We start from the raw sequence: 56,769 nt of genomic DNA on the forward strand, positions 1-56,769 counted from the left end.
GGTGCCCGAGGACCCGGCCCAGTTCGTCGTGCACCGCTCCGAGCAGCACATGCGCGGGCTGTATGGCACCGGCCGCTACGACCGGCAAGGCGAACGTGGGCAGGTGGACCTGCTGGGACCGGCGGCCCCGTGCCGGACCGAGGCGGTGAGTCACTGCCGGCAGAAGGGACCCGTCGACGAGCAGTTGGAGAACGCGGTGGAGCGCCAGCCGCGCCCCACCTCGGCGGCCCCGCCCGGGCGCGGGCCGGAGGCGGTGTTCCTGGACGGGGTGGTGGGGCGGTTGTACCGCAGCCTGTTGACCGGCGATGACCGGGGGCTGTCGGCGGCCATCGACGACTACCTGCGTCATCCGACCAGCCAGTCGTTCCGTGACGCCGTCGCGCTGGGGCAGGCGCGCCTGGACGCGCAGGCGGCACCGACGCGCCCGGACCCGCCGCAGGCCGAACCCGCGCCGCCGGTCCATGCACCGCCGGTCTTGCGCAGGTAAAAAAAGCCCGGCGGTTGCCGGGCTCTTTTCGTTGCGGTTCCGCGATCAGCGCCTGGGCTGGTAGCGCAGGCTCAGGCCGTATTCGCGGCCGGGCTGGTTGTACCAGGCGATGGTTTCGTACGCGCAATCGAACACGTTGTCGACCTTGGCCAGCAGCGTCCATTCCGGGGTGACCGCGTACTCCAGCCGCAGGTCGGCGGTGGCGAAGCCGCCCAGGCGGGTGGCGTTGCTCAGTTCGTCGTAGCGGTAGCCCGCGCCGCTGACGGTCGCGCCGATACGGAAGTCGCCGAACTGGCGGTCCACGTCGATGCGGCCGGTATCGCGCGCGCGACGCGGCAGCAGCTTGTCGTTGTTGCTGGCGCTGCGGTTGCGCGGATCGGTGTGGCTGAGCTGGGCGGAAAGATCCCAGCCGGCCAGCGTCACGTCGACGGTGAACTCGGCGCCGCGGATGCGGGCTTCATCCACCTGCACCATCTTGAAGCGGGTACCGTCATAGGTGATCAGATCGTCGATGCGGGTCTCGTACAGATCCAGCGCCCAGCGCCAGGCGTCGCCACTCTGGGCGATGCCGACGTTGAGGCTCCTGGACTTTTCCGGCTCCAGATCGCGGTTGCCGCTCCACGGGTCGTACAGATCGCTGAAGGTCGGCGCCTTGAAGCCGGTGCCGTAGGTCGCGCTGAGCTTGAAGCCACGGCCGAAACCCATGCCCCAGCCGAGGTTGCCGGTGGTGTGGTTGCCGAACTGCTCGTTGTCGTCGTTGCGCACGCTCGCCTGCAACTGGTGCGCGCCGAACTTGCCCTGGTACTCGACGAAGCCGGCGGTGTTGCGGCGGCTGTCGGCGGCGTAATCGGTGGTGCTGTCGAGGTGGTCGATGTACCAGTCCGCGCCGACGGTCAGCAGCTGATCCCGGCCCAGTCCGATGTCGGCCTGCGCGCTGGCGGTGTTGCGGTGGGTGTTGTGGGTGCTGTCGTGGTCGACTTCGTTGCGGTAGTTGTCGGTCTCGTTGTCGCTGCGGCCGACATTGACGGTCAGGGCGAAGCGGTCGGTCGGCACGTAGCGGACCTTGCCGTTCAACACCTGCTGCACGTTCTCGGTGTAGTTGTAGTAACCGTCGTACTGGTTCGCGCCTTCGGCGCGCAGCGCGCTGGCTTCGGCGGTCAGCGTATCGGTCAGCTTGTAGCCGCCACGCAGGCTGGCCGAAACGTTGCGGTAACCGTCGCGGTCGGGTTCGTCGGCGTAGCAGCCTCGGCCCTGCGATGCCGAGCCACGGCAGGCATTGATGCCGTCGGTGCGCTGGTAGGACGCATCCGCGCCGAACCAGCCGCGTTCGCCGCCACCGCCGAAACCGGCGCTGGCCTGGCGCAGGCCGTTGCTGCCGCCGCCCATCTGGAAGTGCGGCGTGTAGGCGCCCTGGTTGCGGCGGGTGAAGATCTGGATCACGCCGCCGATGGCCTCTGAACCGTACAGGCTGGAGTTCGGGCCGCGCACGATCTCGATGCGATCGATCTGCGCCAGCGGCAGATCCGGAATGGCGGCGGCGGCGAAATCGGCCGAATTCACCCGCACGCCATCGATCAGCACCAGGGTGTGGCTGGAGTTGGTGCCACGCAGGAACAGCGAGGTCTGCTTGCCCGGGCCGCCGGCGTTGGTCAGGTTGATGCCGGCGCGACCGCGCAGCAGATCCTGCAGCGAGGTCGCCTGGCTGCGCTCGATGTCGGCGCGATCGATGACCTGCACCGGCGCCAGGCTGTCTTCCAGCGCGATCGCGGTGCGGGTGCTGGTGACGACGACTTCGTCCAGCTCGGTGGCGGCGTTCTGGGCGAGGGCCAGGCCCGGAAGCGCCAGCGTGACGGCCAGGGACAGGGTACGGATAGGTGGCATTGCAATCGGCTCCATGCGCCGCGCGCTCCCGCGCGGCATAACGGGGGGAGGCGGCAACGCGGGAACGGGAAGACAGCGGAAACGGCCGTGCGCACGGCGCTCGCCGCCGCAACGCCCGCCGCGTCGCAACCAGTCGTCTTTCGGGCCGGTCTCCGGGCTTGCGAGCGCGATGGCGGACCATCGCCGGCCGGGGCGCCTTCCCGTGCGGATGCACAGTGGCGTGTGCCCTGTCCTGACTCGCTTACCGTTGCGGGGGCAGCGCCGGAATCACCCGTCGCGTCGCCGGAGAGGCGGGCGCGGGTTCACCGGCTTCCCGTTTCAACCCTGGGCGGAACCGCCCGCGGGTCACCAGAAAGCGCGGAGATTCTAGCAGAAGCGCGCCCCCGGCCCCATCGGCGTCCCGATGGCCGGGCGGCGGCGGCGGCTCCCGTAGAATCCCGGTTCCCTCCGTCGCAAGAACTCCGCACGTGTCCCAGGACTGGATCCACGCCGACTGCCGGCAACCTTCTTCCGAACACCGCGAACGCGCCCGCGCGCGCCAGGACGAGCTGACCAAGCCGCAGGGCTCGCTCGGCCGCATCGAGACCCTGGCGGTGGAACTGGCGGCGTTGCAACATCGGGATCGTCCCGTGGCGGCACGGGTGCCGGTGGTCGTGTTCGCCGGCGATCACGGCGTGGTGGCGCAGGGCGTGTCGGCGTTTCCTTCCGAAGTGACGGTGCAGATGCTGCACAACTTCGCCAACGGCGGCGCGGCGATTTCTGTGCTGGCGCGCGAACTCGGCCTGCCGCTGCGGGTGGTGGATGCCGGCACCCGCGCCACCCACGCCATCGCCGGTGTGCAGACCGACAAGCCCTGCCACGGCACCCGCGATTTCAGCGTCGAAGCGGCGATGAGCGAAGACGAACTCGCGCATGCGCTGGCCGCCGGCCGACGCGCCATCGAGGCGGCGGAGGAGGCGGATCTGTTCGTCTTCGGCGAGATGGGCATCGGCAACACCACCGCGGCCAGTGCGCTGGCCTGCGCGCTGGCGGATCTGCCGCTGGACGAGCTGGTTGGCGCGGGCACCGGATTGCAGGGTGATCGCATCGCCCACAAGCAGCAGGTGATCGCGGACGCGCTGGCGCTGCACCGGCCGCACATCGCCGGCAGTGGTGATTCCGCGCGCGAAACGCTGCGCCGTGTCGGCGGGCTGGAAATCGCCGCGATGGCCGGCGCGATGATCGCCGCCGCGCAGCGGGGCGTGCCGGTGCTGGTGGACGGTTTCATCGTCTCGGCGGCGGCGTTGGCCGCGGTCGGCCTGCAGCCGCAGGTGCGGCCATGGCTGTTGTTTTCGCACCAGTCGGCCGAACGCGGGCATGCGCGCGTGCTGGCGGCGCTGGACGCGCGTCCGCTGCTGCAACTGGATCTGCGCCTGGGCGAAGGCAGCGGCGCGGCGCTGGCGTTGCCGCTGCTGCGGCTGGCCTGCGCGTTGCACGCCGGCATGGCGACCTTCGCCGAAGCCGCGGTATCCGGGCGCGACGACGCGCCATGATCCTCGACCTGGTGCGTCATGCCTCGACCGGACGCGCCGGCCACTTCGACGGACGCACCGATCCGCCGCTGCTGCCAGGCGCCGTTGATGCGGTCCGCGGCGGTTGCGCGGACGTCGCCTGGTCGCGGGTGATCAGTTCACCGCGCCAGCGCGCGCTGCACACCGCGCGGGCCTTGGCGGCTGCGCGGGCGATGCCGGTGGATGTCGCCGAAGACTGGGCCGAGTGGGATTTCGGCGACTGGGATGGGCAGCATCGCGATGCGATCGCGGTGGATGAGGCTTCGCGCCGCGCATTGCAGGCGTTCTACCGGGATCCGGGCGCGCATCCGCCGCCGAACGCCGAACCCTGGGCCGCGTTCGAGGCGCGCATCGATCGCGCCCTGCGCGCGCTGGCGGCGCCGGATGACGCATCACCGGTGCTGGTGGTCAGCCATGCCGGGCCGCTGCGGCTGGCGCTGGCGCGCGCCTGTGGCTGGCCGCTGGCGTCGTTGTGGGCGGTGCGCATCGACTACGGCACCCGCCTGCGCCTGCGGGTGCAGATCGACGCGGCGGATCATCTGTGGGGCGAACTGATCGAAGTGAGGCAGGCATGAGCGTGCGCAAACTGATCCTGGCGGTGCAGTTCCTGACCCGCCTGCCCACGCCGCAGCTGCGCGATTTCCGCGAAGAGGAGTTGAGCCGGACGGCGGTGTATTTCCCGCTGGTGGGCGCGTTGATCGGCGCGCTGGTGGTATTGCCGCTGTGGGCGCTGGACGCGCGGCCGTGGCTGGCGGGCCTGCTGGCGCTGATCGCGTGGGTATGGGTGACCGGCGCGCTGCATCTGGACGGGCTCGGCGATGTCGCCGACGCGTTCGGCGCGGCGCACCGCAATCCGCAGCGGTTCCTGGAAGTGCTGAAGGACCCGCACATGGGCGTGTTCGGCGTGGTCACGATCGTGCTGCAGCTGCTGGCCAAGTTAGTGCTGCTGGCCGAACTGGTCGACGGCGCGTGGCTGTGGGGCGTGCTGCTGGTACCGGCGTGGGCGCGCTGGGCCACCACGCTGTTGTGGAGCCGCTGGTTGCCGCCGCTGCATGCGGGCATGGCCGAACGCTTCGCCTGGTACCGCAACGAAGGCGCGTACTGGGATTGGGCGTGGGGCGCGGCGCTGGCGGCGATCAGCCTGTGGCTGGCGCCGCCGCTGCTGATCTGTCTGCTGCTGGCGCCGTTGACCGCGTGGTACTGGAAATGCCGGCTGGGCGGCATTTCCGGCGATTGCCTGGGCGCCAGCACCGAGGTGCTGGAAACCCTGCTGCTGCTGGCGCTGGCGTTGGCACCGGCGGCCTGGCGGCTGTTCTGACCCGGGTCAGTCTTCCTGATCGCCGCCCGGCGAATCGAACAGGTTCATCGCCGGCGCGGCACCTTCGTCTTCCTGGATGTGGGTGGTGGTCACGGGCGCGGCGGCGGGACGGCCGCGTGGCGGCGGCAGCAGCGCGGCGGCGGCGTCGTAGGCCACCAGCAGTTCGCTGCGGCGTTCCTCCGGCAGGTGCTGCCAGTGGCAGTCCAGCAACGCGCCTTCCAGTGCGTACAGCAGGTTGAGGCTGGGGCGGAAGCCGGCGCGCTTGACCCGCATGAAGGCTTCCACCGAACCCGCCGCCACCAGATCCTCCTGCGTGCGCAGGCCGACCTGGCGCAGCCAGGCCGCCGATTTGGGACCGATGTTGCGCATCTTCGCGGTACTGATGCTCATGCCAGTGACTCCACGTAGATGGCGGCGATGGCTTCCAGACCGCGCTGATCTTCTTCGTCGAAACGGGCCAGGCGCGGGCTGTCCAGATCCAGCACGCCGACCAGGCGATCGTGCTTGACCAGCGGCACCACCAACTCCGAACGCGAGGCGCTGTCGCAGGCGATATGGCCGGGAAACGCATCCACGTCCTCCACCCGTTGGGTCTGGCGGGTGCGCGCGGCGGCGCCGCACACACCCTTGTCCAGGGCGATGCGCACGCAGGCCGGCAGACCCTGGAAGGGGCCGACCACCAGTTCGGTGCCGTCATGGAAATAGAATCCGGCCCAATTGAGATCCGGCAGGGCGTGGTAGACCAGCGCCGACAGGTTCGCGGCATTGGCGATGCGATCGCTTTCGCCGCTGAGCAGGGCGTGCGCCTGGGCGGCCAACTGCGCGTATTGTTCCGGTTTGCTGCCGGTCAGGGTCTGGCTGGTGAAGGACATCACTGGATTCTAGCCCGAACCCGCAAGGGGGCCGGTGCGCGGGAAATGGTTGGATTGATGAAGAGAACGTGATGACCGGCCAAAACAGGACGCCCGCTCGCATTCCAGGCGTTTGCGGTGGGCGTGCTGCCATTTGGCGGGCCGATCGCTACGATCCACGGTCCTGCGCCGAGGGCGCGCACAGGCAGCAAGACGGATGCACAGCTTCTTCGTCACCGGCACCGACACCGGCGCCGGCAAGACCTTGGCCAGCAGCACCCTGCTGCATGCCCTGCGCAGGCGTGGCCTGCGCGCGGTCGGCATGAAACCGGTCGCCAGCGGCTGCGAACGCACCGCGGATGGCTGGCGCAACGAGGATGCGCTGGCGTTGCTGGCGGCCAGTGACCCCCGGCCCGCCTACGCGGATCTCAATCCCTACGCCCTGCCCGAACCGCTGGCACCGGAAATCGCCGCGCGCGAGGCCGGTGTGACCCTGGTGATGGCACCCATCGTGGCGGCCTTCCAGCGTTTGCGGGCGCAGGCGGACGCGGTGGTGGTGGAGGGCGTTGGCGGTTGGGCGGCGCCGCTGTCGGCGTCGCTGGACCAGGTCGATCTGGTGCGCGCGCTGCGCCTGCCGGTGGTGCTGGTGGTGGGCATGCGGCTGGGTTGCCTCAACCACGCGCGCCTGACCGTGCGAGCCATCCGCGCCGACGGCGCGGATCTGATCGGCTGGATCGCCAACGAGGTGGATCCGGACATGGCGCGGCGGGACGAGAATTTCGAACTGCTGAAGGCGCGCATCGATGCGCCGTGCTGGGGGCGCCTGCCGCATCGGCTGCCGGTGGAGCCGGCGGCGCTGGCGGGACAGGTGATCCTGCCGGACTGATGGGTGGTTGCCTTTCCGGCAAGCGCCAACGACGGATGACGCGGGATGATCGGGTCCCTGGCCGACGGACCGGGGGCGCGCTAGACGGGCGCGCATCCCGCCTGCGGACAGGGAACCACGCGGTCAGAACCTTCCTGAAAGCAGATGCCCCGCGTCAGGCACCCGCGCCGACAAGCCGAGGGTCTTGAGCACCCGATAGGCTGTCGCCACCGCCGCCGACAGAACCGGCTTTCCCAGCGCGTCCTCGACCCGCTGGATGGCGGGCAGCGAGGGCATCTGTACGCAGGCGGACAGCACGACGGCATCCGCATCGCCAACGTCGAGGCGCTTGACGTGCTCGAGCAGGCTCATCGGGTCGATGCGCCCCACCGCCAGATTGTCGGATACCTCCAGGCTGACGGAATCCGTCACGCGGATCGCCTCGTTTTCGATGTATGCGGCAACCTGCCGTGTCAGCGGCTTCATGTACGGAGTCAGGATCGCGACCTTGCTGAAGCCCATGGCCTTGATGCCGTCGCACAGTGCTCCCGCGGAACTGATGATCGGCGTGGGTGCCTGATTGTGCTCCGTGATGTCGCCAAGGCGTTCCTCGGCCTGTCGATGGTAGCCAGGCCCCTGGCACATGATGGCCACCAGGCAGGCATAGGCGAGCACGTCGCACCGCGCGTCGCTCAGTTCCCGCGCGCAGCGATCACTTTGCAGATCCATCGCTTTCAGTTCGTCGGGAGTGACATGCATCATGCGCATTCGCGCCGCATGAAACGTGAAATGCTCCTGCGGGAAGAGCGCCCCCCTTGCATTCAGCATGGCGGGGATTTCGGTTTCCATTGTCGTGTTGGAACTCGGCACGATCTGGCCGATTCGATAGGTCTTCATGGGGACATCCAGCATTCGGAACGAAGGAGTCGATGCGCTCCGGCGCATGACCCGGAGGAACCGGCGCGGTCGGGCGCCGGTTCCGCAACATATCGCCCGAAATCCCGCGAAAGAAACTAATTGCAGTCATATTGACTGGTTATGGAACTAGAATGATGGGCTATGGTGCCTTTTGCCGGCCGGCAGGATCCTAGAATTCAGGACGGCGCGGAGGCTCGCGCCGCGCTGGACCTTTCATCAACGCACAGGACAAGACCCCACATGCAAATCATCAGCCACAGCTTCCAGAACGGCCAGGCGATTCCCGGCGAATTCGCTTTCGCGGTGCCCGATGCCGCCGCGCACGTCGCGCTGTCGTCGAACCGAAACCCGCACCTTGCCTGGCGTGATGTCCCCGCAGGCACCCAATCATTCGTGATCGTCTGCCACGATCCCGATGTGCCCAGCCGTGGCGACGACGTGAACCAGGAAGGCCGCGAGGTGCCGGCCGATCTTCCGCGCGTCGATTTCTTCCATTGGTTGCTGCTCGACATCCCCGCGGATACCACGCAGATCCCGGCCGGCGCGCATTCCAGCGGCGTGACGCCACGCGGCAAGCCCGGTCCCCTGGCAGCCGACGGTCTGCGTCATGGCATCAACGACTACACCGCCTGGTTCGCGGGCGATGAACAGATGAAGGGTGACTATTACGGCTACGACGGCCCGTGCCCGCCGTGGAACGACACCCTCGTGCATCGCTATGTCTTCACGGTTTATGCGTTGGCGGTGCCCCGGCTCGACGTCACCGGGCCGCTGACGGGCGCCAACGTGCGCGCCGCGCTGGCTTCCGCGCCCGTACTCGGACAGGCCAGCCTGACCGGCCTGTATCGCCTCAACCCCGCCGTTCCGCTCGCCTAGTCTTGGACAGGCAAAGCCTGGAGACCGGATTGCGTCCACCGTCCGCTTTCGCGGGCGCGGTCGACCGCATGCGCTGGCCGTTGCCCTCCGGCGCGCCCGTGCTGCGGCGCGGCCTGTGCAGTCTTGCTCAACCCTGCCTGAGGCAGGCCCAGCGCACGCCGCGATTCCTGTTTTCGGATGCGACCGTGCTGCTGATAGTCGCTGGGCGACTCGACCTGGACAACGGCGTCAACACGTTCCCGGTCGATGCGCAGGCGTCGATGTTGCTGGTCGATCCGGGCACCTGCGCCGACCTGCTGAAAACGCCGGTCGGCGCCGGGCAGCCGTTCCGCTCCATCTTCCTGACGCTTTCGGCGGATCTGCTGGAAGCGTTCCAGCGCACCCATGCTTCCCGCCTGCCGGACACGCTCCACGACGCGCCCTGTCGGCAAGCGCCGCTGGATGAGGATCTGGCATCGACGTTCCAGCATGTCCTGGAGAGCGTGGAAGCCCGGCGGGTGAGCGATGAGCGGCTTCAGCACCGGCTGATGGATTTTCTCCTGGGGCTCGCCGAGCGTGGCCACGCTTTCAGGAACACCGGGCAGAGCGGCATCGGAGGACGCCTGCGCGCCCTGATCGGCGATGCGCCGGACCAGCATTGGACGGCGCATGAGGCGGGGCGCGCGCTGGCGATGAGCGAAGCCACGCTGCGGCGCCGGCTGGCGGGGGAATCCGTGCGTTTCGAGGATCTGTTGATCGACATTCGCATGCACCACGCCATGATGTTGCTCCAGACAACCTCCTGGAGCATTCCCCGCATCGCGCAGGCGTGCGGATACCAGTCGCGCGCGCGCTTCTCCGAGCGGTTCCGCGTGCGTTTCGGATGCCTGCCTTCGGCGGTTCGCTGACAGGCAGGCCGACGTTCGACTACCGGTCGCGCGTGCGGCCAGCATGCGCGGGGCGACGCGGGAGATCGAAGCGTGCCGGATCGCTCCGCCGGGCAGGGAGCGGATCGGGATTTCAGTGACCGGGTTTTCGAATCACGCTCCGCCAGTGGGTACGGCGCTTGCGGAGCGCATAAAAAAGGCCCGGCAGCGCGAGGCGCTGGCCGGGCCGGATTGCGCGGTGGGAGGGGAGTCCGCGCAAATTTCAGAGAGAGCTTTGAAGCGGTATTACCCGTATTACTTGGCGGCCTTGGCAGCCTTGGTCGCCTTGGCCACGGTGGCCTGGACGTTGTCGGTGGCGGCTTCGAACTGGGTCTTGGCCAGCTGGCCGAAGGCTTCACCGGTCTTCAGGGCCAGACCGAACACTTCCTGGCCGGCGGCGACGAGGCGTTCGGTGTTGTCCTTGGCGACCTGCACGCCCTTCGGCCACAGGGTCTTGTAGCTGTCGAGATCACGCACTTCGGCCAGTTCGCCAAAGAAGGCGGTGGCGGCGTCGACGTTCTTCTCGAAGGTCTTCAGCTGGACGCCGAAGATGGTTTCGGCGCTTTCCAGGGCCAGACGGTTCGCGCGGGCAGCGGCCGCCGCGAACTGGTGCGTGTAGGTGCTGAACTGCTCGTTGAACTGGGCGGACATGGTGCACTCCAAAGGGGAATACGAGGATGTTGCGGCGCAGCATATCGAGGTCTTTGTTGCGGTGCAATAACAGGCGTATGGTTTTCCGACGAACGGTCGGTCCCCTTTGAAAATCAGCCGCTTGCGGGCGGAAGCTGAACAGGGGGAAAGACCGGCCGACGGGCGTTCCGGGTCATATGCGCGCGCACCGAGGCGGTGCAGGCTTCCGCCGTGGATTCGGGGACCGACAGGAATCAATGGCCTTCGAGGGCCGCGCGCGGCGGTCTGCCCGTCGCGGGACGGGCGGAATCCGGACATCCGATGAGAAGGGTGGCGTCGCCGCCAGCCGGATCAGCCGCGATAGCGGCTGCCGGCGGTGCAGGTCTCGTGGACCACGACCTCGCTCAGGCCGGGCAGCGCCGGCTTGAGCTGTTCCCAGATCCACGCGGCCAAGCGTTCGCTGGTCGGATTCTCCAGACCGGGGATGTCGTTGAGATAGTGATGGTCCAGGCGCTCGTAGATCGGCTTGAACGCGGCCTTGATGTCGGCGAAGTCCATCACCCAGCCGGTATGCGGATCGATATCGCCGGAGACGTGCAGTTCCACCCGGAACGAATGGCCGTGCAGGCGCGCGCACTTGTGGCCTTCCGGCACGTTGGGCAGGCGGTGCGCGGCTTCCAGGGTGAAGATCTTGAAAATATCCATGCGCGTATTGTCCGCTGCGGCGCATGAAGGCGGCAAATCCGGCTCCGCGGGCCTTTTCCGGAAATCTGTCTTCACTGGATTGTAACGATTCGCATTTGCATCTAAGATGCGCCCGGCAGCCAGCAACCGGACCCGGTTCCGCCAGCGATTCCGTCCCTTCAGGAACCGATGATGAAACCGCTGACCCTGCTGACCGGCGCGCTCGCCTGGGCCGCGCTCGCGACCGCCTCCGCCCATACGCCTTACCTGGCTCCCAGCAATTTCGCGCCGCAGGCCGGCGAGAACGTGGCGCTGGACGCCGCCTTCGCCGAAACCTTCTTCGTCCCCGAAGCCGCGTTCGACAACAGCCGCTTCGTGGTGATCGGTCCGGAGGGCAAGCCCGTCGGTCCGGACACCGTGCAGATATTGAAGACCCGCGCCGTGGTCGAGCACCGCATGCCCGGGGTGAAGGGCACGTATCGCTTCAGCACCGGGCCGCGTCTGGGCGCGTTGTTCCGCACCTGGGAAATCAACGGAAAGCGCGAAAGCTCGCGGGATCCGGCGGTGAAAATCCCGGCTGGCGCCAAAGTGCTGTCCAACTTCCAGTCGCTCACCCGCGCCGAGACCTACGTGAGCATCGGCGCGCCCGACACCGCGGCGCTGCGGCCACACGGACAAGGCCTGGAGTTCGTGCCGGTGGATCATCCCAATGATCTCTATACCGGCGAGTCATTCGCGTTCGTCGTGCAGCATGACGGCAAGCCGCTGGCCAACCAGCCGGTCGAGATCACCGAGGCGGTCTGGACGTCGGATCGCAAACCCCAGGTCGTGAATCTGACCACCGACGCCGAAGGGCGGGTGAGTTTCCCGCTGCAGCGCGCCGGCACCTGGCTGGCGCTGTCGCGCCATCGCACGCCGGCGCCCGCCGGCGCGCCGGTGGACGAGTACAGCCATAGCTACACCCTGACTTTCCGCGTGCTCGAACCCTGAGACGCCTTTCCGGATCCGCTGGAGTCCCTTGATGAAAACCGCCTTCCTCGCCGGCGCGGTCGCCACCGCGCTGCTGCTTCCCCCCACCGCCAATGCCTGGCAGGCGCCACCCGCGCGCCCGCTGGTGGTGGGCCACAGCGACAACGTCACCGCCTTCATCGCCCAGCATGACGGCGACGGTGATGGCCGCCTGGGCTGGGCGGAATTCGACGCCTTCCGCCGCCAGCGCTTCGACGCCACCGATGCCAACCACGACGGCAGCGTGGACGTGGAAGAGTACGTGCGCGAGTTCGAAACCCGATCGCGGCAGGCGCGCGAACAGGCACGTGAGGATCAGATCGCCCAGACCGAGCGCCGGCTCGATGCGCTGGACGCCGATCGCGACGGGCGTGTTTCCCGGGCCGAGTTCGATGCCTCCGGCGAACGCGTGTTGGTCGAAGGCCAGCAGGCGCTGGCGAAGGAAAACGCCGAGCTGGCCAAGAGCGGTGACGCGGCCACCGAACGCGCCGCGCGCGCGGAACGCAGGCGCGGCCGGATGGCATTGCCGAGCGCGCATACCGGCGACGGCTTCCTGGCGCTGTACGACGGCAACGGCGACGGCCAGGTCGAACGCGCGGAGTTCGATCGCGCCCGCACCGGGCAGTTCACCCGTACCGACGCCAACCGGGATGGCGTGCTGGACCGCGAGGAATACCTGGCGGAATTCCGCCAGCGCCTGGACCAGCACTACGCAGCGTTGGGTGGTGGTTCGGACAAGCAGACGCGCGTGCGTTTCGCCGCGCTCGATACGGACAAGGATGGGCGGATGACGTTCGCCGAGTACCAGGTGTCCGGTCGGCGCAGCTTCGACGGCGCCGATCGCAATCGGGATGGCGTGGTCGACGTGGCCGACGCGGCGTTGCCGCCGCCGGCACGGCCGTCCCGCACCGCCGCGGGACGCTGACAGGCGCCGGCATGGGGATGCCGATGAAGACCGAATCGCTCCAGGGGATGTCCCCACGCGCGCGTCCTGCGCGGAGCCTTGCGTCGGGACGGCGCGTCGATCCCTGCCAGCACCCGCGATAGCGGGCGTCCCCCTACTTCCCGCATCGCCCGTGCGCGATGCCTTTCCCAGCAACGCAGGACCGCCGAAGGCGGCGGCAGCCAGGACCGGAGCGCTCCCATCGAAGCGCGCATTTCCCTTCCCGACTGTCGGAGTTCCATCATGAAACTGCCTCCCAGCCTGCTCGCGCTGGCCATCGCGTCGAGCCTCTCCTTCCCCCTGCACGCGGAAACCCCGTCCGACGCCGACGGCACCAAGACCTTCGATCCCGTCGAGGTCAAGGCCGAACGCGAGAAGCGCAAGTCGTCCAACCAGAACGTCACCGTCATCGATGCCCGCCAGATGGAAAACGAGATGGCGGAGAACATGGAGGACGTCATCCGCTACATCCCCGGCGTCAGCATCGTCGACATGGGTCGCTTCGGCGACAACGGCTTCAATATCCGCGGCATCGAGGGCGATCGCGTCGCGATGACCGTCGACGGCCTGAGCATGGCCGAGGGCCTGGAGACCGCACGCAGCTACGAGTTCTTCCGGGCCGGGCGCGGCGGCGTGGATATCGATTCGCTGAAGGCGGTCGAAGTGATCAAGGGACCGGACGCGATCGCCGCCGGCAGCGGCGCGCTGGGTGGCGCGGTGGTGTTCACCACCAAGGATCCGGCCGACTATCTGAAGGCGGCGGGCAACGACACCCATGTCGGCCTCAAGCTCGGTTACACCGGCTACAACGACGAGAAACTCGGCTCGCTGAGCCTGGCCAACCGCACCGGCATCGTCGAATCCATGCTGGTCTACACCCGGCGCAAGGCCCACGAGGCGGAGGGTTGGTACGACCGCACGGCGGTGGAGACCGGAAGCGCGCGCCGCCTGCCGGATCCCGTCGATCACGACAGCACCAACGTGCTGGCCAAGGTCGATTTCGTGATCAGCGATGCGCATCGGCTGGGTGTGGTCTACGAGCGCAACCGGGTGGAGAACCGGGTCGACAATCTCAGCCGCGTGAGCGGTCCCGGTTACCTGGAGCGCTGGGGCGACGACAGCAATGATCGCGACCGCTATGGCCTGCGCTACCGCTGGGATGCCGGCATCGCCGCGTTCGACACGCTGGAACTGCAGGCCGATCGCCAGGAAACCACGAGCCATGGCATCACCCGCATCCGCACCGGCAGCGGCACCTCGAGCACCCCGGCGACGCCGGTCACCACGCCCTGCACGCTGGCGTCGACCTGCTGGCGCGCGGAGGATCGCGCCACCGAGCAGATGCTGGACCGGGTGGCGCTGGATTTCGACAAGGCCCTGGAAACGAGCTCGGCACGGCACGCGTTGGCCTATGGCGCGGCATGGCAGCAGCGCGACATCGATTTCGTCGCCATCGACTATCGCTGGAACAACCGCGGCGTACTGGATACCGCCACCGTGGACCCGGCGCAGGTGCCGAAGACCGATGCGACCTCCTGGAACCTGTATCTGCGCGATTGGATCGGCTTTCTCGATGACCGCCTGCAGCTGACCCTCGGTGCAAGATACGACCGCTACGACTATTCGCCGCGGGTCGGCGGTACTTTCCTGGATCCGACCGGCAGCGTGCGCGACGTGAGCTTCGCCGCGCCCACGTGGCAGACCGGTGTCAGCTACCAGTTCCTGCCGCACCAGTCGCTGTGGCTGCAGGCCGGTCGAGGTTTCCGCGCGCCCACCACCGGCGAGATGTACGCGCCTACCAGCACCACCCAGCTCATCGAAGCGGGAACCGGCAATACCGTTCTGGTGCCGACCACGGCGGCCAATCCGGATCTGGAGGCGGAAAAAAGCCTCAGCCTGGAATTGGGCTACCGCTGGGAAAGCGACAACGCGCGCTTCGGCATCTCGGTGTTCCGCGACCGCTATGACAACTTCATCGAAAACGTGCGCCTGACCGCCAATCCGGGCACCGAGTACCGCAGCTGCTCGCGCGGCACCTGCACCACCCGGTTCGGCTACGACTACAACACGCTTGCCAATGTCGGCGAAGTGACCGTCAAGGGCGTCGAACTGGAAGGCCTGTGGCGGTTGGGCGATACCTGGCTGCTGCGCACGGCGTGGTCGCACAACGAGGGCGAACAGAGGGACGGCCGCCCGCTGGACAGCATCAACCCGGACAAGGGTGTGCTGGGCCTGAGCTGGCAGGGCTGGGACGATCGCCTGCGCATCACCGGCAATCTGACCCATTCGCTGGCCAAGAAGGGCCGCGACGTGGATCTGCAACCGGATGTGTTCGGCCAGGTGCCGCAGCGTTTCCTGAGCGACGCCTACACGACGACTGATCTGTTCGGCAGCCTGCGCGTGAATGATCATCTGCGCATCAACGTCGGCGTCTACAACCTGATGGACGAGCATTACTACCAGTGGGCGCGCATCCGCAACGTCACCCGCGGCGACTTCTACCTGTACGGCTACGCCACCGACGACGGTATCGGCCGCTACAGCGAACCCGGTCGCAACTATCGGGTATCGGTGTCGTACAGCTTCTGACGATGATCCGTTCCCGTCCCCTGCCCATGAGTCCGGGAGTCATGCATGAAAAAGCCGCGTCGACGGGTGTCGACGCGGCTGATCGGGAGACGGCTGTCGCGGGAGCGATCAGCGTCCGGAACCACCCCCGCGGCCACCGCGCGCGCCGCGGCCATCCTGGCGACGGCCCTGGCCCTGCGGCTTGGGGCCGCCGGCATGGGCGTGCCGTGGCGGAGCGGCGTGCGGACGACGGTTGTGCTTGCGCGGGGCCTTGTTGCCGGCGGGACGATCGTCGTGACCGGCCTGCGAGTTGCCCCAGCGGATCGGCACCTGCGGCTCGAAGCCGCGCACTTCCACGATGTCCAGATCGCGCTTGAGCATGCGGTTGATCTGGCGCAGCAGCTTGGCCTCGTCCTGGGCGACGATCGAAATCGCCTCGCCCTGGGCGCCGGCGCGGCCGGTGCGGCCGATGCGGTGCACGTAGTCCTCGGCCACCATCGGCAGGTCGAAGTTGATCACCCGCGGCAGTTGGTCGATGTCGATGCCGCGCGCGGCGATGTCGGTCGCCACCAGCACGTTGACCCGGCCGGCCTTGAAGTCGCCCAGCGCGCGCAGGCGCGCGCCCTGCGACTTGTTGCCGTGGATGGCGGCGGCGCGCACGCCGCTCTTTTCCAGGAACGTGGCCAGCTTGTCGCAGCCGTGCTTGGTGCGGCCGAACACCAGCGTCTGCACGCGGCTGTCCGCGGCCAGCAGGTGCAGCAGCAGTTCCCGCTTGCGGCCGCCGTCGACCGGATGCACGCGGTGGGCGATGGTGTCGGCGACGGTATTGCTCGGGGTCACCTGCACCTGGTGCGGCTCGTGCATGAACTCCAGCGCCAGTTCGCGGATCGGATCGGCGAAGGTGGCGGAGAACAGCAGGGTCTGGCGGTTCTGGCGCGGCAGCTTGGCGAGGATGCGCTTGATCGAGGGCAGGAAGCCCATGTCGAGCATGCGATCGGCTTCGTCCAGCACCAGCACCTCGATGCCGGACAGGTCCACGCTGCGGCGCTCGATGTGGTCGATCAGGCGGCCCGGGCAGGCGATCACCAGGTCCACGCCACGGCGCAGGGCGTCGAGCTGGTTGCCCATGCCGACGCCGCCGTAGATGGTGGTGCTGGGAATGCGCAGGTACTTGCCGTAGACGCGCAGGCTGTCATGCACCTGCACGGCGAGTTCGCGGGTCGGGGTCAGGATCAGCGCGCGCGGCTTGCGGCCGCCGCGCGGCGCGACTTCCTGCGGCGTGGTCGCCAGGTACTGGATCAGCGGCAGGCCGAACGCGGCGGTCTTGCCGGTGCCGGTCTGGGCGCCGGCCAGCAGGTCGTGGCCCGCCAGCGCGAGCGGGATGGCCTGGGCCTGGATCGGGGTGGGCTCGGTGTAGCCCTGCTCATCCAGCGCGCGCAGCAGTGCCGGCGCGAGGCCGAGGGATTCGAACGTCATTGCGGAATACTCCAAAGGCGGCAGACGCCACCCGCGCCGACGACGCGCGGTCAGGCGCGGCGGCGATGGCGGATCGGCCGTTTACCCGTAGCGTTCCCTGGAAACCGCGCTGCGAGAGGGGAAAAAGGCGGAAGGCGCCACATGGCGACTCCGGGTTTGCGCAGCGAAAGCAGTCGGAGTGGGGCGGATGCGGGACCGCGGGGGACCGGCATCGGCGGACCGTCGGGGAAACGAACGGCCGCTGGCAAACGGCGCGCACTTTAACCGATTCCGGGCGCCAGTGGGGGGCAGGGTGCCGGAAAGGCCGGTTTTCCGTTCAGCCGAAAGGAATGCCGGGCCGGGCCGATATACAATAAGCCCCTGTTTTCCCGACCCGGCCGCCCCCCAATGAGCCTGCGCGTACTGCGTCACAACGGACCAGCCGTTGTCCCCGCGAACCGCGGTGACGTCGACCCCCTGGCCGGTCCGGCGCAGGGCGACTGCGTCGGCTGCCAGGTCCGGCACCTGGCGGTCTGTGCTGCGCTGCCGCTGGACCAGGCGCGCGCGCTGGAGACGCTGGCCGGCGACATTCCGCTCAAGGCTGGCGAGGTGCTGGCGCGGGAAGGGGACTCCCGCCGCGAAGTATTCACCGTGACCGCCGGCGCGCTGCGCCGGATCCGGCTGCTGGCCGATGGCCGCCGGCTGGTCGCCGGCTTCCTGATGCCGGGCGATTTCATCGGCTTCAGCGGCGCGACCCACTATCGCCATTCGATCGAGGCGATCGTCGACAGCGAACTGTGCGCCTTCACCATGCAGGACATGCGCACGCTGTGCGCGCGCTATCCGGAACTGGAGCGCGAGCTGCTGGAACGCGCCTGCGTGGAACTGGACGCCACCCGCGACAACCTGATGTCGTTGGCGCGGATGACCCCGCTGGAGCGGTTGGCCTCGTTCCTGCTGGACATGCATGCGCGCCGCCGCCGCCAGGGTTACAGCGGCGATGAAGTCGTGCTGCCGATGTCGCGCACGGATATCGCCGACTATCTGGGCCTGACCGTGGAAACCGTCAGCCGCAGCTTCACCCGCCTGCGCCAGGATGGACTGATCGCCACCGACGACCCGCATCGGGTCGCCCTGAAGGATCGCAAGCGCCTGGCTTCGCTCGCCGAAATGCGCGAGTAATCCGCCGGGGATCAGGCCCGCTTGGAAACACATGCAGGGCGGAGCTTGCTCCACTTTCTTTTTGCCTGCTGCCTGCTGCCTGCTGACGGGTTGGCGTGTGCATGATGCATCACGTAGCGGAGCGAGCTCCGCTCTACGGGCTTGGACAGCACCCGACGAGGGGAGCTAGCTTCGCTCCACGGGATCCGGCCAGAGCCGGCCGTCGATCAGGCGATGGGTTTCGTGGACGCTGCCGGCGGGCAGCGGTGCGTGAGTGATGACGAGAACGCTGCGCTCGGCGGCCGCCTCGGCGATATCGCGCATCAGCGCATCGGCGGTGTCCTGATCCAGCCCTTCGGTGGGTTCGTCGAGGAGCAACAGCGGCGCATCGCGCAGCAGCGCGCGCGCCAGCGCCAGGCGCCGCGCCTGGCCGGCCGAGAGCGTCGCGCCGCTTTCGCCGACCCAGCCGTCGAGCCCATCGCGCCAGCTTCGCACCAGCGCGTCCAGCCGGACCTGGGCCAGCGCCCGCCACAGGCGCGCATCGTCGGCGTCGGGATCGCCGATGCGCAGGTTGTCGCGCACGCTGCCGGCGAAGATCGGCGCGTCCTGCGGCAGCCACGCCACGCGCGCGTGCCAATCGGCGCCGCGGAACCGGCGCAGGTCGTGGTCCGCGTACAGCAGTCGGCCCGCGTCGGGATCGCGCAGGCGCAGCAGCAAGGCCAGCAGCGAAGACTTGCCGGCGCCGCTGTCGCCGCGGATGGCGATGCGACGCCCCGGCGCAAGCAAGAGATTCACGCCGTCCAGCAGCCGGCGCGCCTCGCCGGGCCAGGCAAAGGCCACGTCTTCCAATACCAGTGCGCCCTGTGCGGGCACGGCGACGGGAATGGCGGTCTCGCCAATCTCCGGCGCCTGCATCGCCACTTCGTCCAGTCGCCGCGCGGACGCGCGCGCCGCCTGCCAGGCCTGCCACGCCAGACCGATGCCGGCAGCGGCTTCCAGCAGGGCGAGGGTCATGAAGAACAGGCCACCCGCGACAGGTGCGGACAAGCGCTGCGCATTGACCGCGTCGAACAGCAGCCAGCCCAGCGCCGGCAGCAGCAGCGCCGCCAGCAGACCGTGGAGCAACACGCCGAGTGCGAGCCGCCGCTTGCGCTGGCGCTCCTGTCCGGCCAGTGCCAGCGCATCCGCATCCACCCGGGCCAGCCAACCGTCCACCGCGTCGAGCGCGGCCAGATCGCTGGCGCCTTCCAGCCCTTCGAGCACCGCATAGCGCAGGCGCGCGCGCGCTTCGGCACGTTCGCGTTCCAAGCCGCGCGCGCCGGCCTGGATCGCCCAGGGCGTGGCCACCGCGATCAATGCGAAAGCGACTGCCAGCAACAGGCCGGCCGCCGGCAGCCACCAGTACGCGATCGCGGTGCCGATTGCCAGCACCGTCGCCAGTGACATCAGCGGACCGAGCGCGCGCACCAGCAGGCCGTCGACCGCTTCGATGTCGGCCACCAGACGCGCCAGCAGATCGCCGACGCGATAGCGGCCCAGGCCCAGCGGCGCCAGCGGCAGTGCGCGGCGGAAGAACCACACTCGCAGATCCCGCGCCAGCGCGAGGGTGACGTCATGGCCGACCAGCTTTTCCGCGTAGCGGGAGAGGATGCGCGCGAAGGTGAAGGCGCGAATGCCGGCCGACGGCCCGAAGAAGTTGAATCCGATCGCCGCGCTGCCGGCCAGCGCCGCGGCGGTCAGGAAATGCCCGGCCAGGCCGAGCAGTCCCGTGCCGGCCAGCAGGGTGATCAGCAGCAGGGCGAAGGTCAGCGCGATGCCGCGCGCATGCCGACGGAACACGCCGCGCAGATCGTCGGGCCGCGTACTCATGCCGGCGTCTCCGTGGCGTGCGCGTGTGCGTCGCGCAGATCCAGCACGCGGCCGATCATCCGCATCGCCGCCGGACTGTGGGTCGCCATGATCAGCGTGCGACCCCGGGCGAAATCCGCCAGCGCCTGCAGCACGGCCTGTTCGGTCTCGGGATCGAGGAAGGCGGTGGGTTCGTCCAGCAGCAGCAGGCCGGGCTTGCGCAGGAACAGCCGCGCCAGCGCGACCCGGCGCGCTTCACCGCCGGACAAGCCGAAGCCGCGTTCACCGATGGCGGTGTGCAGTCCTTTCGGCAGACGCCGGGCGAAACGCATCACCTGGGCGGCCTCCGCCGCCGCTTCCAGTTCCGCGTCGCTGGTGTCCGGCGCGGCGAGGCGCAGGTTGTCGGCCAGCGTGCCCTGGAACAGGAATGGTCGTTGCGGCGCGTAACCGATCCGGGGCGGCGTGTCGTAATGGATCGCGCCGGCGGTGGGCGGCAGCCAGCCGGCCAGTGCTTCCAGCAGGCTGCTCTTGCCGCCACCGCTGGCGCCGACGAGGGCCAGGTGGGCGCCGGCCTCCAGTTCGAAGGACAGATCCCGCAGCACCCGCGGCGCGCTGGCGGCGGGACGCAGCGCCAGCCGTTCCACCCGCACCATTGGCGCGCGCGGATCGCTGGCCGCGTTCGCGATCACCGGTGATGACGGTGCGGTCTCCGGCTCGATGTCTTCCAGCAGATGTGCCATCTCGCCGGCCGCCGCCAGTGCCGCCGCGCGGTCGTGGTAGTGCGTGGCCAGCCGCCGCAGCGGCGCGTAGAACTCCGGCGCCAGCAGCAGGCAGAACACGCCGGTCGCCAGATCCAGGGGCGGTCCGCGCAGATCGAGCATGCCCAGGTAGGTCAGGCCCAGATAGAGCGCGATCATCGCCACGCTCAGCGAAGCGAAGAACTCCAGCACGGTCGAGGACAGGAAGGCGATGCGCAGGACTTTCAGGCTGCTGCGGCGCAGCCCCTCGGCGGCCTGTTCGATACCGGCCAGTTCGCTGTCGCCGCGCCCGTACAACCGGATCAGGCCAAGGCCACGCAGGCGATCGGCGAAGTGTCCGCCCATCCGCGCCAGCGCCTGCAGTTGCCGACGGCTGGCGGCCTCCGCGCCCCAGCCGACCAGCATCATGAAGATGGGTGCCAGCGGCAGGGTGAAGAGCAGGATCAGGCCAACCACGCGATCCGCCCAGAACGCGGCGATCAGGATCAACAGCGGGACCGCGATCACTTCCAGGCGTACCGGCAGGAATCCGCCGATATAGCCTTCCAGCGCGTCCACATGGCCGCCGAGCGTCTCGGCCAGTTCACCGCTGCGCCGGTGGCGCAGCCAGCGCGGGCCACGCGCCACCAGCCGTCGCGCCAGCTGTGCGCGCACCTGCATCCGAATCGTTTCCACCGCGTCGTCGGCCAGCTGCCGCGACACCCATCCGAGCAGCGCGCGCAGCACGCCGACCACGGCCAGCCCGACCAACAGCCACGCCACCGCGCGTACCGGCGCGTGGGCGACGAAGACCTGCTGCATCGCGCGGGCGATCAGCAGCGCCTGCGGAACCAGCAGCGCGCCCGCCAGCACCGTGCACACCCCCGACCAGCGCAATGGCCGCGCGCCGAGCGCGGCCAATGCCTTCAGGTGCTGCGCGGCGGTCGGCGCGCTGGCATCCGTGGCGGAACTCATGCGGGCAAGGTGCGGCAACCCAGCGCGCTGAGCAGGCCGTGCAGCGCGGGCGCGTGCGCCAGCCAGGGACCGGCCAGGGTCAGCAGGCCGGCGAACAACACGATCATCGCGGCGCCCAGGCGGGCGCCCGGACGCTGCAGCCAGCGACCCATGCGTGCACCCGACCAGGTCAGCGGCACCATCATCGGCAGCGTGCCCAGACCGAAGGCAAGCATGGTCAGCGCGCTGTCGCGTGCATTGGCCTGCAACCACGCGGCCGTCAACAGGCTCATGCTGAGTCCGCACGGCAACCAGCCCCACAGCATGCCCAGCGCGATTCGGCGCCACGCGCGATCGGCCGGCAGCAGGCGCGACTGCAAGGGTCGCAACCACTGCCACAGACGCGCGGCGGGACGCGACAGGAATTGCAGGCGCGCGCGCCGATCCAGCAGGCGCAGAGCGACCAGCACCAGCACCACGCCCACCGCCATGCGCAGGCCCAGCGCGAGGTTGTCGAAGCGGAATACTTTGAGCAGGCCGCCGCCGAAGCCGCCGACGATCGCGCCGGCCAGCACATAACCGCCGACCCGGCCGAGATTGACCTGCAACGCGGCACCCCAGCCGCGCTGCGGACTCATCGCCGAAAAACCGGTGGCGATGCCGCCGCACATCGCCGCGCAATGCACACCGCCCAACAGTCCGCTCAGCAGCGCCGCCAGCAGGGTGAGGCCATCAACCGGCATCGTTCCGATCCGTGTCGCGCGCGGTGTCCGCCGGTATCGCGGCATCGTTTTCGGGTGCGGGCGTCTTCGGCGCGTGCGCGGGCTTCCGCGCATCCTCGTCGTCGAGGATGTCCAGCGCGGGAGTATCCAGATCGTCGAACTGGCCGCGCCGCACCGCCCAGATGAAGGCGGCGACCGCCAGGCCCAGCAACACCAGGCTGATCGGGATGAGCATCAACAGGATGGTCATGGGGCGGACTTGTCCGTGGGCACGCGGGTCAGGCGCAGGGCGTTGGCGGTGACCAGCAGCGAGGATAGCGCCATTCCCAGCGCGGCCAGCCACGGCGTGACCTTGCCAGTGGCGGCCAATGGCAGCGCCAGCACGTTGTAGGCCAGCGCCCAGGCCAGATTCTCGCGAATGATCCGGCGGGTGCGGCGGGCCAGATCCACGGTGGCCGGCAGGCGCGACAGCGAAGTGCCGGTCATCACCAGATCCGCCGCGCGCTGCGCCAATGGCGCGCCCTGACCCATCGCCACCGACACGTCCGCGCCGGCCAGCACCGGCGCATCGTTGATGCCGTCGCCGACCATCGTGACGATGCGGCCTTGCGCCTGGAGTTCGTGCACGAAGGCGAGCTTGTCCTCCGGCGCCTGCCGCGCGCGGGGCTCGGCGATGTCCATTTCCGCGGCGAAGCGCCGCACCGGCGCGACGCCGTCGCCGCTGGCCAGATGGACGGCGAATCCCTGCGCGCGCAGCGCGGTCAGCGTGTCGCGCGCATCCGGGCGCGCGGATTCGCGCAGCGCGAAGCGGGCCACGCCGCGCTGGCCGTCGCCCAGCCAGATCGCGCCGTCGTCATCGCCGCCGAACGCGAAATCCGCCCGCCCCAGCCGCCAGGTGTCGCCATCGATGCGCCCTTGCACGCCGTGGCCGGTGACGGTTTCGACCTGCTCGGCATGCAGCGATTCCGCGCCGGTTTCGTCCGCGGCGGCGAGGAAGGCCGGTGCCAGCGGATGGCCGCTGTCGCGCTCCAGCGCGGCGGCGAGCGCCACCGCCCGTGCCCGCTCGAAACCGTCCAGGCCCTGCGCCTCGATCGTCAGCGTGCGCGGATCGCTCAGCGTGCCGGTCTTGTCGAACACGATGTCGCTGGCGCGCGAGAGCGTGTCGAGCGCGTCGGCGCGGGTCGCCAGAACGCCCAGTTTCGCCAGGGTGCCGTGCGCGGCGGCCAGCGCGGTCGGCACCGACAGCGACAGCGCGCACGGGCAGCTGATCACCAGCAGCGCCAAGGTGACCTCGAAGGCGCGCGCGGGATCGTGGAAGTGCCAGAACACGTATACGGCGAGCGCCGCCAGCAGCAGGCCGGCGACGAAGCGGCCGCCGATGCGATCGGCGGCGCGCGCGATCGGCGGGCGATGCGCCTGCGCCTGATCCACCAGCCGCGCCAGCTGCGACAACCGGGTCGCGCTGCCGACGTCGGTGACCCGCAACCGCGCCGGATGCTCGCGGCACACGGTGCCGGCGTAGACGGCGGCGCCGGCGCGCTTGTGGACGGGATGCGATTCGCCGGTCAGCAGCGCTTCCTCGAACACCGCGTCGGCGTCCAGCAGCACGCCGTCGGCCGGCACGTTGTCGCCGGCGGCCACCCGCACCACATCGTCCGCGGCGAGGCTGCCGACCGCGATCGATTCACGGCTGCCGTCGGCGCGTTCACGGGTGGCGAAGGCCGGCCGCGCGCGCGCCAGCGCGTCGACCTGGGCGGTGGCGATGTTGCGCGCGCGCTGCTCCAGCATGCGCGCGGCCAGCAGCAGGAACACGAACATCACCGCCGCGTCGTACCAGACATGGACGCCGCCGCGCGCCGTTTCGACCAGGCTGGCGAAATAGGCGAGCAGGGTGGAACCGGCGATCAGCGTGTCCATGCCAAGGTGGCGTGCGCGCAGCTCGCGCCACGCACCGGCCAGGAACGGCCAGCCGGAGTAGAAGACCACCGGCGTGGACACCAGGAAGGTCAGCCAGCGGAAAAAGTCGCGCGTGGGTACCGGCATGGTCCGGTCCACGTCCAGGTACAGCGCCTCCGCGAGCATCATCGCCTGCAGCGCACCGAGGCCGGCCACGCCCAGCCGCAGCAGCCAGCGCTTGCGTTCGTCCAGGCGCGCGCGTTCGCTGGCCTCGCCGCCGGCGAGGTAGGGCCGGTAGCCGAGCATCGAAAGCCGCTGCAGGATCCGCGACAGCGCGGCGCGGCGCGGATCCCAGGCGATGCGGATACGTCCGGTCACCGCATTGGCGGTGCTGTCGAGCACGCCCTCCTCGCGGGCGAGCGCGCGATCGATCAGCCACGCGCAGGCCGCGCAGCGCATGCCGTCGGTGAGCAGGATGATCTCGCGCCCGCCGTCGACCGGATGGCTGTGTTCGGCCTGCAGCTCCTCGCGATCCCAGATGCCGAGATCGACCGGGTCGGCGTCCACGCGTCCGGCGGCCGCGCTGCGCAGGCGGTAGTAGCTGCCCAGATCCGAATGGCGGATCCATTCGGCCGCCGCCGCGCAGCCCTCGCAGCAGAAGCCCGCGATCTGATCGTCCAGCGGGCGCAGGACCGGTGCGGCCGGCAGAGCCTCGCCGCAGTGGTAGCAATGCGGCGAAGGCGCCGTCGCGGTCACGGAGCGGCGTCGTCCTGCAGCGAGGGCGACAGGTGCACGGCGCGCTGCGCCTTGGGCAGGCGGGCACGCAGGCGCCACTGGCCATTGACCGGGCCGAGTTGCACCTTCCACGCGTGCGACGCGTCCACCGCTTCGTCCAGGCGCCAGCCGTTGCCGGCCGGCGGCAGGCGCAGGCGGCGATCGTCCTCGGCCCTGGTGGGATGTTGCAGATGCAGTTCCAGCGGCGCGCGGCGATCGAATTCGCCGCTGACCGGAATGACTTCCACGACGCCCGCGTCCACCCGCAGCACCGCCGCAAGCTTCATCGCCTGCGCGCGCTGGTCCGGGCCCAGATCGGTGGTCTGGATCTGCGCCATGCGATCCACCTTGTCGGTGACCGCGTCGGCGCCGCCGGCGCGCACGGAGATGTAGACGAGGCCGAGGCCGGCGACGATCGAGGCGATCGGCAGGCCGATCACCAGCCACATCACCGGAATGCGCCAGAGGGGGACTTTGGGTTGCGGGGTCATGGAATGGGTCCGAAGTAACTGCTCTCGACGACCTTGGTGGACACGCCGTCCTCGCGTTCGACGCGGATGCGGATGGCGTGCCGGCCGGCGACGCTGGACGGCGCGGTCGCGACCAGCGGCAGCGACAGCACCTCCTCGGCATCGGCCTGGATCCGCTTGCCGCCGCCGGCCAGGGTGATGCCCGCCGTGTCCGACTCCAGCACGACGCGGTAGGTGTGCGCCTGCTGATCCTTGTTGACCAGCTTGAGCGTGTAGCTGTTCTCGATGCGACCGCCGCCGACGTCGCGGTACAGCGCGTTGCGATCGCGCAGCACCTCGGCGATGACGTCGCTGCGGTGGGTCACGCCCCAGGCCCAGGCCGCGAGCAGCGCCAGCAGGATGGTGCCGTAGACGAACACGCGCGGACGCAGCACGCGGGTGCCCTTGCCGTCGATCGCGTTCTGGGTCGAATAGCGGATCAGGCCGTTGGGATAACCCATCTTGCCCATCACGTCGTCGCAGGCGTCGATGCAGGCGCCGCAGGCGATGCACTCGTACTGCAGGCCGTTGCGTATGTCGATGCCGGTCGGGCAGACCTGCACGCAGATGGTGCAGTCGATGCAGTCGCCGAGCTGATCGGGGGCGAACTTCGGCAGCGGTTCGGCGTGCGCACCGGCGCCGGCGAAGGTGATGGTGCCGCGCGCATGCAGGCGGTTGTCGGCCGCGGTGGGATGCTGGTAGGCGCGGAACACGTAGTCGTAGGCGGTGGCCTTGTCGAGCAGGCCGCGCGCGCGTTCCAGCACGCTGGCCAGGCCACGCTTGCGCGGACCGCGTGGTTCGCCGCGCATGGGGTCGTAGGCGATGATCAGGGTGTTGCGGTCGAACATCGCGCTCTGGAAGCGCGCGTAGGGGCACATGTATTTGCACACCTGCTCGCGCAGGAAGCCGGCGTTGCCCCAGGTGGCGAGCGCGTAGAACAGCACCCAGAAGGTTTCCCAGCCACCCCATTCCAGCGGCGCGCGCATGGCGAGGTCGCGGATCGGGGTGAAGAAGCCGACGAAGGTGAAGCCGGTCCACAGCGCGAACAGCAGCCAGATCGCGTGCTTGCCGCCCTTGCGCAGGATCTTCTGGCCGTTCCAGGGGCCGGCGTCCAGCTTCATGCGCTGGCCGCGGTCTCCCTCGGTCCAGCGCTCCATCCACAGGAACACTTCCGTCCACACCGTCTGCGGGCAGGCGTAACCGCAGAACAGGCGCCCGGCCAGGGTGGTGAAGAAGAACAGCGCCATCGCCGCGATGATCAACAGCAGCGCCAGGAACAGGAAGTCCTGCGGCCAGAACGACAGGCCGAACACGTAGAACTTGCGCGCCGGCAGATCGAACAGCACCGCCTGGCGGCCGTCCCAGCGCAGCCACGGGAACACGTAGAACATGCCCAGCAGCCAGAACACCGCGGCCACGCGCATGCGGTTGAGACGCCCGGACACGTCGCGCGGATAGATCTTGCGCTCGCTGACGTAGAGCGAGTTGCCCTGGTCGTCCACCACGTCGATGGGGATCTGCCGGCTCATGGCGACACTCCGTTGCGCGATGGGGGCTGGGATTTGCGGTAAAGCGGGATCGGAACGTTCATGGCATGGCTTCGCCGGGGGTTACCGGCGTGGCGTTGAGGGAGAACCGGACGGATCCAGTCTCCGGCGCGCGCGACGGGAGCGGGAGCGACGGTTTGTCGCAGGCCCGCCCCAGGCTTTCATTCCGGCGGCAGCGCGCGGTTGAAGCGGCTGGAAGGCCGCAGGAGTATCCACGTGAACAGGCTGGACGACGCCGTCGCCAGCCAGAACATGAAGAAGCCCAGCGTATAGCCGAGCTCGCGGGTCAGGGGCCAGTCGGGAAAGGTCGCGTCGCGCAGTTGCAGCGGATCCACGAACGCGAAGAACACCATCGTCGCCACGCCCGCCGCGAAGAAACTGGGCCAGAGGATGGCCCCGATCCGCTGTGCCAGCGGGCGGGGCGGGTGGTCCAGTCGGGGTTCGCTGAAATCGGTCATGGCGACGACGTTTCCTTCTATGGCGAGGCGGCGGCGGTTTCCTTCTTGCCCTTGTGCGACAGCGACCAGACATACGCGGCGACCAGGCGCGCGCGGGTCTCGCCGAGGAGCTCACGGTGCGCCGGCATGATGCCATGACGGCCCTTGCTGATGGTCTGGCGCAGGCTTTCGCTGCTGTCGCCGTACAACCAGTAGCCGTCGGTCAGGTCGGGCGCGCCGAGATCCGGGTTGCCCTTGCCTTCGACCCCATGGCACGCCACGCACACGCCTTCGTACAGCTTCTTGCCCTGGGAGGCGGGGAAGTTGTTGATCAGCTGATCCGGATGGCCCAGCGTGCGCACGTAGGCGATGGTGTAGTCGACCGCGTTCGGGCCGCCCATGCCGGTCAACGCGGTGCCCCATTCGGGCATCACGCCGTCGCGGCCGTCCAGCACCGTTTCCAGCACCTTCTCCGGCGAACCGCCCCAGTGCCAGATGTCGTCGGTCAGGTTGGGATAGCCGATCGCGCCCTGCGCGGACGAGCCGTGGCAGGTGGCGCAGGTATTGTTGAAGATGGAACGACCCAGCGACAGCGCCTTCGGATCCTGCGCCAGCTTGTCGATGGCCTGGTCCGCGTAGGGCTTGAAGGTCTGCTCCAGCTTGGCGTCCTCCACCTTCTTCTTGGCGGCGTGTTCGCCGGCCGACGACCAGTCGGCGGCGCCGGCGTAACCCCCGAGACCGCCGTACCAGGCGATGTAGCCGATGCCGAACGCGATGGTCAGGTAGAACATGTTGATCCACCAGCGCGGCAACGGCTTGTTGTACTCGGTCAGATCGCCGTCCCAGACATGGCTGGTTTCCTCCGGCGCCGGGTCGCCCGGGCGACGGCGCGCCGTCCACCACAGCAACCACGCGCAGCCGGCGATGTTCAGCACCACCAGGGCGATGACGTACCACGACCAGCCGCTGTTCATGCCTTGTACTCCTCGTCTTCCTCGTTCAGCGGCAGTGCCGCGGCATCATCGAATTCGGCCTTGCGGCGCGGGCTCCATACCCAGATCCAGCCGCCGATGAACAGCACCAGCAGGATTGCGGTCACGATTCCGGACACCATCTCAGCCTCCCCGCGGCGCGTGCTTGCCGAGCGCCTGCAGGTACGCCACCACGGCGTCCAGCTCGGTCTTGCCCTTCAGTTCCTCGGGCGCGGCCTTGATCTCGGCATCGGTGTAGGGATCGCCCAGCGCCTTCAGCGCGCCCATCCGCCGCGCGGTGGCTTCGCCGTCGACCTTGTTCTTTTCCAGCCAGGGGAAGCCGGGCATGTTCGACTCGGGCACCACGTCGCGCGGGTTGATCAGGTGCACGCGGTGCCAGTCGTCGGAGTAGCGGCCGCCGACCCGGGCCAGGTCCGGCCCGGTGCGCTTGCTGCCCCACTGGAACGGGCGGTCGTAGACCGATTCGCCGGCCAGCGAGTAGTGGCCGTAGCGTTCGCTCTCGAAGCGCAGGGTGCGGACCATCTGCGAGTGGCAGTTGTAGCAGCCTTCGCGGACGTACACGTCGCGGCCGGCCAGTTGCAGGGCCGGGTAGGGCTTGACCCCCTCCAGCGGCTTGATGGCCTCGGCCTGGAACATCAGCGGCACGATCTCGGCCAGGCCGCCGAACGACACGACCACCGCGATCAGGATGGCCATCAGGCCGATGTTCTTCTCGATTTTCTCGTGAGAGTTGCTGTTGCTCATGTCGGTCTCGTCCTCAGGCGCGCACTTCGGAAACGTCAACCGGCAGGATCGGTTGCGGTGCGGTCGAACGCGCGGATGCAAACGTCTTCCAGGTGTTCCAGGCCATCACACCCATGCCGCTCAGCACCAGCAGGCCGCCGCCCAGGCGGATCAGGTAGTACGGATAGGTGGCGTTGAGCGCCTCGACGAAGCTGTAGGTCAGCGTGCCGTCGGCGTTGGTGGCGCGCCACATCAGGCCCTGCATGACGCCGGCGATCCACATCGAGGCGATGTAGAACACCACGCCCAGGGTGTGCAGCCAGAAATGCAGGTCGATGGCCTTGGTCGAGAACATGCTGTCCCGGCCCAGCAGGCGCGGCAGCAGCGCGTAGATCGAACCCACCGAGATCATCGCCACCCAGCCCAGCGCGCCGGCGTGCACGTGGCCAACGGTCCAGTCGGTGTAGTGGCTCAGCGAGTTGACCGTCTTGATCGACATCATCGGTCCCTCGAAGGTCGCGATCATGTAGAACGACACGGCGACGATCAGGAACTTCAGGATCGGGTCGGTGCGCAGCTTGTGCCACACGCCCGACAGGGTCAGGATGCCGTTCAGCGCGCCGCCCCACGACGGCGCCAGCAGGATCAGCGAGAACACCATGCCCAGCGACTGCGCCCAGTCCGGCAGCGCGGTGTAGTGCAGGTGGTGCGGGCCGGCCCACATGTAGACCGCGATCAGCGCCCAGAAGTGGACGATCGACAGGCGGTAGGAGTAGACCGGGCGACCGGCCTGCTTGGGCACGAAGTAATACATCATGCCGAGGAAGCCGGCGGTCAGGAAGAAACCCACCGCGTTGTGGCCGTACCACCACTGCACCATCGCGTCGACCGCGCCGCTGTAGACCGGGTAGGACTTGGTGAAGCCGACCGGGATGGCGATGTTGTTGACGATGTGCAGCAGGGCCACGGCGATGATGTAGGCGCCGTAGAACCAGTTGGCCACGTAGATGTGCTTGACCGCGCGCTTGGCGATGGTGCCGAAGAACAGCACCGCGTAGGCCACCCAGACCACCGTGATCAGGATGTCGACCGGCCATTCCAGCTCGGCGTACTCCTTGCCCTGGGTCATGCCCAGCGGCAGGGTGATCGCGGCCGCCAGGATCACCGCCTGCCAGCCCCAGAACACGAAGGCGGCCAGCTTGTCCGAGATCAGCCGGACGTGGCAGGTGCGCTGGACCACGTGCAGGCTGGTCGCGAACAGGGCGCTGCCGCCGAACGCGAAGATCACCGCATTGGTATGCAGGGGGCGCAACCGGCCATAGCTGAGCCATGGCAGGTCGAAATTCAGCGCCGGCCAGTACAGCTGGGCGGCGATGAACACGCCCACGGCCATCCCCACGATGCCCCAGACCACGGTCATCACCGCGAACTGGCGTACCACCTTGTCGTTATAAGTACCCTGCACGCTCTGCATGCCACCTGCTCCTAGGCTCAACACCATGATCTTCAGCCCCACCGGCCCCCGCCCACATTGATCTGAATCAACCCGGGAGGGGGGAATTACGGACAAGGGGGTGGTCGGCGAACCACGGGCGGCATGTTGGCAACCCCGGAGGGGGTCCAGGGTGCGACAGATTGTCACCCCCGCCTGCGCCGACACGGGTCTAGAATCCCCCACGACACCGCTGCCGAGCCTCCCCTCATGCCGGACATGACCGTTGTCGAACTGTCCCGCCTGCAATTCGCCCTGACGGCGATGTACCACTTCCTGTTCGTGCCGCTGACCCTGGGCCTGTCCTTCATGGTGGCCATCATGGAGAGCGTCTACGTCATGACCGGACGGGACGTGTGGCGGCGGATGACCCTGTTCTGGGGCACCCTGTTCGGGGTGAACTTTGCCATGGGTGTCGCCACTGGTATTGTGATGGAGTTCCAGTTCGGCACCAATTGGTCTTATTACAGCCACTACGTCGGCGACATCTTCGGCGCCCCGCTGGCGATCGAGGGCCTGATGGCCTTCTTCCTGGAAGCGACCTTCATCGGCCTGTTCTTCTTCGGCTGGAACCGGCTCAGCCGGGTCCAGCACCTGGCGGTCACCTGGCTGGTGGCGGTGGCGACCAACTTCTCGGCGCTGTGGATCCTGGTCGCCAACGGCTGGATGCAGAACCCGGTGGGCGCGGTGTTCAACCCCGAGACCATGCGCATGGAAATCACCGACTTCATGGCGGTGATCTTCAACCCGGTGGCCCAGGCCAAGTTCGTCCACACGGTCAGCGCCGGCTACGTGACCGGGGCGATGTTCGTGATGTCGATCAGCGCGTTCTACCTGCTGCGCGGCCGCAACGCCGACTTCGCCAAGCGCTCGATGGCGGTGGCGGCCAGCTTCGGCCTGGCCGCGGCGCTGTCGGTGGTGGTGCTGGGCGATGAAAGCGGCTACGCCGTCGGCGAAAACCAGAAGATGAAACTGGCCGCGATCGAGGCGATGTGGGAGACCGAACCGGCGCCGGCGGGCTTCAACGCCTTCGCCATTCCCGACCAGGAAACCCGCACCAACCACTACGCGGTGCATATCCCGTACGTGATGGGCATCATCGGCACCCGCTCGCTCAACAAGGAGATGCCCGGCATCCTGGAGCTGGTCGAGCGCGCCGAGGGACGCATCCGCAACGGCCTCGTCGCCTACGAGAACCTGCAGAAACTGCGCGCCAACCGCGGTGATTCCCACGCGCGGTACATGTTCGAAACCCACTGGCGCGACATCGGCCACGCCCTGCTGCTGAAGAAGTACCGCGAGGACATCGCCAACGCGACCGAGGAGGAGATCGTCAAGGCGGCCTTCGACACCGTGCCGCACGTGGCGCCGCTGTTCTGGAGTTTCCGCTTGATGGTCGGGCTGGGTTTCTACTTCATCGCCTTCTTCGCCTTCGCCTTCTGGCTCGCCAGCAAGCACCAGCTGGACAAGCGGCGCTGGTTCCTGCGCCTGGCCTTCTACAGCCTGCCGCTGCCGTGGATCGCGATCGAAGCCGGCTGGCTGATCGCCGAATACGGCCGCCAGCCGTGGGTGATCGACGGCGTGCTGCCGACCTTCTTCGCCGCCTCGGGACTGAAGCTGCACCAGATCCTGATCACCCTCACCGGCTTCGTCACCCTCTACACCGCGCTGGCCGTGGTCGAGATCTGGCTGATGCGCAAGCTGATCCTGAAGGGACCCGAGCAGATCGTGCCGGAATCCCGTGGTCCGGCGACGCCCGTCGCCGCACCGGCCACGGCACACTGAGAGGAGCGCGTCCATGGACACCATTCCACTCGACTATCCGACCCTGCGCCTGATCTGGTGGGCGCTGCTGGGCCTGCTGCTGATCGGCTTCGCGGTGATGGATGGTTTCGACCTGGGCGTGGCGGCCCTGCTGCCGGCGGTGGCCCGCACCGACGCGGAACGCCGGATCACGCTGAACGTGATCGGCCCGGTCTGGGAAGGCAACCAGGTCTGGCTGATCGTCGGCGGCGCGGCCATCTTCGCCGCCTGGCCGCCGCTGTACGCGGTCAGTTTCTCCGGCTTCTACATGGCCATGTTCCTGATCCTGGTCGCGCTGATCCTGCGCCCGGTCGGCTTCAAGTTCCGCAGCAAGGTACCGGATCCGCGCTGGCGCACGCTCTGGGACTGGGCGCTGTTCGTCAGCGGGCTGGTGCCGGCGCTGGTGTTCGGCGTGGCGATGGGCAACGTGCTGCTCGGCGCGCCGTTCACCTTCGACGACATCCTGCGCCCGCACTATGCGGGTGGGCTGTTCGACCTGCTCACCCCGTTCGCATTGCTGTGCGGACTGGTCAGCGTGTCCATGCTGGTCGCCCACGGCGCGGGCCGGTTGGCGATGAAGACCGACGGCGATATCGCCGCGCGTGCGCGCCGCTACGGCAGCGTGGCCGCGCTCGCCACCGCGGTGCTGTTCGTCATCGGTGGCGTCTGGGTGGCCAAGGACATCAACGGCTACGTGCTGCAGATCGCGATGGATCCGGCCGGTCCGTCCAACCCGTTGGCCAAAGTGGTGATCGCCGAAAAGGGCGCATGGATGGGCAACTTCGCGCGCTGGCCGGTCATCTGGCTGTTCCCGGCGCTGGGTGTGCTCGGCGCGCTGTCGAGCGCGCTCTGCCTGCGCGTGGGCAGGGCCGGACTGGCGTTCCTGTCCTCGGCGCTGTCGATCGCCGGCATCCTGCTCACCTTCGGCCTGACCACCTTTCCGTTCCTGCTGCCATCCTCGCTCAATCCCGGCGCCAGCCTGATGGTGTGGGACGCGTCCTCCAGCCACCTGACGCTGTTCATCATGCTGCTGGTGACCGCGTTCTTCCTGCCAATCATCCTGGCGTACACGGCCTGGGTGTATCGGGTGATGCGCGGCAAGGTCGGTGACGACAGCCTCGATCACGATCAGAATCCGAACGCCTACTGACACCGGAGACACACGCATGTGGTACTTCAGCTGGATACTCGGCGCCGGACTCGCGGCCAGTTTCGCCATCCTCAATGGCATGTGGTACGAGATGCGGGATACGGATCACCGCAAGGACGATTGAGTGGTCCCGCGGCGGCGTGTCCATGCATGACCGTCCTGAACGTCGGTGATGCCGACGAGCCGTGCAGATGACTTCACGATAGTTGTCGCCATACACCGTTCCGTTGCCGTGGAGGTGGCTGGCCTCGAACGCGGGGACGCCCGGCGGAAATGGATTCCAGCTTGCGCCGGAATGAAGGCACAGGATGGTGATGACGAGTGTCATTCGTCTTTCATATGAAGGGAAATCGGCGTGGGTAAAGGCGGCGGGCGTTAAGCTGCCGGAAGTTCACATCGGCCCCCACGGCCAGGAGCATCAACATGGATTTCAAGAACAAGGTCGTCATCGTCACCGGCGGTGCCAGCGGTATCGGCGAAGCCAGCGCGAAACTTTTCGCCGAACATGGCGCGCACGTGGTGATCGCGGATTTCTCGGAACACGGGCAGGCGATCGCCGACGCATTGTCGAAGCAGGGCGTGAGATCCCTGTTCGTGAAGACCGACGTGACCGACACCACCGCCGTGCAGCGGATGGTGGATCAAACCGTCGCCGCGTTCGGCCGCATCGATGTGCTGTTCGCCAACGCCGGCATCGCCGCCGACGGTCCGATCGACCAGCTATCCGAGGCGGCCTGGGATCGCACCATCGGCATCAACCTCACCGGCGTCTATCTGTGCGACAAGTACGTCATCGCGCAGATGCTCAAGCAGGGCGGTGGCGTGATCGTCAATTGCGGTTCCATCCACAGCCACGTCGGCAAGCAGGGCGTCACCGCCTATGCCGCGGCCAAGGGCGGCGTGAAGCTGCTGACCCAGACCCTGGCCATCGACTACGGTGCGCGCGGCATCCGCGTCAACGCGGTCTGCCCGGGCTACATCGACACGCCGCTGCTCAAGGACCTCCCGGCCGAGGCCAAGCAGGCGCTGGAGAAGCTGCATCCGATGGGCCGCCTGGGCCGCGCCGAGGAAGTCGCGCGCACGGTGCTGTTCCTCGCCAGCGACGATGCTTCCTTCGTCAACGGCGCCTCGCTGCTGGTCGACGGCGGTTACACCGCCCAATGAGTCGGTGGGCGGGGTGCCGATGCGCCCCACCCCATTTTCCGGCCTTTCCGGTTTCCATGCTTCCGCCTGCCCGTCCACCTGTTCGGCGCCCGATCGCCGGCACGCGCAGCGGCGTCGCGGCCGGGACCACTGCGGGATTGGCCTATAATCGCGGGATGTTCCCAGCAAGCCCGCCGGATGCGGAGCCCCGGACATGCCAGTCAAGAGCATCCAGAACCGTCGCCTTTACCAGCAGATCGCCGACCAGTTGCGCGGCATGATCAACCGTGGCGAATTCCCGCCGGGCAGCTACCTGCCGCCGGAACGCGAGCTGTCGCAGCAGTTCGGCGTCAGCCGCACCTCGCTGCGCGAAGCCCTGATCGCGCTGGAAGTGCTCGGCCTGGTGCGGGTCCGGGTGGGTGACGGGGTCAGCGTGGTGGGGCCGGACGCCGACGAAGCGCCGCCGGTCGAGCACGCGCTGGATCGCGCCCGCCAGCTCAATCCATGGACGTTGGATCCGGAACTGGGCGTGGTGGCCGATTTCGACGCCGAGATCCCGCCGTTCTCGCTGCTCAGCGCGCGCCGGCTGGTGGAACCGGAAACCGCCGCGCTGGCGGCCGAGAACGCCACCGATGATCAGATCGCCGGCATCGAGGAAGCCCTGCAGCGCAATATCGCAGACAACCAGCATGCCTCGACCACCCATCCGGGTGACCGGCTGCTGCATATCCGCATCGCCGATGCCAGCGGCAATCCCGCTTATTCGCTGCTGATCCGGCACCTGCTGGGCCATCAATACGGCGCGATGTTCCAGCGCGTGCAGGCCTTGTATACGGTGGAAGACATGCCGCGTCGCTCGGAACTGGAGCACGAGGCCATCGTCGATGCGATTCGTGATCGGGATCCGGACGCCGCGCGCGCGGCGATGGAACGACACCTGGATTCGGTGATCCGGATCTTCTCCGGCGGCGAGCGCTGAAACCCGGGCAGCCCGCCTCAGGGCCGCCACAACACCTGCGGACCCACTTCGCGCACGTCGCGGGTGCCGGTGAGCGCCATGCTGACGTCCAGTTCCCGGCGGATCAGGTCCAGCGCGGTGGTGACGCCGCGTTCGCCCATCGCGCCCAGGCCGTACAGGAAGGCCTTGCCGATCAGCGTGCCGCGCGCGCCCAGCGCCAATGCCTTCAGCACGTCCTGGCCGCTGCGCACGCCACTGTCGAACCAGATCTCGCAGCGATCACCGACCGCCTTGACCACCTGTGGCAACGCGAGGATCGCCGGCGGGGCGGAGTCCAGCTGGCGGCCGCCATGATTGGACACCACGATGACATCGGCGCCGGCATCCACCGCCGCGCGCGCATCGTCCGCGTCCAGGATGCCCTTCACGATCAGCTTGCCCGGCCACAACGAACGCACCCAGGCCACGTCTTTCCAGCTGAGGGTGGGATCGAACTGGCTGCCGATCCACTGCGAGAGCGTGGTCATGCCCTTGCCGCCGCCGGGAATGAAGCCGGCCAGGTTGCCGAAGTTGCGATGCGGCGTGCGCAGCATGCCCAGCGCCCAGCGCGGGCGCTGCAGCACGTCCAGCGCGTTGCCCAGGGTCAGCTTCGGCGGCACGGTCAGGCCATTCTTGATGTCGCGATGGCGCTGTCCCTGGATCTGCAGATCGGCGGTAAGCACCAGCGCGGAGCATTGCGCGGCCTTCGCGCGCTGGATCAGCGCGGCGGCGAAATCGCGGTCGCGCATCACGTACAGCTGGAACCAGAACGGCTTTTCCACCGCCGCGCGCACCGCCTCGATGGAACAGATCGAAACCGTGCTGAGAGTGAAGGGCACGCCGGTGGCCTGGGCCGCGCGCGCGGCGAGGATCTCGCCATCGGCATGCAGGATGCCGGTCAACCCGGTGGGCGCCAGGCCCACCGGCATCGACACCGCTTCGCCGGCCATGGTGGTGGCGAGCGAGCGCCGGTCGACATCGATCATCACCCGCTGGCGCAGCATCAGCGCGTCCAGCGCCCGGCGGTTGCCGTTGAGGGTGTGCTCGTCGTAGGAGCCGCGATCCACGTAGTCGAAGATGGCGCGCGGCGCGCGGCGCATCGCCAGCTGGCGGAGATCCTCGTTGCAGGTGATCGGAGTCATGGCGGAAACGGAGTCGGGTCGGGGTGCGGTCAGGACTGCGGATGCCGGCGCGCGTACAGACCATACAGCGCGACCACCAGGAAGCAGAAGGCCGGAATCCAGAACGCGGTCTCGATGCCGGCCATGTCCGCCAGCCGGCCCATGAACCACGGCACGATGGCGCCACCGACAATCGCCATGATGATGAAGCTGGCGCCGCGCTTGGTCTGCGCGCCCAGCCCCTTGATGCCGAGCGCGAAGATGGTCGGGAACATCATCGACATGAAGAAGAACACGGCGATCAGCGCGGCGACCGAGATCTTGCCCATGCCGGCGATGACCACCCCGCACAACAGGATGTTGATCACCGCGTACACGCTGAGCAGGCGGGCCGGCGAGACCCTGCGCATCAGCGCGATGGTGAGGAAGCGGCCGGCCACGAAGCAGCCCAGCGCCACCGACAACAGGTAGGCGGCGCGTTCGGAAGACAATCGGGGGATGTGATCCACCGCGTAGTTGATGAAGAACGCGCCCGCGCCAACCTGCGCGGCCACGTAGAAGAACTGCGCGATCACCGCGAACACGAAATGACGCTGCGAGAACAGCGGTGCGCGGGGAGCGGTCGCCGCGATGGAGGAGGCGTCAGCGGAAACCTCCGGCATCCGCGTCCGCCAGATCAGCACGGCGATGGCGATGACCACCAGCGCGGTGGTGACGTAGATCAGCTGCACGCCATGACTGCCGGAAATCCCCGAGTCGGCGGCGCCGAAGAACAGCTTGCCGGCGATAAACGGCGCGATGAACGTGCCCAGTCCATTGAACGACTGCGACAGGTTGAGCCGCCGCTCCGAATCATTCGCCGGACCCAGCACCGTGACGTAGGGATTGGCGGCGGTTTCCAGGCAGGCCAGGCCACAGGCGATCACGAACAGCGCGAACAGGAAGTACTCGAACACGCCGGCGCGGGTGGCGGGAATGAACAGCAGCGCGCCGCAGGCGAACAGCCCCAGTCCCAGCAGGATGCCGGTCTTGTAGCCATGCCGTTCCATCAGCGCGGCGGCCGGCAGCGCCATCACGAAATAGGCGCCGAAGTAGGCCATCTGCAACAACGCCGAGCGCGCGCGGGTGATGTCCAGGGCTTCCTGGAAGTGCTTGTTGAGCACGTCCAGCAGACCGTAGGAGAAACCCCACAGGAAGAACAGGCAGGTCACCAGGATGAAAGCCAGCCGGTAGCGCTGCGCGCCGCTGTCCTGCAGGGTCGGGGAGGCGGTACCGGGCAATGCGGGCATGGCGGAAGCTCCTGCGGAAAGTTGGGTCAGGCGTCGGTCAGGCGGAAAAGCGGTTGCATCGGGGTCCACTTGGCGCCTTCCGGCGTCCACGGCGTGGTCTTCTGGAACGACCACATCAGGTCTTCCCACGCGCGCAGGCGCGCGTCCGTGCGCTCGGCCTCGGCCATGCGCGCGGCGTCGAACACCGCGTCGTCGGTGTCCATCACCATCACCATGCGCGTGCCCAGGCGGAAGATCTCCAGCTCACGCACGCCCTGCGCGCGCAGGTGCGCCAGCACTTCCGGCCAGACCTGGCGGTGGTATTGCTCGTAGGCCGCGATCAGTTCCGGATCGTCGTGCAGGTCCAGGGCCAGGCAATGGCGCATGGGGATGTCCTCAGGTAAGTGCGCGGTCCAGATGGGTGTAGCCGCCGTCCACGAACAGCCATTGCCCGGTCACGTGCGAAGCGCGCGCGGACAGCAGGAACACGGCGGTGTCGGCGATTTCATCGGCGCGGGTCATGCGCCGTTCCAGCGGGATGCGGCGGGTGATGTCGGCGAGTTTCGCGTCCGGGTCGTCGAAGCCCGACAACCAGCTCTGGTAGAGCGGCGTCATCACTTCCGCCGGCACCACCGCGTTCACCCGCACACCGTCCGCGGCCAGCGACGCGGCCCACTCGCGGGTCAGCGACAGCTGCGCGCCCTTGGCGGCGCAGTAGCCGCTGGTGCCCCCCTGGCCGGTGACCGCGGTCTTGGAGGAGACATTGACGATGGCGCCGCGGCTGGCCTTCAGAGCGTCGACGCACAGGTGCGCCATCACGTAGTAGTGGATGAGGTTGCGCTCCAGCGATTGCACGAACGCGTCGCGGCCGGCGTCCAGGCCCACGCCATCGTTCACGCCGGCGTTGTTGACGAGTCCATGCAGATGGCCGAACTCCGCCAGCGTCGCCGCCACGGCCTGGGCGCAGGCGTCCGCGTCCGACAGTTCGAGTTGATGGAAACGCGCGCGTGGCTGCCGTTGGCGCAACGCCTGTTCGAAGCCGGTCTCCAGCGGGCTACGCCCGAAGATCACCGGAATCGCGCCTTCGCGCGCCAACGCCAGCGTGATGGCGCCGCCGATGCCGGCGCCGCCTCCGGTTATGATCACCACTTTGTCCCGCAGTTCCAGATCCATCGCGAGCCCCTCAGCCGTGTACGTCATAGCAGCGCAGGGCGGTGCCACCCCACAGCTGCGCCTGTTCGGTTTCCGACAACCGGCCCGCCCAGTCTTGCACCAGCGCCGCGACCGCGGCGTAGTCGGCGCGCAGCAGGCACACCGGCCAGTCCGAGCCGAACATCAATCGATCCGCGCCGAAGGCTTCCAGCGCCGCGTCGAGGTGGCGGAGGATCGCTTCGCGGTCGAACGCCGCGGCGACCACTTCGGTGACCAGCCCCGATACCTTGCACAGCACGTGCGGCTGCGCGGCCAGCGCGTGCAGCTGCCGACGCCAGTCCGCCTCGCCGTCGCCGCCGATGGCGGGTTTGCCCAGATGATCGAGCACCAGCCAATGGCGGTCGTGGCGCGCGCAGAACGCCGGCACTTCGGCCAGCTGCGCGGGGCCGCGGACCAGGATCTCGTAGACCAGGCCCTGCCGCTGCACCGCCTCGACACCACGCGCGAAACGCGGGTCGGCCAGGGTGGCGGCGACGTCCGGGTCGTCCTGCAACAGATGGCGGACGCCGGCGAAACGCGGGTGCGCGCGCCAATGCGCCAGGCGATCCTCCGCATGCGCGGCGAACAGATCCACCCAACCGATCACGGCCGCGATGACATCGTGTCGCTGCGCGAGATCGAGCAGGAACGTGTTCTCCGCTTCGGCGGCGCGCGCCTGCACGGCGATGCAGGCGTCGATGCCGGCGGCGGCCAGCAACGGCGCCAGATCGTCCGGCAGCCAGTCGCGCCGCAACACGCCCATGCCTTCGCCCATCCAGGCATAGTCCCGGGGCAGGTAGCGCCAGAAGTGCTGATGGGCGTCGACGCGCATCGTCACGGTGAGGTTTCCGCCCGCGGTGACACGCGTACCGCGTCGAAGCGCAGTTCCAGATCCTGCGCCGGGTAGGCGGGCGTGGCCAGCGTGATCGTCACCGGCGTCGCGCCGGCGGCGGCGTCGGGCAGGGCGAACGGACCGATCGCCCGCGCGCGCAGGGCATCGGCGGTGACGAGCTGTTCGTGGGCGCCGACGCGGATCCGGTAGGCCTGCCCGGACGATGCCTTCGCGCCGGTGAAACGCAGCCACACGGCGTCATGCGCCTGATCGGGCAGCAGCGCGGCGCGCAGCGAAACGGTGGTGGCGCGCTGGCTGCGATAGCCGCTGCCGAACGCGAAGCTGGTGCCCGGATGCCAGGCCGTCCACGGGAGCGTGGCGGTTCCGGATGCCGGTACCGCGATCGCATGTGGCGGCACGATCCGTGGGGGACCCCGCAGTTCGACCCGCAGCACCGGCAGCACCGCATCCGGCGCGCGGGCCGGCAGATCGATCACCAGGGCGTCGTTCTCGCGTCGCCATGCCAGCGGCGCCGCGGTGTCGTCGCCATCGACGCGGACCGCCTGCGGATCGCCGGCCAGCCCGTTGACCACGAGCCGGCCACCGTGCCAGTCGCGCACGAACAGATGGATCGCCTTGTCGTCCGCGAGCGTGCTGCCCCAGGCTTGCGGCGGCAGGCCACTCGGATGGGCGGTCAGCGCGACGTTGCCGTGGCGCCGCAGCCACTGGCCGATGCCGCGCAGCACGTCGGCCTCGAACGGCACGATCGCGCCATCGCCCATCGGGCCGATGTTGAGCAGGTAGTTGCCGCCGGCCGCGCGCGCCTGGACCAGGCCGTTCACCAGTTCACGCACCTTGCCCGGCGCGTCCTCGCGCTGCTGCCAGCTGCGATAGCCCCAGGTGGCGTGGTAGATGGACGCCGGCACTTCGAACGGCGGCTGCATCGATGGCGGTGGCGCCTCGTTGTCGCCGAGGGTGACGAAGTCGCCGGCGTTGTTCCAGATCCGGCCGTTGATGACCGCGGCCGGCTGCAGTCGATGCACGATGCCGGCGAAACGGCGGCTCTGCTCCGGTGTGGGCGTGGACATGTCGAACCACACTTCGGTGATCGGGCCGTAGCGGGTCATCAGCTCGGTGATCTGCTTTTCGATCAGCGGCTCCATCGAGGCCGGAACCGGATTGCCGTTGTCCGGATCGAAGGGATGACCGGCATGCCAGTCCACCAGCGAGAAATAGATGCCCAGGCCCAGGCCGCGCGCGCGGCAGGCCTCGGCGATGAGCTTGATCGGATCCTTGCCGAACGGCGTGCGGTCGACGATGTCGAAGTCGGTGCTCGCGGTGTCGAACATCGCGAAGCCGTCATGGTGCTTGCTGGTGACCACCACGTAGCGCGCACCGGCGTCCTGGGCCAGTTTGCAGATCGCGTCGGCGTCGAACTTCGGCGCGGCAAAGCGTGCGGCGACCTTCGCGTAGTCGTCGTGGGAGATGTTGGCCCAGCTCTGGATCTGTTCCGAATAGCCGCGCGTCACCGGCTTGCCGTTCCACACGCCGCCCAGTTCGGAATACAGACCCCAGTGCACGAACATGCCGTAGCCCTGATCCCGCCAGTGGCGGATACGGGTGGCCGGATCGGCGGCCGGCGTCGCGGTGGCCGCCGCGGGCTTCGCGGAGGGCGTGGCGGCCGGTGGCCGTTGTCCGCAGCCCGCCGTCAGCAGCAGCGCGGCGGACAGCAGCGCGCCCGGCAGGGCGGAGCGTCGGCGCGCCGTACCCGGCATCAGGCGGCACCGCCGGACGTGGAGGGATGCAGGTACTGGCGGCGGCTGGCGTCCTTCATGGTGATCGAGAAGCCGGGCGCGGTCGGGGGCAGGTAGGCGGCGTCGCGGATCACGCAGGGGTCCTGGAAGTGTTCGTGCAGGTGGTCGACGTATTCCACCACGCGGCCCTCGCGGGTGCCGGCGACGCAGACGTAGTCGATCATCGCCAGATGTTGCACGTATTCGCACAGTCCCACACCCCCGGCGTGCGGACACACCGGCAGGCCGTACTTGGCCGCCATCAGCAGGATCGCCAGCACCTCGTTCACCCCGCCCACGCGGCAGGCGTCGATCTGGACCACGTCGATGGCGCCGCCGGCGATGAACTGCTTGAACAGGATCCGGTTCTGGCACATCTCGCCGGTGGCGACCTGCACCGGCGCGATGGCCTGGCGGATGCTGCGGTGGCCGGCGACGTCGTCGGGACTGGTGGGTTCCTCGATGAACCACGGACGGGCGAACGCCAACTGCTTCACCCAGTCGATGGCCTGGCCGACTTCCCAGATCTGGTTGGCGTCGATCATCAGCTGGCGATCCGGACCCAGCACCTCGCGGGCGATGGTGACCCGGCGGATGTCGTCCTGCAGATCCCGGCCGACTTTCAGCTTGACGTGGCGGAAGCCGGCGTCGACCGCCTGCCGGCAAAGCCGCCGCAGCTTGTCGTCCGGATAGCCCAGCCAGCCGGCCGAAGTGGTGTAGCAGGGATAGCCCTCGCGTTCGAGGGTGGCGATGCGCGCGGCCTTGCCGGCTTCGCGATCACGCAGCAGCGCAAGCGCTTCCTCCGGTGTGATGGCGTCGCTGAGGTAGCGGAAATCGACGCAGCGCACCAGTTGTTCCGGTGTCATGTCGGCGACCAGCCGCCACACCGGTTTGCCCTCGGCCTTGGCCCACAGATCCCACGCCGCGTTGACGACCGCGCCGGTGGCCAGATGCATGGCGCCCTTGTCCGGACCGATCCAGCGCAACTGGCTGTCGGAGGTGACGTGGCGCCAGAAGCGGCCCATGTCCTGCGCGATCCAGTCCAGATCCAGGCCGACCACGAGATGCTGCAACGCCTCGATCGCCGCGCAGCACACTTCGTTGCCGCGGCCGATGGTGAAGGTCAGGCCGTGGCCTTCCAGTCCGTCGCGCGAGGTTTCCAGCACCACGTAGGCGGCCGAATAATCCGGATCCGGATTCATCGCATCCGAGCCGTCCAGATGCTGCGAGGTGGGGAAGCGCAGATCCTCGACCCGCATTCCGGTGATGCGCACGCCGGCCAGCGCCGGCTGGGGAACGGCATTCATGCCTGCACCACCTTCTGCCGCTGCTCGCCGAGGCCATCGATGCCCAGCCGCATGACCTGTCCGGGGCGCAGGTACACCGGCGGCTTCTGGCCCAGGCCCACGCCCGGCGGGGTGCCGGTGGAGATCACGTCGCCCGGTTGCAGGCTCATGAATCGGCTCAGGTAACTGATCAGATAGGGCACCTGGAACACCATCGTGCGGGTGTTGCCGTCCTGGTAGCGGTGGCCGTCCACTTCCAGCCACAGGCCGAGCGCGTGCGGATCGGCGATCTCGTCGGCGGTCACCAGCCAGGGGCCGAGCGGACCGAAGGTGTCGCAGCCCTTGCCCTTGTCCCAGGTGCCGGTGCCTTCCAGCTGGAAGGCGCGTTCGGACACGTCGTTGATCACGCAGTAGCCGGCGATGTGATCCATCGCGTCGGCTTCGGCGATGTAGCGGCCGCCGCGTCCGATCACCACGCCCAGCTCCACTTCCCAGTCGGTCTTGTGCGAACCGCGCGGAATCCGCACGTCGTCATCCGGACCGCAGATCGCGCTGGTCCATTTGTTGAAGATCACCGGTTCGGCGGGCACCTGTGCGCCGGTCTCGGCGGCGTGGTCTGAATAGTTCAGGCCGATGCAGACGAACTTGCCGACCTGGCCCACGCAGGGACCCAGGCGCGGAGTGCCGTCCACCAGCGGCAGCGCGGACACGTCCAGCGCGCGCAGGCGTCGCAGGCCTTCGGGGGTGATCGCCTCGCCGGCGATGTCGGTGGTGACCGACGAGAGATCGCGGATGCGGCCTTCGCCGTCGAGCAGTCCGGGCTTTTCCGCGCCCGGTGCGCCATGGCGCAACAGTTTCATGCAGGTTTCCTTAGTTGATCCAGCCGCCGTCGATCACGTGCGTGGTGCCGGTGGTGAATGCGGACTCGTCGCTGGCCAGGTACACCGCCAGCGCGGCGATTTCCTCGGGGCGGCCCAGCCGGCCCATCGGCTGGCGGCCGACGAACGCGGCCTGCACGTCCTCGACGGAACTGCCCTGTTGCCGCGCCTGTTCGGCGATGCGCGCTTCCAGCGAAGGCGAGCTGACCGTGCCCGGGCAGATCGCGTTGCAGCGGACGCCGCGGCCGACGAAATCGGCGGCCACCGCCTTGGTCAGACCGATCACGGCGGCCTTGGTGGTGCCGTAGATGAAGCGGTTGGGCACGCCCTTGATGCTGGAGGCGACCGAGGCGACATTGATGATCGAGCCGCCGCCCCGTGCCAGCATGCCCGGCAGCAATTGGCGGATCAGGTGGTACATCGAACCGACGTTGAGGCGCCAGGCGATGTCCCAGTCCTCCTCGTCGGCATCCAGGATGCTGCCGCTGTGGACGAAGCCGGCGCAGTTGAACAGCACGTCCACCGCGTCGCCGGCATTGGCGTGCCGCTGCGCCAGGGCGGCGATCGCGGCGGTGTCGGTGACGTCCAGGCGCAGCGGCGCGAGCGCGTCGCCGGCCTCGACCCGCAGCCGCTGCAGGGCTTCCTGGTCGATGTCGGCGGCGATCACCCGCGCGCCTTCGCGGATGAAGGCCAGCGCGGTGGCGCGGCCGATACCCTGGCCGGCGGCGGTGACCAGGGCGAGTTTGCCTTGCAGGCGCATGGGGGGCTCCGGGCTAATGGCCTAGTGGTTGGACCAATGCTATCGTGAGATCCGAAACTTGCAACCCGGCAGGGCAGAGGCGAGGTCCGATGATGGAACAGATGAAAGGGAAATGGGGGGCGGCCCGCGCCGTCGCGATGGGAAAAGCGACCGGGTTGGCGGTCCTGGTGCTGGTCCTGGGGGCTTGTGGTGGCCCGGCCGGTGCTCCGGGGCAGGCGGCCCCGCCCGCCGAGGCCTTCGCCGCAGGGAGCACGCCGCCGCTGATTCCCGCGCCCGCGCAGGCCACGCCCGGACAGGGCCGCTTCGTGGTGGCGGCCGACACGCCGGTCGTGGCCGCCGCGGCGGATCCGGCCGCCCAGGCCGCCGCCAGCCAGTTCATCGCCATGCTGCGTGAAAGCACCGGCGTCTCCCTGCGCCAGGCCGATTCGGCATCGGGAGCGGCCATCGTCTTCAGCACGGACGCGAAGCTGGAGACCCGCGCGGAAGGCTATGCGCTGGACGTGGCCGCCGACGGCATCCGCATCCGCGCCCGCGAGGGTGCCGGCCTGTTCTACGGCGGCGTCAGCCTGTGGCAATTGCTGACCACCGCCGACACGCTGCCGATCAGCGTGCCCGCGGTGCGCATCGCCGATGCGCCGCGTTTCGGCTGGCGCGGCTTCATGCTGGATTCGGCGCGGCACATCCAGAGCATCGACGAGATCAAGCGCCTGCTGGACCAGATGGCGCGGCACAAGTTGAACGTCTTCCACTGGCACCTGACCGACGACCAGGGCTGGCGCCTGGAGATCAAGCGCTATCCGAAGCTCACCGAAGTCGGCGCGTGGCGCATTCCCGCCGGCAAGGCCGGGCAGGGCGCCGATGGCAAGCCGGTGCGCTACGGCGGTTTCTATACCCAGGCCGAGGCCCGCGAGATCGTCGAATACGCGCGCCAGCGCCACATCACGGTGGTGCCGGAAATCGAGATGCCCGGCCACGCGCAGTCCGCCATCGCGGCGTACCCGGAATTCGGCGCCACCGGCAAGACGCCGCCGGTATCGCCGGACTGGGGCGTCAACACCTGGCTGTATGGGGTGGAAGACCCGACCTTCAAGTTCCTGGAGGACGTGCTGACCGAGGTGATGGACATCTTCCCGAGCCGGTACATCCACATCGGCGGCGACGAGGCGGACAAGTACCAGTGGCGCAACTCGCCGTCGATCCAGGCGCGCCGCAAGGCGCTCGGCCTGACCGACGACATGCAGTTGCAGAGCTGGTTCATCAAGCGCATCGAGACGTTCCTTGTCGCCCACGATCGCCGCCTGATCGGCTGGGACGAAATCCTCGAAGGCGGCCTGCCGCCGGAAGCGACGGTGATGTCCTGGCGCGGCATGGAGGGCGCGGTGGAGGCGGCGCGGCAGGGGCACGACGTGGTGCTGAGCCCGAGCAACGTCACCTACATCAACCGCATGCAGTCCGACGAATCCGACGAACCACCGGGCCACGACTACACCACGACGCTGCGGAAGGTGTACGACTTCGAGCCGGTGCCGCCGGAACTGGACGCCGATCAGGCCAGGCACGTGCTGGGCACGCAGGCCAATCTGTGGACCGAGCATGTGCGCACCGAGCCGCGGGTGGAACACATGGCCTTCCCGCGCCTGTCGGCATTGGCCGAGATTGCGTGGTCGCCGAAGGCCACGCGCGACTGGGACGGCTTCCTGCAGCGGCTGGCCCCGCAGATGCGGCGCTTCCAGCGCGCCGGCATCCGCGCCGCCGACAGCGCGTTCGCCGCGCGCATCCGCGCGCAGGCCGGAGGCGAAGGCGCGCAGGTGACCCTGCTCAACCAGACCGGATTCGGCGAACTGCGCTACACCATCGACGGCAGCGAACCGACCACGCAGTCGCCGCGTTACCAGCAGGCAGTGCGGGTGGCGCTGCCGACCACGGTGAAGGCCAATGCGTTCTTCCAGGGCAAGCCGCTGGCCGCGCCGCGCGAACTGCGTGTCGATGCGCTCGCGCTGCGCACCCGCGAGGCTGAATACCTGGATGCCTGCCGCAAGGACAGCTACGTACTGCGGCTGGAAGACGACGAACCGCTGGAAGGCGAGCGCGCGGTGGTGCCGGTCGATATCGGCACGCCGTGCTGGCAGTGGAAGCAGGCGCCGCTGGACGGTGTCACCACCCTGCGCGCGGAGGTGCTGGACCTGCCGTACAACTTCCAGTTCGGTGGCGATTCGGTCGGTGTCGAACTGCCGCCGGCCGGACCGGTGGACCTGCAGGTGCGCGTCGGCGGCTGCGAAGGCAAGCCGGTGGCGGCGGCGCGGGTCGAGGCGGGCGCCGACGCGGTGAAACGGGTCGACGTGGCCCTGCCGTCCCTGCGGGGCGCGCAGGATCTGTGCCTGAAATTCACCGGCGATCACCGGCGCGTGCTGTGGGCCATCGATCGCATCCAGTTGCTGACGGCGGCGGAGCCGCGCTGATGCGCGTACCGGCAACGCTGGCAATGCTGCTGGCGGCGGGATTCACCGCCGCCACCCCTGCGACCACTCCGGAGGAACCGGTCCCGGCCTTCGCGCCGACGCCGGTGATCTACCACGACGGCTGGATCGATCTGGACAAGAACGGCCGCAAGGATGTCTACGAGGACGCCCGCGCGCCGATCGACGCGCGGGTGGAGGATCTGCTCGCGCGGATGAGCATGGAGGAAAAGACCGTCCAGCTGGCGACGCTGTACGGTTACGGCCGGGTGCTGAAGGATCCGTTGCCCACCGCGCAATGGAAGGCGGCGCTGTGGAAGGACGGCATCGGCAACATCGACGAGATGCACAACGGCTGGGGCGATGGCCGCGGGAGCGTGTACGCCACCGACCTGCGCCGGCACGTGTGGGCGATGAACGAGGTGCAGCGGTTCTTCGTCGAACAGACCCGGCTCGGCATCCCGGTCGACTTCACCAACGAAGGCATCCGTGGCGTCGAGGCGCATGGGGCGACCAGTTTTCCCGGCCAGTTGGGCATCGGACATACCTGGAACCGCGCCCTGGTGCGCCGCATCGGCCGCATCACCGGGGTCGAGGCGCGCGCGCTGGGCTACAGCAACGTCTACGCGCCGATCCTGGACGTGGCCCGTGACCAGCGCTGGGGCCGGATGGAGGAAGTCTACGGCGAGGATCCGTATCTGGTTTCGCGCCTGGGCGTGGAGATGGTGAAGGGCCTGCAGCAGGATTACACCGTCGCCGCCACCGCCAAACATTTCGCCGTCTACAGCGCCAACAAGGGCGCGCGCGAGGGCATGGCACGCACCGACCCGCAGGTCGCGCCGCGCGAGGTGGAGGAAATCTTCCTGCCACCCTTCGCCGCCGCTATCCGCGAGGCCGGCCTGCTCGGCGTGATGAGTTCCTACAACGACTACGACGGCGTACCGGTCACCGGCAGCCGCTACTGGCTGACCGAGCGCCTGCGCGGCGATTTCGGCTTCCGTGGCTACGTGGTGTCCGACAGCGAGGCGGTGGAGTTCCTGCACACCAAGCACGGCGTGGCGGCCGATGCCAGGGACGCGGTGCGGCAAGCGGCCGAGGCCGGCCTGAACATCCGCACCAACTTCACCCCGCCGGAGGACTACGTGATGCCGATGCGCGCGGCAATCGCCGAGGGTTCGCTGCCTCTGGCGACGGTGGACGATCGCGTGCGCGACGTGCTGCGGGTGAAATTCACCCTGGGCCTGTTCGACCGACCCTACGTGGACGACGCGGATGCCAGCGCGCGCGTCGTGAATTCGGACGGGCATCGCGCGGTCGCCCTGCAGGCGGCGCGCGAGAGCCTGGTGCTGCTGAAGAACGTCAACGCCGCGTTGCCGCTGCGCCGGAATCTGAAAACGATCGCGGTGATCGGCCCCAACGCCGACGACGGGCGCTACTCCCACCGTCACTACGGTCCTTCCGGTGGCCATGTGGTGACCGTGCTGGAAGGCGTGCGCGCGAAACTGGGACCACGCGCCGAGGTGCGCCATGCGAAGGGCGTGGAGATTGCCAGCGGCAACTGGCCGGCCATCGAAATCCTGCCCGAGCCGTTGAGTGCCGCCGAGCAGGCCGGCATCGACGAGGCGGTGCGCGCGGCCACCGGCGCCGACGTGGCGATCGTGGTGCTGGGCGACGGCGATCGCACGGTCGGTGAAAGCCTGAGCCGCACCAGCCTGGACCTGCCCGGCCGGCAGCTGGAACTGCTGCGCGCCGTGCATGCCACCGGTACGCCGGTGATGCTGGTGCTGATCAACGGCCGGCCGATGAGCATCAACTGGGCCGACGCGCATGTGCCGGCGATCCTGGAAGCCTGGTTCCCCGGCGATCACGGCGGCACCGCCATCGCCGATGCGCTGTTCGGCGACTACAACCCGGGCGGCAAACTGAGCGTGACCTTCCCGAAGAGCGCGGGGCAGATTCCGTTCAATTTCCCGACCAAGCCGAACGCGCAGTGGGAAGGAGAAAAGTCGCGCGTCAACGGCGCCCTGTACACATTCGGACATGGCCTGAGCTACACCACGTTCGAATACGCCAACCTGCGCGTCACCCCGCAGCGGATTCCGGTGGGAGGCAACGTCGAGGTGAGCGTGGACGTACGCAACACCGGTCGCGTGGCCGGTGACGAGGTGGTGCAGCTCTACACCCGCGACGTGGTCGGTTCGGTGACCACCTACGAGAAGAACCTGCGAGGCTTCGAGCGCATCCACCTGGCGCCGGGCCAGCGCCGCACCGTTCGGTTCCGGCTGGGCCCCGAGGATCTCGCGCTGTGGAACCGGCAGATGCGGCGGGTGGTGGAGCCTGGCGCGTTCAAGGTGATGGTGGGTTCGGGTTCGGAAGACATCCGCCAGCAGGGCGAATTCGAGGTACAACCATGAGCGCGACGCATCGTGGCGATGCGCGCGAAGGAGCAATCGGATGACGATGCAATGGCCGCGCTGGACGCGGCGCGGTTTCCTGGGTGCCGGCGTGGCCGGCATGACTGGCGCGCTGGTGCCGCTGGCGGCGGCCGGTGCGACCGCATCGGGCCGATCCGCAACGGGAGCGATGGGAGCGGCGGCGCGTCCACGCCCCAGCGCCGCGCAGCTGGCCTGGCAGCGCGAAGAACTGTCGATGTTCGTGCACTTCACGGTGAACACCTTCACCGGACGCGAGTGGGGCGACGGCAGCGAAAGTCCCGCCATCTTCGACCCGAAGGCGCTCGACGCGCTCCAGTGGGCACGCACCGCCAAGGCCTGCGGCTTCCGCAGCATGATCCTCACCGCCAAGCATCATGACGGCTTCTGCCTGTGGCCGACCAGGACCACCGCGCATTCGGTCGCCAGCAGTCCCTGGCGGGATGGCAAGGGCGATCTGGTGCGCGAATTCACCGAGGCCTGCCGCGCGGAAGGATTGGGCGTGGGCTTCTATCTGTCGCCGTGGGACCGCAACGCGCGTGTGTATGGCGAGGGCAAGGCCTACGACGATTTCTACATCGAGCAGCTGACCGAACTGCTGACCGGCTACGGCCCGGTGGTCGAGGTCTGGTTCGACGGCGCCAACGGCGAAGGCCCCAGCGGCAAGCGCCAGCAATACGACTGGGCGCGCATCCATCGCACCGTGCGCGAACTGCAGCCGCAGGCGGTGATGTTCTCCGACGCCGGTCCCGACGTGCGCTGGATCGGCAACGAGACCGGCAGCGCCGGCAGCACCTGCTGGGCCAGCGTCGATCCGGCGCGGGTGCCGCGTCCCGGCGCCGACGATCCGTGGACCGGGGAAGCCTTGCAGCAGGGCGATCCCCATGGGGCGGTCTGGCGTCCGGGTGAAACCGACGTATCGATCCGGCCGGGTTGGTTCTGGCATGCGGACCAGGATGCGAAGGTGCGCACGCCGCAGAACCTGGTGAACCTGTACTTCACCTCGGTGGGCCGCAACAGCAAGTTGCTGCTGAACGTGCCGCCGACGCCGGATGGCCTGTTCCACGACAACGACGTGCGCGCGCTGCAAGGTTTCGCGCGCCTGCGCGAAGCGCTGCTGGCGAAGGATCTGGCGCGTGGTGCGAGCGCGAAGGCGAGCACGGGCAGTGGCGCGGCGCAGGTCGTGGATGGCGACGCGGACAGTTTCTGGACGCCGGGCGGCGACGCGCGCGAAGGCTGGCTGGAACTGTCGCTCCCGCGCGATGCGGAGTTCGACGTGGTCCGGCTGGAGGAAGCCATCGCGCATGGCCAGCACGTTTCCAACTACCGCATCGACATCTGGCGCGACGGTACCTGGATACCGCTGACCTGGGGCACGACGATCGGCCACTGCAAGCTGGACCGGGTGCCGGCCACGCGCACCGAGCGGCTGCGCCTGATCATCGAGCATGCCTACGCCGCGCCACGCATCGCCCGCATCGGCCTGCACCGCAGCGCGGATGCCGCCTGGGATCGCCCCGACCATCACGGGGGCTGAGCGGGAAGCTAGCGCCGCCGGCCGACGCTCGCGGCGCTGGAGACGCTCCGGTCGTCGCATGCGCGACATTGCCCGAAGCCGGAAAGAACACGGGGCGCCGAAGCGCCCCGTTCCGTTCCCGCGGTCAATGCATCCGTGCCGTCGCACCCGGCAGACGGATTGCCCAGGCCGGCGAGCCGGCGGTGGCGTCGCGCGCCACCTCGGGAATCATCGCGATGGTCCGGTCGCCCTCGCGCCGCCATTCCAGCGCCACATCGCTGCCCAGCAACGCGAGACGGCTGCCGGCGCGCGGCGGCGGACCGGGAATCTCCAGTTGCGCCGGCAAGCGCTGCTCATCGGCGTCCGGCAGATAGATCGCGTACACGTCGCCATTCTTCAGCCGGGTGTAGCGGAACTTGCCGTCGCGGTACGGCGCCACCGAACGGCTGGCGTAGATGGCGCCGCCATTGGTCTTCATCCACGCGCCGATTTCGCGCAGCCGGCTCACCGCCTCGGCCGGCAGCTGCCCGTCCGGCTGCGGCCCCACGTTGAGCAGGTAGTTGCCCCCCTTCGCAACCACGTCCACCAGCATCTGCACCACGGTGCGCGTGCTCTTGTAGTGGTCGTCGGGTGCATAGCTCCAGGAGTTGCCCAGGGTCATGCAGGTTTCCCAGGGATACGGCAGCGGCTCGTCCGGAATCTTCTGTTCGGGCGTACGGTAGTTCTCGTAGCGGCCGCCGACCGCGCGATCGACGACGATCAGGCCGGGCTGGTGGCGCCGCGCCATCGACGCGAGCCGCGGCATGTCGATGTCCTGCGGCCACGGCACCCCGGCCAACCCCTGCGCGGCATCGTCCAGCGTGTCGCCCGGGCGCACCCAGCCGCCGTCCAGCCAGAGGATGTCGATACGGCCGTAGTCGCGGGTCAGTTCGCCGATCTGCGCATGGGTGAAGTCGACGAACCGCTGCCAGCGCTCGGGATGCTTGCGGGTGTCGTAGTTGACATGGCGGTTGGGGGTGGCGAAGCGCGGCCACCAGTAGTCGTCGCTGTGCCAGTCCGGCTTGGAGAAGTAGGCGCCGATACCGAATCCCTTCGCGCGGAACGCGTCGAACACCGCGCGGGTGACGTCGGCGCGCGGATTGTCGTGGAAGGGCACGTTGGGTGCGGTGATCCGGTAGTCAGTCTGGCGAGTATCGAACATCGAGAAGCCGTCGTGGTGCTTGGTGGTGAACACCACGTACTTCGTGCCGGCCTCGCGTGCGACCTCCGCCCAGGCGGCAGGATCGAAGCGGATCGGGTTGAAGGTCTCGGGCAGCGCCTCGTACTGCTTCACGTAGTCGACATAGGCCACGCCGTCGGGACGCTTGCACCAGTCCACGTCCTCGGAGCAGATCGACCAGGATTCGACCACGCCCCATTGGCTGTAGGGTCCCCAATGCATCATGAAACCGAATTTCCAGTCCTGCCATTGGTCCAGCTTGCGCACGACCAGCGGATCGGTTTCGGCCACGTAGTCGCCGCGACTGTCGGCGCGGACGATGGCGGGGGCGTGCAGGGCGAGTGCGCCCAGCAGCGCCAGCGACAACAGGCGATGCAGTTTCATCCATTGCTCTCGATGGGTTTGGATTCTTCACGGTAGAGCTTCACCGGCGCTTCCAGTTCCAGCGCGATCACGGTGATGTCGGGGTCCAGCGCCGCCTTCGGCACGCTCAGGAACAACAGGCCCGGATGCTTGGACCAGTCGTACTTGCCCAGCACCCGCGCCTGTACCGGCTGATCGCCGCCGACCACGCGCGCGCGCAGCACCTTGCTGTCGAAGGCCTTCACCAGCAGGTCGCCGTTCGGTGCGCCGTCCAGGAACAGGTAGACGGTGCGGCCATCCTTCGACACCGTGCTGGGGCCGGCGAAATGATCCAGGCCGATGCCGGCGGTGGTGCCGTAGATGGCCTCGCTGTGCTTGCCGGTCCAGCGCCCGAGCTTCTCCAGGATCTCCACCTGGCGCGGATCGATGCTGCCGTCGGCCTTCGGCCCGATGTCCAGCAGCAGGTTGCCGCCCATCGACAGGGTCTGGCTGAAGATCTGGATGATCTGGTGCGGACTCTTGTACTCGGTGTCGCGCGGCTGGTAACCCCACGACCGGTTCATCGTCAGGCACAGCTCCCAGTACGTCTGCGCCGGCTTGATCACCGGCACGCCCAGTTCGGGCGTCGCATAGTCGCCGTATTCGTTCAGGCGCGAGTTGATGATCAGGCCGGGATTGCGCGCGCGCATGTCGGTGCGCAGCTTGGCCGACTGCCATTCGGCCGCGTTGTGCTCCCAGTCGCCGTCGAACCAGATCAGATCCGGCCGGTAGCGCTGCTGCAGATCCGCGATCTGGCCCTGGTAGTAATCCAGGTAGCGCTGCCAGCGTTGTGGTTCGGCGGCGAGGGTGTAGCGCTTCTGTTTGCGGGTGAATACGTCGTAGTCCGGATACGACCAGTCAGGCAGCGAGTAGTACAGGCCCACCTTCAGGTCATTGGCGCGCAGCGCGTCGGCAAACGGGCCGACCAGATCGCGGCGCGCGGGCGTGTCGCGCACCACGTTGAGGCCCTGACGCGAATCCCACAGCGCGACGCCGTCGTGATGGCGGGTGGTCAGCACCGCGTAGCGCGCACCGCTCTGCCGGATCAACCGCGCCCAGTCCTGCGGGTCATAGGCGTTCGCGGTGAAGCCGCGCAGCTGCTTCAGATAGTCCGCATGCGACACCTTGCCGTTGAAGAACGACCAGGATTCGTCGATGCCGTCCACCGCGTAGATGCCCCAGTGGATGAAGATGCCGAGCTTGGCGTCGGCGAACCATTGCATGCGTTGCGCATGCTGCGCGTCGGTTTCGCCGTGGGGAGGCGTCGGCGCGGGAGCCGTGGCCGGAGGGGCGGCCGCCAGGGCGCCGGCGCCGCCGAACAGGCCGAGCAGGGAAAGCAGGAGGGAAAGGCGTGTCGGGCGAACGCGCATGCGGGGCTCCGTTTGGTTCAAAGGCTGGACCAATCGTAATCACATCGCGTGCACACGCAAGATCGCTATTCAGTGAATCCGTGGGGTGCTCCCCGATGACCCGCTCGTTTCCGCCGGCCTGGGGCCTTGCGGGAGCCCGCAGGCCAACGGGCGCCGAAGCCCTGCGACCAAGGGTTTGGAACCGACTCGGGCACGTCAGAGCGTAAGCATGATGACAGTTCTGTCATGAAATCGGTTCCAGCGAATTAAATCGGTACAAAAAGAGAACTACGTCACATTTTTGTGAATTTCTTAAAGTTATGTTTGCCGGGAGCGCCGAGCTAGGGGGCTTGCGCGCGCCTATAGGCTGGACCTTTAAACCAATCGTTTTTCCTGGGAGGGAGTAATGAACCGCTTGTATTCGAACCGCCGCACCATCCTGGCGGCCGCCATGGCAGTGGCATTGAGTTGTCCCCTGGCTGCGATCGCGCAGGACGGGCAGGCGCAGCAGACACAGACCGATGAGAGTCAGGCGGACGGCAAGGCCAAGAATCTCGATACCGTCACCGTCACCGGATCGCGCATCAAGCGCTCGGAGATCGAAGGGCCGGCGCCGGTGACCGTGATCTCCGCGGACCAGATGCGCAAGGAAGGTTTCGCGACCGTCTACGACGCGCTGCAGACGATCACCGCCGCGCTCGGACCGGTGCAGAACGACTACGACTGGGGCCAGTCCAGCGTCAACGCGTATCCGATCAACCTGCGCAACCTCGGCCCGGGCCGCAGCCTGCTGCTGATCAACGGCCACCGCGTCGCCGACTACCCGATGCCCTACCAGGGCAAGAGCAACTTCGCGAACTTCAACAACATCCCGACCGGCATCGTCGAGCGGATCGAAATCCTGGCCGGCTCGGCCTCGGCGATCTACGGTTCCGATGCGATGGGCGGCGTGATCAACGTCGTGCTCAAGGAAAACATGGAAGAGCACGTGGCGCGCGTCCGCTACGGCAAGGCCACCCGCGGTGGCCGCAACAACATGGACTTCTCGCTGTCCGGCGGCTTCACCGGCGAACGCGGCTCGGTCGTCTACAACCTGCAGCACTTCAACCGCGGCGTGCTGCTGGCCAAGGACCGTCCGTTCATGGACGAGGAAGCCGACAAGGACTACCGCGTGTGGGGTCCGGGCGAGCGTCACTTCGGCGTGGCCCATCTGACGCCGTATCCCGGCCTGTACCTGCAGGACCGCGACAATCTGGTCTCGCTGGGGCTGGGCACTGCATACCAGCGCATCGCGCCGCCTTCGGGCTCCTGCGAGCAGTTCGGCAATCTGTACTACCGCGCCAACCTGCTGGGCTATGACCGCAACACCGGCACCGCCAACAACGCCGGCGAATACTGCGCCCAGCGCGTGTTCGCCAATTGGGCGCTGCGCACCGGCAGCAAGGACGACTCGGCCTACCTGCACGGCACCTGGGACTTCAATGACGAGTTGCAGGGCTGGGCCTCGCTGGGCATCTGGCGTTCGACCGGCGACTTCAACACCTTCCTGGACGCGTTCGACAGCTCGGTCTACTGGGATCCGACCGTCAACAATGGCGCCGGCGGCAGCCGCCGCTTCCTGAAGTTCCATTCGCCGCAGGAAATGGGCGGCGAAGGCGCCATCCTGACCAAGTCGAACGAAGAGGCGCTCGATTTCAGCGTCGGCCTGCGTGGCCGCCTGGCCGACAAGTTCGATTGGGAAGCGATGGTCGGCCGCGCCACCTACGAGGTGCGCGAGTCGTTCCCGGTACTCAACCAGGGCGACATGTTCGACTACTACATGGGGGCGCAGCAGGGCACTTCCGGCAACAACCTGCCGATCTACACGCCCGACTACAACAAGCTGTGGAATCCGATCTCGGTCGACGACTTCCGTTCGTTCTCCGACCGCGGCCACAAGAAGGCGCGCTCCTACCTCAACCAGGCGCAGTTCGTGCTCAGCGGCGACCTGTTCGAGGGCTGGGCCGGCCCGATCGGCTTCGCCGCGGTGCTGGAAGCCGGCAAGCAGGGCTACCGCCTGACTCCGGATCCCAAGACCCTCAACCAGGACGAGGACGGCTGGTACACCCCGTTCGGCAACGTCGAGCAGGGCGGCGGCGACCGCAACCGCTATGCGGCGGGCGTGGAGTTCCGCGTGCCGGTGCTCAGCACCCTGAACGCCAACATCGCCACCCGCTACGACAAGTACGACGCGGTCGCCAGCGACGCCGCCGTGACCTACCAGTTGGGCCTGGAATGGCGCCCGATCGACACCCTGCTGGTGCGCGGCAGCTACGGCACTTCGTTCCGCGCGCCGGACATGCACTACATCTATGCCAAGCCGAGCTCGGGCGTCTCCGACTTCACCGACTACGTCCGCTGCGCCGACGCTGGCTGGCCGAACCGCCAGTGCCCGCGCGACGA

Annotated in this window: 50 protein-coding genes and 1 riboswitch (1 of these 51 only partly in view); of the genes, 20 read left to right on the forward strand and 30 right to left on the reverse strand. The window is 68.4% G+C overall.

Annotation, left to right across the window (positions count from 1 at the left end; translation table 11 throughout):
- Positions 1-487, forward strand: a 487-nt coding sequence (locus AC3DEZ_RS14555; protein ID WP_488388862.1) for a hypothetical protein, incomplete at its 5' end; no start/stop codon positions are given.
- Between the two features lie 45 nt (positions 488-532).
- Here the strand turns inward: AC3DEZ_RS14555 and btuB are convergent.
- Positions 533-2,368 carry a TonB-dependent vitamin B12 receptor gene (gene btuB, locus AC3DEZ_RS14560; RefSeq protein WP_488388863.1) on the reverse strand — a complete coding sequence of 612 codons (1,836 nt, stop codon included), beginning with the start codon at positions 2,366-2,368 and terminating at the stop codon, positions 533-535.
- 126 nt (positions 2,369-2,494) lie between these two features.
- Positions 2,495-2,736: riboswitch (cobalamin riboswitch) on the reverse strand.
- A 99-nt stretch (positions 2,737-2,835) separates the two neighbouring features.
- Between btuB and cobT the strand changes: the two genes are divergently transcribed.
- Genes cobT through cobS form a run of 3 tightly spaced genes read left to right on the forward strand, consistent with a single transcriptional unit; the run spans position 2,836 to position 5,236 of the window.
- On the forward strand, positions 2,836-3,900 hold the full coding sequence (cobT, locus tag AC3DEZ_RS14565; RefSeq protein WP_488388864.1) for a nicotinate-nucleotide--dimethylbenzimidazole phosphoribosyltransferase: 1,065 nt from the start codon (positions 2,836-2,838) through the stop codon (positions 3,898-3,900).
- Positions 3,897-4,493, forward strand: coding sequence for a histidine phosphatase family protein (locus AC3DEZ_RS14570; RefSeq protein WP_488388865.1), 597 nt, complete (start codon positions 3,897-3,899; stop codon positions 4,491-4,493). Before cobT ends, AC3DEZ_RS14570 begins: the two co-directional genes overlap by 4 nt.
- Complete coding sequence (gene cobS, locus AC3DEZ_RS14575; protein WP_488388866.1) at positions 4,490-5,236, forward strand: adenosylcobinamide-GDP ribazoletransferase; 747 nt, start codon at positions 4,490-4,492, stop codon at positions 5,234-5,236. Before AC3DEZ_RS14570 ends, cobS begins: the two co-directional genes overlap by 4 nt.
- Positions 5,237-5,242: 6 nt before the next feature.
- Here the strand turns inward: cobS and AC3DEZ_RS14580 are convergent, their stop codons facing one another.
- Positions 5,243-5,620, reverse strand: coding sequence for a TfoX/Sxy family protein (locus tag AC3DEZ_RS14580; RefSeq protein ID WP_488388998.1), 378 nt, complete (start codon positions 5,618-5,620; stop codon positions 5,243-5,245).
- Positions 5,621-5,622: 2 nt separating this feature from the next.
- The gene (locus AC3DEZ_RS14585; RefSeq protein ID WP_447104476.1) at positions 5,623-6,108 is read right to left on the reverse strand and encodes a GAF domain-containing protein; all 486 of its coding nucleotides are present in this window, start codon (positions 6,106-6,108) and stop codon (positions 5,623-5,625) included.
- Positions 6,109-6,304: 196 nt separating this feature from the next.
- On the opposite strand from AC3DEZ_RS14585, the gene bioD reads away from it, so the two are divergent.
- On the forward strand, positions 6,305-6,973 hold the full coding sequence (gene bioD, locus AC3DEZ_RS14590) for a dethiobiotin synthase (RefSeq protein WP_488388867.1): 669 nt from the start codon (positions 6,305-6,307) through the stop codon (positions 6,971-6,973).
- Positions 6,974-7,096: 123 nt separating this feature from the next.
- On the opposite strand, the gene AC3DEZ_RS14595 is transcribed toward bioD, so the two are convergent.
- Positions 7,097-7,849, reverse strand: a complete 753-nt coding sequence (locus AC3DEZ_RS14595) for a maleate cis-trans isomerase family protein (RefSeq protein WP_488388868.1) — start codon at positions 7,847-7,849, stop codon at positions 7,097-7,099.
- Between the two features lie 261 nt (positions 7,850-8,110).
- Here AC3DEZ_RS14595 and AC3DEZ_RS14600 point away from each other — a divergent pair, with 261 nt between their 5' ends.
- Together AC3DEZ_RS14600 and AC3DEZ_RS14605 are read left to right on the forward strand one after the other, a co-directional pair.
- Positions 8,111-8,746, forward strand: coding sequence for a YbhB/YbcL family Raf kinase inhibitor-like protein (locus AC3DEZ_RS14600; RefSeq protein WP_488388869.1), 636 nt, complete (start codon positions 8,111-8,113; stop codon positions 8,744-8,746).
- A gap of 29 nt (positions 8,747-8,775) precedes the next feature.
- Positions 8,776-9,633 carry a helix-turn-helix transcriptional regulator gene (locus AC3DEZ_RS14605; protein WP_488388870.1) on the forward strand — a complete coding sequence of 286 codons (858 nt, stop codon included), beginning with the start codon at positions 8,776-8,778 and terminating at the stop codon, positions 9,631-9,633.
- A 273-nt stretch (positions 9,634-9,906) separates the two neighbouring features.
- Here AC3DEZ_RS14605 and AC3DEZ_RS14610 read toward each other — a convergent pair whose 3' ends face one another.
- Positions 9,907-10,302, reverse strand: coding sequence for a phasin family protein (locus AC3DEZ_RS14610; protein WP_488388871.1), 396 nt, complete (start codon positions 10,300-10,302; stop codon positions 9,907-9,909).
- Positions 10,303-10,632: 330 nt separating this feature from the next.
- Complete coding sequence (gene queD, locus AC3DEZ_RS14615) at positions 10,633-10,986, reverse strand: 6-carboxytetrahydropterin synthase QueD (RefSeq protein ID WP_488388872.1); 354 nt, start codon at positions 10,984-10,986, stop codon at positions 10,633-10,635.
- Between the two features lie 171 nt (positions 10,987-11,157).
- On the opposite strand from queD, the gene AC3DEZ_RS14620 reads away from it, so the two are divergent.
- The 3 genes from AC3DEZ_RS14620 to AC3DEZ_RS14630 all read left to right on the forward strand — a co-directional run bounded on the left by AC3DEZ_RS14620 (position 11,158) and on the right by AC3DEZ_RS14630 (position 15,505).
- Positions 11,158-11,955 (forward strand): DUF4198 domain-containing protein, encoded by a 798-nt coding sequence (locus AC3DEZ_RS14620; RefSeq protein ID WP_488388873.1) that lies wholly within the window; start codon positions 11,158-11,160, stop codon positions 11,953-11,955.
- Between the two features lie 31 nt (positions 11,956-11,986).
- Positions 11,987-12,898, forward strand: a complete 912-nt coding sequence (locus tag AC3DEZ_RS14625) for an EF-hand domain-containing protein (RefSeq protein ID WP_488388874.1) — start codon at positions 11,987-11,989, stop codon at positions 12,896-12,898.
- A 261-nt stretch (positions 12,899-13,159) separates the two neighbouring features.
- The gene (locus AC3DEZ_RS14630; RefSeq protein ID WP_488388875.1) at positions 13,160-15,505 is read left to right on the forward strand and encodes a TonB-dependent hemoglobin/transferrin/lactoferrin family receptor; all 2,346 of its coding nucleotides are present in this window, start codon (positions 13,160-13,162) and stop codon (positions 15,503-15,505) included.
- A gap of 108 nt (positions 15,506-15,613) precedes the next feature.
- Here AC3DEZ_RS14630 and AC3DEZ_RS14635 read toward each other — a convergent pair whose 3' ends face one another.
- Entirely contained in the window at positions 15,614-16,960 is a 1,347-nt protein-coding gene (locus AC3DEZ_RS14635) for a DEAD/DEAH box helicase (RefSeq protein WP_488388876.1), read from the reverse strand.
- A 387-nt stretch (positions 16,961-17,347) separates the two neighbouring features.
- On the opposite strand from AC3DEZ_RS14635, the gene AC3DEZ_RS14640 reads away from it, so the two are divergent.
- Complete coding sequence (locus tag AC3DEZ_RS14640) at positions 17,348-18,121, forward strand: Crp/Fnr family transcriptional regulator (RefSeq protein WP_447104488.1); 774 nt, start codon at positions 17,348-17,350, stop codon at positions 18,119-18,121.
- Positions 18,122-18,286: 165 nt separating this feature from the next.
- On the opposite strand, the gene cydC is transcribed toward AC3DEZ_RS14640, so the two are convergent.
- The 12 genes from cydC to ccoN form a co-directional block, all read right to left on the reverse strand.
- Positions 18,287-19,969, reverse strand: coding sequence for a thiol reductant ABC exporter subunit CydC (cydC, locus tag AC3DEZ_RS14645; RefSeq protein WP_488388877.1), 1,683 nt, complete (start codon positions 19,967-19,969; stop codon positions 18,287-18,289).
- Positions 19,966-21,660, reverse strand: a complete 1,695-nt coding sequence (gene cydD / locus AC3DEZ_RS14650) for a thiol reductant ABC exporter subunit CydD (RefSeq protein WP_488388878.1) — start codon at positions 21,658-21,660, stop codon at positions 19,966-19,968. Before cydD ends, cydC begins: the two co-directional genes overlap by 4 nt.
- Positions 21,657-22,382 (reverse strand): sulfite exporter TauE/SafE family protein, encoded by a 726-nt coding sequence (locus AC3DEZ_RS14655; RefSeq protein ID WP_488388879.1) that lies wholly within the window; start codon positions 22,380-22,382, stop codon positions 21,657-21,659. Before AC3DEZ_RS14655 ends, cydD begins: the two co-directional genes overlap by 4 nt.
- A complete protein-coding gene (gene ccoS / locus AC3DEZ_RS14660) occupies positions 22,372-22,611 on the reverse strand; it encodes a cbb3-type cytochrome oxidase assembly protein CcoS (RefSeq protein ID WP_488388880.1) in 240 nt (79 codons plus the stop codon). The genes AC3DEZ_RS14655 and ccoS overlap by 11 nt, the downstream gene beginning before the upstream one ends.
- On the reverse strand, positions 22,608-25,013 hold the full coding sequence (locus tag AC3DEZ_RS14665) for a heavy metal translocating P-type ATPase (RefSeq protein ID WP_488388881.1): 2,406 nt from the start codon (positions 25,011-25,013) through the stop codon (positions 22,608-22,610). The genes ccoS and AC3DEZ_RS14665 overlap by 4 nt, the downstream gene beginning before the upstream one ends.
- Positions 25,010-25,522, reverse strand: a complete 513-nt coding sequence (locus tag AC3DEZ_RS14670) for a FixH family protein (RefSeq protein ID WP_488388882.1) — start codon at positions 25,520-25,522, stop codon at positions 25,010-25,012. Before AC3DEZ_RS14670 ends, AC3DEZ_RS14665 begins: the two co-directional genes overlap by 4 nt.
- A complete protein-coding gene (locus AC3DEZ_RS14675) occupies positions 25,519-27,069 on the reverse strand; it encodes a 4Fe-4S dicluster domain-containing protein (protein WP_488388883.1) in 1,551 nt (516 codons plus the stop codon). The genes AC3DEZ_RS14670 and AC3DEZ_RS14675 overlap by 4 nt, the downstream gene beginning before the upstream one ends.
- A 179-nt stretch (positions 27,070-27,248) precedes the next feature.
- Entirely contained in the window at positions 27,249-27,545 is a 297-nt protein-coding gene (locus AC3DEZ_RS14680; RefSeq protein ID WP_141454254.1) for a hypothetical protein, read from the reverse strand.
- A 17-nt stretch (positions 27,546-27,562) separates the two neighbouring features.
- Positions 27,563-28,498 carry a cytochrome-c oxidase, cbb3-type subunit III gene (ccoP, locus tag AC3DEZ_RS14685; RefSeq protein WP_488388884.1) on the reverse strand — a complete coding sequence of 312 codons (936 nt, stop codon included), beginning with the start codon at positions 28,496-28,498 and terminating at the stop codon, positions 27,563-27,565.
- Positions 28,495-28,623, reverse strand: a complete 129-nt coding sequence (locus AC3DEZ_RS14690; RefSeq protein WP_318288375.1) for a cbb3-type cytochrome oxidase subunit 3 — start codon at positions 28,621-28,623, stop codon at positions 28,495-28,497. The genes ccoP and AC3DEZ_RS14690 overlap by 4 nt, the downstream gene beginning before the upstream one ends.
- 16 nt (positions 28,624-28,639) lie before the next feature.
- Entirely contained in the window at positions 28,640-29,260 is a 621-nt protein-coding gene (gene ccoO, locus AC3DEZ_RS14695; protein ID WP_141454251.1) for a cytochrome-c oxidase, cbb3-type subunit II, read from the reverse strand.
- Positions 29,261-29,273: 13 nt separating this feature from the next.
- Positions 29,274-30,713 carry a cytochrome-c oxidase, cbb3-type subunit I gene (gene ccoN / locus AC3DEZ_RS14700; protein WP_141454250.1) on the reverse strand — a complete coding sequence of 480 codons (1,440 nt, stop codon included), beginning with the start codon at positions 30,711-30,713 and terminating at the stop codon, positions 29,274-29,276.
- A 228-nt stretch (positions 30,714-30,941) separates the two neighbouring features.
- On the opposite strand from ccoN, the gene AC3DEZ_RS14705 reads away from it, so the two are divergent.
- From AC3DEZ_RS14705 to AC3DEZ_RS14725, 5 genes are all read left to right on the forward strand, one after another.
- The gene (locus tag AC3DEZ_RS14705) at positions 30,942-32,516 is read left to right on the forward strand and encodes a cytochrome ubiquinol oxidase subunit I (RefSeq protein ID WP_488388885.1); all 1,575 of its coding nucleotides are present in this window, start codon (positions 30,942-30,944) and stop codon (positions 32,514-32,516) included.
- A 13-nt stretch (positions 32,517-32,529) separates the two neighbouring features.
- Positions 32,530-33,684, forward strand: coding sequence for a cytochrome d ubiquinol oxidase subunit II (gene cydB / locus AC3DEZ_RS14710; protein WP_488388886.1), 1,155 nt, complete (start codon positions 32,530-32,532; stop codon positions 33,682-33,684).
- Between the two features lie 16 nt (positions 33,685-33,700).
- Positions 33,701-33,808, forward strand: coding sequence for a cytochrome bd-I oxidase subunit CydX (cydX, locus tag AC3DEZ_RS14715; protein ID WP_447104500.1), 108 nt, complete (start codon positions 33,701-33,703; stop codon positions 33,806-33,808).
- 299 nt (positions 33,809-34,107) lie between these two features.
- On the forward strand, positions 34,108-34,848 hold the full coding sequence (locus AC3DEZ_RS14720; RefSeq protein WP_488388887.1) for an SDR family NAD(P)-dependent oxidoreductase: 741 nt from the start codon (positions 34,108-34,110) through the stop codon (positions 34,846-34,848).
- Between the two features lie 193 nt (positions 34,849-35,041).
- Positions 35,042-35,806 (forward strand): FadR/GntR family transcriptional regulator, encoded by a 765-nt coding sequence (locus tag AC3DEZ_RS14725; protein ID WP_141454245.1) that lies wholly within the window; start codon positions 35,042-35,044, stop codon positions 35,804-35,806.
- A gap of 17 nt (positions 35,807-35,823) precedes the next feature.
- On the opposite strand, the gene AC3DEZ_RS14730 is transcribed toward AC3DEZ_RS14725, so the two are convergent.
- The 9 genes from AC3DEZ_RS14730 to AC3DEZ_RS14770 are packed head-to-tail and all read right to left on the reverse strand — an operon-like array spanning position 35,824 to position 44,953.
- Positions 35,824-36,966, reverse strand: a complete 1,143-nt coding sequence (locus AC3DEZ_RS14730) for an alpha-hydroxy acid oxidase (protein WP_488388888.1) — start codon at positions 36,964-36,966, stop codon at positions 35,824-35,826.
- A 29-nt stretch (positions 36,967-36,995) separates the two neighbouring features.
- Positions 36,996-38,234: a sugar MFS transporter gene (locus AC3DEZ_RS14735; protein WP_488388889.1), complete on the reverse strand. Its 1,239-nt coding sequence runs from the start codon at positions 38,232-38,234 to the stop codon at positions 36,996-36,998.
- A 26-nt stretch (positions 38,235-38,260) separates the two neighbouring features.
- A complete protein-coding gene (locus AC3DEZ_RS14740) occupies positions 38,261-38,599 on the reverse strand; it encodes an L-rhamnose mutarotase (RefSeq protein ID WP_488388890.1) in 339 nt (112 codons plus the stop codon).
- A gap of 10 nt (positions 38,600-38,609) precedes the next feature.
- Positions 38,610-39,386, reverse strand: a complete 777-nt coding sequence (locus AC3DEZ_RS14745; protein ID WP_488388891.1) for an SDR family oxidoreductase — start codon at positions 39,384-39,386, stop codon at positions 38,610-38,612.
- A gap of 10 nt (positions 39,387-39,396) precedes the next feature.
- Positions 39,397-40,236, reverse strand: coding sequence for an L-fucono-1,5-lactonase (locus tag AC3DEZ_RS14750; protein WP_488388999.1), 840 nt, complete (start codon positions 40,234-40,236; stop codon positions 39,397-39,399).
- A gap of 2 nt (positions 40,237-40,238) precedes the next feature.
- Positions 40,239-42,011: an alpha-L-fucosidase gene (locus tag AC3DEZ_RS14755; RefSeq protein WP_488388892.1), complete on the reverse strand. Its 1,773-nt coding sequence runs from the start codon at positions 42,009-42,011 to the stop codon at positions 40,239-40,241.
- The gene (locus tag AC3DEZ_RS14760; protein ID WP_488388893.1) at positions 42,011-43,336 is read right to left on the reverse strand and encodes an L-fuconate dehydratase; all 1,326 of its coding nucleotides are present in this window, start codon (positions 43,334-43,336) and stop codon (positions 42,011-42,013) included. Before AC3DEZ_RS14760 ends, AC3DEZ_RS14755 begins: the two co-directional genes overlap by 1 nt.
- On the reverse strand, positions 43,333-44,175 hold the full coding sequence (locus AC3DEZ_RS14765; RefSeq protein WP_488388894.1) for a fumarylacetoacetate hydrolase family protein: 843 nt from the start codon (positions 44,173-44,175) through the stop codon (positions 43,333-43,335). Before AC3DEZ_RS14765 ends, AC3DEZ_RS14760 begins: the two co-directional genes overlap by 4 nt.
- A 10-nt stretch (positions 44,176-44,185) precedes the next feature.
- Entirely contained in the window at positions 44,186-44,953 is a 768-nt protein-coding gene (locus AC3DEZ_RS14770; protein ID WP_488388895.1) for an SDR family oxidoreductase, read from the reverse strand.
- Positions 44,954-45,054: 101 nt separating this feature from the next.
- Here AC3DEZ_RS14770 and AC3DEZ_RS14775 point away from each other — a divergent pair, with 101 nt between their 5' ends.
- From AC3DEZ_RS14775 to AC3DEZ_RS14785, 3 genes are read left to right on the forward strand one after another with little or no spacing between them, the layout of a single operon-like run.
- Positions 45,055-47,412 (forward strand): beta-N-acetylhexosaminidase, encoded by a 2,358-nt coding sequence (locus tag AC3DEZ_RS14775; RefSeq protein WP_488388896.1) that lies wholly within the window; start codon positions 45,055-45,057, stop codon positions 47,410-47,412.
- Positions 47,412-49,823: a glycoside hydrolase family 3 N-terminal domain-containing protein gene (locus tag AC3DEZ_RS14780; RefSeq protein ID WP_488388897.1), complete on the forward strand. Its 2,412-nt coding sequence runs from the start codon at positions 47,412-47,414 to the stop codon at positions 49,821-49,823. The genes AC3DEZ_RS14775 and AC3DEZ_RS14780 overlap by 1 nt, the downstream gene beginning before the upstream one ends.
- Before the next feature lie 40 nt (positions 49,824-49,863).
- On the forward strand, positions 49,864-51,378 hold the full coding sequence (locus AC3DEZ_RS14785) for an alpha-L-fucosidase (protein WP_488388898.1): 1,515 nt from the start codon (positions 49,864-49,866) through the stop codon (positions 51,376-51,378).
- A 124-nt stretch (positions 51,379-51,502) separates the two neighbouring features.
- On the opposite strand, the gene AC3DEZ_RS14790 is transcribed toward AC3DEZ_RS14785, so the two are convergent.
- Both AC3DEZ_RS14790 and AC3DEZ_RS14795 read right to left on the reverse strand, forming a co-directional pair.
- Positions 51,503-52,960 (reverse strand): alpha-L-fucosidase, encoded by a 1,458-nt coding sequence (locus AC3DEZ_RS14790; RefSeq protein WP_488388899.1) that lies wholly within the window; start codon positions 52,958-52,960, stop codon positions 51,503-51,505.
- A complete protein-coding gene (locus AC3DEZ_RS14795) occupies positions 52,957-54,348 on the reverse strand; it encodes an alpha-L-fucosidase (RefSeq protein WP_488388900.1) in 1,392 nt (463 codons plus the stop codon). Before AC3DEZ_RS14795 ends, AC3DEZ_RS14790 begins: the two co-directional genes overlap by 4 nt.
- 385 nt (positions 54,349-54,733) lie before the next feature.
- Between AC3DEZ_RS14795 and AC3DEZ_RS14800 the strand changes: the two genes are divergently transcribed.
- Positions 54,734-56,769: the 5' portion of a TonB-dependent receptor plug domain-containing protein gene (locus tag AC3DEZ_RS14800; protein ID WP_488388901.1), read on the forward strand. Its footprint extends 913 nt past the window's final position; only the first 2,036 of its 2,949 coding nucleotides appear in the window; the start codon lies at positions 54,734-54,736; its stop codon lies off the right edge, out of view.

Source organism: Pseudoxanthomonas sp. 134C1 (assembly GCF_057773065.1).

Coding starts and splice junctions, on each gene's coding strand:
- btuB (WP_488388863.1), bottom strand. CDS start 2,368: ATGCCACCTATCCGTACCCTGTCCCTGGCCGTCACGCTGGCGCTTCCG.
- AC3DEZ_RS14570 (WP_488388865.1), top strand. CDS start 3,897: ATGATCCTCGACCTGGTGCGTCATGCCTCGACCGGACGCGCCGGCCAC.
- cobS (WP_488388866.1), top strand. CDS start 4,490: ATGAGCGTGCGCAAACTGATCCTGGCGGTGCAGTTCCTGACCCGCCTG.
- AC3DEZ_RS14585 (WP_447104476.1), bottom strand. CDS start 6,108: ATGTCCTTCACCAGCCAGACCCTGACCGGCAGCAAACCGGAACAATAC.
- bioD (WP_488388867.1), top strand. CDS start 6,305: ATGCACAGCTTCTTCGTCACCGGCACCGACACCGGCGCCGGCAAGACC.
- AC3DEZ_RS14595 (WP_488388868.1), bottom strand. CDS start 7,849: ATGAAGACCTATCGAATCGGCCAGATCGTGCCGAGTTCCAACACGACA.
- AC3DEZ_RS14600 (WP_488388869.1), top strand. CDS start 8,111: ATGCAAATCATCAGCCACAGCTTCCAGAACGGCCAGGCGATTCCCGGC.
- AC3DEZ_RS14610 (WP_488388871.1), bottom strand. CDS start 10,302: ATGTCCGCCCAGTTCAACGAGCAGTTCAGCACCTACACGCACCAGTTC.
- queD (WP_488388872.1), bottom strand. CDS start 10,986: ATGGATATTTTCAAGATCTTCACCCTGGAAGCCGCGCACCGCCTGCCC.
- AC3DEZ_RS14620 (WP_488388873.1), top strand. CDS start 11,158: ATGAAACCGCTGACCCTGCTGACCGGCGCGCTCGCCTGGGCCGCGCTC.
- AC3DEZ_RS14625 (WP_488388874.1), top strand. CDS start 11,987: ATGAAAACCGCCTTCCTCGCCGGCGCGGTCGCCACCGCGCTGCTGCTT.
- AC3DEZ_RS14630 (WP_488388875.1), top strand. CDS start 13,160: ATGAAACTGCCTCCCAGCCTGCTCGCGCTGGCCATCGCGTCGAGCCTC.
- AC3DEZ_RS14635 (WP_488388876.1), bottom strand. CDS start 16,960: ATGACGTTCGAATCCCTCGGCCTCGCGCCGGCACTGCTGCGCGCGCTG.
- AC3DEZ_RS14640 (WP_447104488.1), top strand. CDS start 17,348: ATGAGCCTGCGCGTACTGCGTCACAACGGACCAGCCGTTGTCCCCGCG.
- cydC (WP_488388877.1), bottom strand. CDS start 19,969: ATGAGTACGCGGCCCGACGATCTGCGCGGCGTGTTCCGTCGGCATGCG.
- cydD (WP_488388878.1), bottom strand. CDS start 21,660: ATGAGTTCCGCCACGGATGCCAGCGCGCCGACCGCCGCGCAGCACCTG.
- AC3DEZ_RS14655 (WP_488388879.1), bottom strand. CDS start 22,382: ATGCCGGTTGATGGCCTCACCCTGCTGGCGGCGCTGCTGAGCGGACTG.
- ccoS (WP_488388880.1), bottom strand. CDS start 22,611: ATGACCATCCTGTTGATGCTCATCCCGATCAGCCTGGTGTTGCTGGGC.
- AC3DEZ_RS14670 (WP_488388882.1), bottom strand. CDS start 25,522: ATGACCCCGCAACCCAAAGTCCCCCTCTGGCGCATTCCGGTGATGTGG.
- AC3DEZ_RS14675 (WP_488388883.1), bottom strand. CDS start 27,069: ATGAGCCGGCAGATCCCCATCGACGTGGTGGACGACCAGGGCAACTCG.
- AC3DEZ_RS14680 (WP_141454254.1), bottom strand. CDS start 27,545: ATGACCGATTTCAGCGAACCCCGACTGGACCACCCGCCCCGCCCGCTG.
- ccoP (WP_488388884.1), bottom strand. CDS start 28,498: ATGAACAGCGGCTGGTCGTGGTACGTCATCGCCCTGGTGGTGCTGAAC.
- ccoO (WP_141454251.1), bottom strand. CDS start 29,260: ATGAGCAACAGCAACTCTCACGAGAAAATCGAGAAGAACATCGGCCTG.
- ccoN (WP_141454250.1), bottom strand. CDS start 30,713: ATGCAGAGCGTGCAGGGTACTTATAACGACAAGGTGGTACGCCAGTTC.
- AC3DEZ_RS14705 (WP_488388885.1), top strand. CDS start 30,942: ATGCCGGACATGACCGTTGTCGAACTGTCCCGCCTGCAATTCGCCCTG.
- cydB (WP_488388886.1), top strand. CDS start 32,530: ATGGACACCATTCCACTCGACTATCCGACCCTGCGCCTGATCTGGTGG.
- cydX (WP_447104500.1), top strand. CDS start 33,701: ATGTGGTACTTCAGCTGGATACTCGGCGCCGGACTCGCGGCCAGTTTC.
- AC3DEZ_RS14720 (WP_488388887.1), top strand. CDS start 34,108: ATGGATTTCAAGAACAAGGTCGTCATCGTCACCGGCGGTGCCAGCGGT.
- AC3DEZ_RS14725 (WP_141454245.1), top strand. CDS start 35,042: ATGCCAGTCAAGAGCATCCAGAACCGTCGCCTTTACCAGCAGATCGCC.
- AC3DEZ_RS14730 (WP_488388888.1), bottom strand. CDS start 36,966: ATGACTCCGATCACCTGCAACGAGGATCTCCGCCAGCTGGCGATGCGC.
- AC3DEZ_RS14735 (WP_488388889.1), bottom strand. CDS start 38,234: ATGCCCGCATTGCCCGGTACCGCCTCCCCGACCCTGCAGGACAGCGGC.
- AC3DEZ_RS14740 (WP_488388890.1), bottom strand. CDS start 38,599: ATGCGCCATTGCCTGGCCCTGGACCTGCACGACGATCCGGAACTGATC.
- AC3DEZ_RS14745 (WP_488388891.1), bottom strand. CDS start 39,386: ATGGATCTGGAACTGCGGGACAAAGTGGTGATCATAACCGGAGGCGGC.
- AC3DEZ_RS14750 (WP_488388999.1), bottom strand. CDS start 40,236: ATGCGCGTCGACGCCCATCAGCACTTCTGGCGCTACCTGCCCCGGGAC.
- AC3DEZ_RS14755 (WP_488388892.1), bottom strand. CDS start 42,011: ATGCCGGGTACGGCGCGCCGACGCTCCGCCCTGCCGGGCGCGCTGCTG.
- AC3DEZ_RS14760 (WP_488388893.1), bottom strand. CDS start 43,336: ATGAATGCCGTTCCCCAGCCGGCGCTGGCCGGCGTGCGCATCACCGGA.
- AC3DEZ_RS14765 (WP_488388894.1), bottom strand. CDS start 44,175: ATGAAACTGTTGCGCCATGGCGCACCGGGCGCGGAAAAGCCCGGACTG.
- AC3DEZ_RS14770 (WP_488388895.1), bottom strand. CDS start 44,953: ATGCGCCTGCAAGGCAAACTCGCCCTGGTCACCGCCGCCGGCCAGGGT.
- AC3DEZ_RS14775 (WP_488388896.1), top strand. CDS start 45,055: ATGAAAGGGAAATGGGGGGCGGCCCGCGCCGTCGCGATGGGAAAAGCG.
- AC3DEZ_RS14780 (WP_488388897.1), top strand. CDS start 47,412: ATGCGCGTACCGGCAACGCTGGCAATGCTGCTGGCGGCGGGATTCACC.
- AC3DEZ_RS14785 (WP_488388898.1), top strand. CDS start 49,864: ATGACGATGCAATGGCCGCGCTGGACGCGGCGCGGTTTCCTGGGTGCC.
- AC3DEZ_RS14790 (WP_488388899.1), bottom strand. CDS start 52,960: ATGAAACTGCATCGCCTGTTGTCGCTGGCGCTGCTGGGCGCACTCGCC.
- AC3DEZ_RS14795 (WP_488388900.1), bottom strand. CDS start 54,348: ATGCGCGTTCGCCCGACACGCCTTTCCCTCCTGCTTTCCCTGCTCGGC.